We start from the raw sequence: 46,375 nt of genomic DNA on the forward strand, positions 1-46,375 counted from the left end.
GACGCGGGTCTGGCCGGCCGCGGCGTCCGGCGCGACGGTGATACGGTTCGACTCCAGCGTCAGCCAGCCCGTGCGTCCGGGCGCTGATCGCGTGTCCACCTGGCTGGCGTCGGCCAGGCTCAGCTGCCCGCCGCTCAGCGTGATTCGGCCGCCGTTGCCCGCGCCCGCGGCGCGTGCGAGCAGGTCGCCGGTCACGGCCACCGTCTGGCCGTACAGCTGGATCTGGCCGGCATGGCCGGCATGCGCGCTGACGTCCAGCACGCCGCCGGCAGTGATCTTCGCGCCCTGGCCCACGGCCACGATGAGGCTGCCCTGTTTCGTCAGGGTCGCGGCCTCGATCAGGCCCTTGTCGTTCACCGCCGCGCGCAGCATGGCCTGCTCGGCCAGTGCCGGCGAAACCGACTGCGTTCCAAGGGCTTGCAGGGCCTGGCCATCGCGGGCCAGCGTGTCCAGCGCGGCTTCATCGATCTGCACGCTGAGCGCGCCGTTGCCGATGCGCGTCAGCGTGACCGCCTTGCCGGCGGCCATGGCGATGGTGCCGCCGGGCGCTTGCATGGTTCCCTGGTTGTCCACCTGCCCGCCGACCAGGGCGATGAAGCCGCCCGCCCTGGCATTCAGGCTGCCCTGGTTGACGACCCTGGCGGACTTGCCCTGGGTGGCATAGCGGTAGTCGCGTCCGCCCAGGAAGTCCCTGTTGCTCAGGGCGAGCGTCGAGGCGGCCAGCGCGCCCACGTTGATCTGCGAGTTCGGTCCGAACAGGATGCCGTTGGGGTTGACCAGGAAGACCTGGCCGTTCGCATTCAGCTGACCCAGGATCTGGCTGGCCGAGTTGCCGATCACGCGGTTCAGCGCCACGGCGGATGGGTACGGCTGCCGGAAAACGACCTGCTTGCCTTCGGCGATGTTGAAACTGTCCCAGTTGATGATCAGATGGGGTCCGCCTTGGGTGATGTGGCTGATTCCCCCGTTGTCGCCGGGAGCGCTGGACAAGTCGGCGGAGCCGAGTACGACCCTGCCGCCGTTGGGCAGCGTCGCGTCCGCATGCGCGGCGCCGCAGAGCAGCAGGGTGAGCGCCGCGCTGCCGTGCAGCGCCTTGCGCCAGGCCTTGCCGATGCGGCGCGTCCTGCCGGTGCGGCGCTTGGAGTGGGGAAGGGAATGGGGTGCATGCATGATCCGGAACTCCCGCGAGTGATTGGGCGGGCCACCGTAGCATGGGGGCGCGGCGAGATGCGCCGGACGCAGGCGATGCGCGATGAAATCTGATTTTTACCAATCCATCATCGTTGAAATGAAGATTCAGGATGTTCAGCGAGGATTGGTGTCCGAACCAGGATGCTGTTCACGAGTGGGTGCGCGGGTTGGCAAGCGTGTACCGGCGGGGTCGCCGGCGTGGCGGACCTTGCCGGTCGTCAGCGGGACTTGAGCGGCGTTTTCGTGGCACGCGCGGTCTTGGACGCAGGGCGCGCCCTGGCGGGCCTGGCTGGCGCGGTATCTGTCACCTGCGATGTGTCGCCGGACTCGTCGCGCGACTCCTGTATCTGCGCGATCAGCTCGCGCGCGCAGCCGGGCAGGGCGTCGATGTCGCGCAGCAGCAGCTTGCGCTCGCGCACCACCCAGGGTTCGTCCAGCTCGACCACGCGCAGGCCCTGGCTGGCGCCGTAGCGCCGTGCGGCCGAATCCGGAATCACGCCCACGCCGACGCCTGCCTGCACCATGCGGCAGATGGAATCGAAGCTGTAGAGCTGGATGCGCTGGGGCAGGCGCTGGCCGGCCATTTCCAGCTGTTCGCGCAGGAAGGCCACCAGCGTGGAGCCTTCGTGCATGGTGATGAAGGGATAGCTGACGGCCTCGGTCAGCTTGACCTTGGCGCGGTCCTGCAAGGGGTGGCCGTTGGGCGTCACCAGCACCAGGCGGTCGGTGCTGAAGTGGATGGCCTGCAATTCAGGCGCGTCCACCGGGCCGGCCACGATGCCCAGGTCGGTGGTGCCGTCGCGCACGCCGCGCACGATGTCGCGCGTCAGCCGCTCCTGCAGGTCCACGGTCACGCCCGGATGCCCGGCCAGGTAGCGGGCCAGCAGGTCGGGCATGAACTCGGTGACCGCCGTGGTGTTGGCGAAGATGCGGATATGGCCGGCGTCCCCGTCGGCCTGTTCCTGGAAGTCGTGCTTCAGGTGGTCCACCTGGCGCAGGATCACGCGCGCATGCTGCAGCAGGCGCTGGCCGGCGGGCGTGATCTCCACGCCCCGGCTGTCGCGGTACAGCAGGCGGGTATTGAGCTGGTTCTCCAGCGCCTTGATGCGCACGCTGACCGCGGCCAGCGACAGGTGGGCGCGCTTGGCCGCCTGCGTCAGGCTGGGGGATTCGGCGATGTGGATGAACAGGCGGAGGTCGGGCAGATCAAAGTGCATGCGCCATATTAGTGATGTGTGGCGTACTACGCCATCGGAGGTTTCTCGAGCGGGGCAGCGCGGAGCCGGCTTTGCCGGTCCGCGGCTGCGCCCCCTTGAGGGGGAAGCGCGCAGCGCTTCGGGGGTGGGCTTCATCATTAGCGGAGCAGGTGCTCGGCGACGGGGCCAAGCGCCAGCGCGGGCACGTAAGTCAGCGCGCCCACGAGCAGCACGGCGCCGATCAGCAGCACCACGAACAGCGGGCCGTGGGTCGGCATGCTGCCGGGGCCGGCGGGCAGGCGGCGCTTGGCGGCCAGCGAACCGGCCATCGCCAGCACGGCGACGATGATGGCGAAGCGGCCGAACCACATCGCCGCCCCCAGCAGCACGTTGTAGAAGGGCGTGTTGGCGGACAGGCCGGCGAAGGCGCTGCCGTTGTTGTTGGCCGCGGAGGTCAGGGCGTACAGGATTTCCGAGAAACCGTGGATGCCAGGATTGAGCACGCCCGCCTGGCCGGCGCTGACCGACACGGCCAGCGCGGTGCCGCCCAGCACCAGCAGCGGAGTGGCCAGGATGACGATGGACACCATCTTCATGTCGTAGGCCTCGATCTTCTTGCCCAGGTATTCCGGCGTGCGGCCGATCATCAGGCCGGCGATGAACACCGCCAGGACGGCGAAGGCCAGCATGCCGTACAGACCGGAGCCGACGCCTCCGTAGACCACCTCGCCCAACTGCATCTGCAGCATCGGCGTCACGCCGCCCATGGCGTTGAACGAGTCGTGCATGCCGTTGACCGCGCCGCAGGACGCCGCCGTGGTCACGGTGGCGAACAGCGAGGTGGCGGCGATGCCGAAGCGGGTTTCCTTGCCTTCCATGTTGCCGCCGGGCGAGAAGGCCGAGAGGGCGCTGTCCGCGCCGGCCTGCGCCGCCATCGGATTGGCCTGTTGCTCGAAATAGCCCACGTTGATCGCGAAAGCGACGAACAGCGCCGTCATCGCCGCCAGCACCGCGATGCCCTGCTTGCGGCTGCCGACCATCTCGCCGAACGAGAAGCACAGTGCGGCCGGGATGATCAGGATGGCCAGCATTTCCAGGAAGTTCGCCAGCGGCGTGGCGTTCTCATAGGGATGGGCCGAGTTGGCGTTGAAGAAGCCGCCGCCGTTGGTGCCCAGCAGCTTGATCGCTTCCTGCGAGGCCACCGGACCCATCGCCAGCGTCTGGGTCTGCGTGACCGCCGGGTCGGTGACCGGCTGGCCGGCCGCGTCCAGCACCGGCTGGCCCTGCGCGTCCACGCGCGGCTGGTCGTAGTGCAGCGCCTCGACGGTCTGCGCCTCGACATAGGGGCTGAAGTTCTGGATCACGCCCTGGCTGACCAGCGCCAGTGCCAGGATCAGCGACAGCGGCAGCAGCACATACAGCGTGCTGCGGACCATGTCGGTCCAGAAGTTGCCCAGCGTGGCGCTGCAATGGCGCGCCAGCCCGCGGATCAACGCGAACAGCACGGCGATGCCGGTCGCGGCGGACACGAAGTTCTGCACCGTGAGCGCCAGCATCTGCGTCAGGTAGCTCATGGTCGATTCGCCGCCGTAGCCCTGCCAGTTGGTGTTGGCGACGAAGCTGATGGCGGTGTTCAGCGCGGAATCGGGCGATACCGGGCCCATGCCGGCCGGGTTCAGCGGCAGCATGCCCTGCAGGCGTTGCAGGGCGTAGACGGCGATGATGCCGAGGATGTTGAAGGCCAGCACCGCCAGCGCGTAGCGCTTCCAGCCCATCTCGGCTTGCGGATCGATGCCGGACAGCCGGTAGATGACGCGTTCCAGCGGACGGCCCCAGGCGGTCCAGCGGGACTGCCCGTCCTCCATGGCGATGCGGATGTAGCGCCCGAGAAACGGCGCGAGGGCAAGCAGGACTGCGAGATAGAGCACGAGCAGTCCGATGTATTGGGCGTTCATCAGAACTTCTCCGGTTTGAACAGGGCGACCAGCAGGTACACGAACAGGGCGGCCGCGGTCAGGCCGCTGAGCCAGTAGAGCCAGCTCATGATTGGTCTCCCGATGACAGGGCTGCGCACAATCCCAGCAGGGCGTAAGTCAGCCCGGCCATGACGGCGAAGATGGCGATATAGATGGCATCCACGTTCTTTCCTCCCGGGAGCGATGCTCCCTGCGTGCGTCGGGCCATGCGCGGCAGAGGGGATGCGGGCCGCGCAGGCGCAATGACCAATCAGGACAGCGGCAGGTTACGGAGCGGGGGGTAAAAACGGGGTATAGCTTTGGCCGGCAGGTGTAAACGGGATATAAAAACGGCGCGGACCGCCCCGTGGCGGGGCGTGGCGGCCAGGCGCGCCCGGATGCGGGCGCGGTGGCGCCAGGATGGGGAAGGGCGGCGCAAATCGGGTTTTGCGGCAAGGCCGTAAATGGACGCCGACTCGCGGGCATCCGGGAAAAATCCCAAAGGTTGGGACGAGCTGGGTGATTTGCACCATTGTGGTGCCAGTTATATGTAAATGAATGCGCCGAATTAGGGCATTCCCCTAGTGTGACAATCCCGCGTCTGGTGCAGAATCTCGTCCCATGCAGGTGAGGAGACAAGCCCTGCATCATGGGCACGAGACCGGCGGCACCGGTACATAAAAAAAGTAAAGCAGTATCAAAAAAAGCAAAACGCACAACGGCTGGCACCAGGCAGTGCCGGCCGTTGTCGCTTAAAGCGTCCGGAAATGCTTGCTCCGGCGCGGCGGGCGCCGCGTTTCGCGATATTCAGGCCAGGTTGTCAAAAATCGCTATGCCCGAATCCCGCGTTCCCTCCGCATCCCCCTCCCGTTCCTATTGGCGCCGCAACTTGCGCCTGATCGCGCTATTGCTCGCGCTCTGGGCCGGGCTGACCTTCATCCCCTCGTATTTCGCCCGCGGCCTGTCCTTCGACTTCCTCAACTGGCCATTCTCGTACTGGATGGCGGCCTATGGCGCGCCGCTGGCCTACCTGATCATCATCGCGGTCTACGCCGGGGTCATGAACCGCGCCGACCGGCGCGCCGAGCTTGAGGGGGACCGCTGATGCCGTTTTTCAGCGGGGACACCCCGCAGGAATTCAGCCTGCGGCTGCGGCGCATCTATGTCCTGTACACGGCCGGTTTCGCGCTGCTGATCCTGCTGATGGCGCTGGCCGAGATCCTGGGCATGCCGCGCAACTGGATCGGCTATGTCTTCCTGCTGGTGACGGTGAGCCTGTACGCCGGCATCGGCATCGTCTGTCGCACCTCCGACCAGGTCGAGTACTACGTCGCCGGACGGCGCGTGCCGGCCATCTACAACGGCATGGCCACGGCGGCCGACTGGATGTCGGTGGCGTCCTTCATCGGCGTGGCGGGCACGCTCTACCTGACCGGCTACGGCGGGCTGGCCTACATCATGGGCTGGACTGGCGGCTACGTGCTGGTGGCCATGCTGCTGGCGCCCTACCTGCGCCGCTTCGGCCAGTACACCATCCCCGATTTCATGGGCGCGCGCTACGGCGGCAACCTGCCGCGCCTGGCCGGCGTGGCCTGCGCCATCCTGTGTTCCTTCACCTATCTGGTCGCGCAGATTTACGGCGTGGGCATCATCACCACCCGCATGACCGGCATCTCGTTCGAGCTGGGCATCTTCGTGGCGCTGGGGGGCATGCTGGTCTGTTCCTTCCTGGGCGGCATGCGGGCGGTGACCTGGACCCAGGTCGGGCAGTACATCATCCTGGTGATCGCCTATCTGGTGCCGGTGGTGTGGCTGTCGGTCAAGCACACCGGATCGCCCGTGCCGCAGGTCTCGGCCGGCATCGTGTTGCAGCAGGTGGCCGAGAAGGAAAGCTATCTGCTGAACGATACCGGCGAGATCGAGGTGCGGCGCATCTGGCAGGAGCGGGCCGACGAGATGGGCCAGCGCATCGCCGCGCTGCCCGAGTCCTGGACGCTGGAGAAGGACAAGCTGCGCAGCCGGCTGGCCCAGCTCAACGCCACCGACGCGCCCATGGTGGAGATCCGTTCGCTGGAGCGTGAGCTGGCGTCCTATCCGCCGAATGCCGAGGAGGCGCGCGCGGCCTGGTCGCAGTCCAAGGCCCTGTTCGAGGCGCGCGCCGCGCCGCCCACGCCGCATGCCGAGCCGTTTCCGGCCAAGGACGCGGAAGAGCGCAGCAACATGCGCACCAATTTCCTGGCGCTGGTGCTGTGCCTGATGCTGGGCACCGCCGGCATGCCGCACATCCTGATGCGCTCATACACCACGCCCTCGGTGAGCGAGGCGCGGCGTTCCGTGTGCTGGTCCCTGCTGTTCATCCTGCTGCTGTATTTCATGGCGCCGGCGCTGGCCCTGCTGGTGAAGTACGAGGTCTACACGCAGGTGGTCGGCTCCAACTTCCTCAGCCTGCCCAACTGGGTGCACGCCTGGAGCGCGGTCGACAGCAACCTGCTGGACGTGACCGACATCAACCGCGACGGCATCGTGCAGCTGGGCGAGATCAGCATGGGGGCGGATGTGGTGGTGCTGGCCATGCCGGAGATCGGCGGGCTGCCCTATGTGATTTCCGGGCTGGTGGCCGCCGGCGGGCTGGCCGCCGCGCTGTCCACCGCCGACGGCCTGCTGCTGACCCTGTCGAACTCGCTGTCGCACGATATGTGGTATCGGGTGGTGTCGCCGCGCATGCCGGCGGCGCGGCGCGTGATGGCGTCCAAGATCCTGCTGCTGGCGGTGGCGTTCGGCGCGGCCTGGGTCGCGGCGCGCAAGCCGGCCGACATCCTGTTCATGGTGTCCGCCGCCTTCTCCTTCGCCGCCTCGTCTTTCTTCCCGGCATTGGTCATGGGCGTGTTCTGGCGGCGAGCGAACAAGTGGGGGGCGACGCTGGGCATGGCGGCGGGGCTGCTGGTCACGTTCTCCTACATGACACACACCCAGCCCTGGCTGCGCGAATGGGTGCTGGGCATCTCGCGCAGCGAGCCGATCACGCTGTGGTGGGGCATTCAGCCCATCGCCGCCGGCGTGTTCGGCGCGCCGGTGGCCTTCCTGACCATCATCGTGGTGTCGCTGCTGACCCCGCCGCCCGACCGCGCCACGCTGGCGCTGGTCGATTACCTGCGCCAGCCGGGCGGGGGCGCGCCGCCGGCCGCGAACAGCTAGCTCGGGGAGGCTGCTGTGGGGCTCAGTGGGAAACGGACTTCGAGAAGACGTTCATCACCACCACGCCGGCGATGATGAGGCCCATGCCGATCATCGCCGGCGCGTCCAGGTGCTGCTTGAAGAGCAGCGCGCTGACGATGGAGATGAGCACGATGCCCACGCCCGACCAGATCGCGTAGGCGATGCCGACCGGCACCTCGCGCAGCGTCAGCGACAGGAAATAGAACGACACCACGTAGCCGAGCGTCGTCACCACCGACGGCAGCAGCCGCGTGAAGCCATCGGAGCTTTTCAGGGCGCTGGTGGCGACGATCTCGGCCAGGATGGCCACGGCCAGGTACAGCCATTTCATTTGCGGGCTCCTTCGGCCTGGCGCAGCAGCACCAGCAGGGCGCCGGCGCCGCCTTCGCGCTCGGGCGCCTCGGAAAACGCCAGCACCTCGTTCTTCTGCACCAGCCAGGTGCGGGCCTTGTCCTTGAGCACCGGCTCCAGCCCCTGCGAGCCGTAGCCCTTGCCGTGCACGATGCGCACGCAGCGGATGCCGTGTTCCTGGCATTCATCCAGGAAGGACAGCAGGGCGTGGCGGGCCTGTTCCACGCGCAGGCCGTGCAGGTCGAGTTCGGCGCCCGCGCGCCACTGGCCGCGACGCAGGTTGCGCGCCGTGTCGGGCGCGGCGTCGCCGCGCACGAAGGCGGTGCCGCCTTCGGACAGCAGGTGGATGACTTCGCCGCCGTCGGACACGCCGGCGTCGGCGCGGGTCGGGGTCTCGCCCAGCGCGTTGGCGCGGCGCAGGGCCGGCGCGGGCGTGGCCACGGGCTTGTGCTCGACGCGGGCGTCGCGCCTGATCGGGGTGACGGACCGCAGGCTGCGCCGCAGCGCCTCGGCATCGTCGGCGGGATTGGCGGACTCGGCCGCCGGCTTGCGCGCGGCAGCCGCGACCGAGGCGCGGGCCAGCGTGGCGCGCTGGCGCTCGGCCTCCAGGTCCTTCTTCAGGCGCTTCAGGTCGGCCAGGCCGACTTTGCTGCCTTTCATTACTGGCCTTCGCTCTCCAGCCAGCGCTGGGCATCCAGCGCGGCCATGCAGCCGGTGCCGGCGCTGGTGATGGCCTGGCGGTAGACGTGGTCCTGCACGTCGCCGGCGGCGAACACGCCGGGCACCGAGGTCATGGTGGCCATGCCGGACAGGCCGCTCTTGGTGACGATGTAGCCGTCCTTCATTTCCAGCTGGCCCTGGAAGATGCTGGTGTTGGGCTGGTGGCCGATGGCGATGAAAGCGCCGGTGACCTTCAGGTCCTCGGTGGCGCCGGTGTCGACGTGGCGCACGCGCACGCCGGTCACGCCGCTGTCGTCGCCCAGCACTTTTTCCAGCGTATGGAAGACCTTGAGCTCCATGTTGCCGTTCTCGACCTTGGACATCAGCTTGTCTACCAGGATGGGCTCGGCGCGGAACTTGTCGCGGCGGTGGATCAGGGTGACTTTGCGGCAGATGTTCGACAGGTACAGGGCTTCCTCGACGGCGGTGTTGCCGCCGCCCACCACGACCACGTCCTGGTTGCGGTAGAAGAAGCCGTCGCAGGTGGCGCAGCCCGACACGCCGCGGCCCATGAAGGACGCTTCGGACGGCAGGCCCAGGTACTTGGCCGAGGCGCCGGTGGCGATGATGAGCGCGTCGCAGGTGTAGACCTTGCCGCCGTCGCCGTTCAGCGTGAACGGGCGCTTGGACAGGTCGACGCTGGCGATGTGGTCGAACAGCATTTCGGTGTTGAAGCGTTCGGCGTGCTTCTGGAAGCGCTGCATCAGGTCCGGACCCTGCACGCCGTCGGCGTCCGCCGGCCAGTTGTCGACGTCGGTCGTCGTCATGAGCTGGCCGCCCTGGGCCAGACCTGTAACAAGTACGGGGTTCAGATTGGCGCGCGCGGCATAGACGGCGGCCGTGTAACCGGCGGGGCCGGAACCAAGTATCAAAACTTTAGCGTGCTTGGGCGTGGAGGTAGGCGTGGACATGGGCAGGTATCTTTAGATTGACGCCCAATTATAATGAGCCGCATGCCGCGTATCTCGAATGCCACTCCACGCGCCTCGCGCAATACCCGCAACGGACCTTCCCCGCTGCAGACACGACTATCCTCGCTGCTGCGCGAGGCCCGTTGGATCCTCTTTGCCGCCCTGGCGGCCTGGCTGACCCTGGTGCTGGCCACCTGGAACGCCGCCGACCCCGGCTGGTCGCACTCGGTGCCCGCCGGCGCGGTGCACAACCGCGGCGGCATGTTGGGCGCCTATCTGGCCGACATCCTGCTCTATCTGTTCGGATTTTCCGCCTGGTGGTGGGTGGTGTTGCTTTTGCACCGCGTCCGGGCCGGTTATCGCCGCCTGGCCAGCCAACTTAAAGTTACCAATAGTAAGCAACCCGAAGTCCTGCCCCGCGTTCACTGGGAAGAGGGCATCGGCTTCTTCCTGCTGATGGTCGGTTCGCTCGGCATGGAGGCCCTGCGCCTGCCCAGCCGTGGCATGCACCTGCCCGGCGCGTCCGAGCACGCCAGCGGCGCGGGCGGCGTCATCGGCCATACGCTGGCCGACCTGATCGGCCGCAGCATCGGCTTCACCGGCAGCACGCTGGCCTTCCTGGTCATGCTGGCCATCGGCCTGAGCCTGTTCTTCTCGTTCTCCTGGCTGAACATCGCCGAGCGGGTCGGCGCCTGGATCGAAGGCATGGTGTTTCGCGTGCGCAGCTCCTATGCCGCGCGCGAGGACCGCAAGGTCGGCGAAGTGGCCAAGGCCGTGCGCACCGAGCAGGTGGTGGCCAAGCAGGAAAAGCTGGTCCACGAGCAGCCTGTGCGCATCGAGCCCGCCATCACCGTGGTGCCTAAGTCCGAGCGCGTGGAAAAGGAAAAGCAGCAGTCGCTGTTCTTCGCCCCGCCGCCGGGCGCCGAGGGCGACCTGCCCGCCATCAGCCTGCTCGACCCGCCGCCGCCCAACCAGGAAACCGTGTCGGCCGAGACCATCGAATTCACCTCGCGCCTGATCGAAAAGAAGCTGGCCGACTTCGGCGTGTCCGTCACCGTGGTGGCGGCGCAGGCGGGCCCTGTCATCACGCGCTACGAAATCGAGCCGGCCACTGGCGTCAAGGGTAGCCAGATCGTCAACCTGGCCAAGGACCTGGCGCGCGCGCTCAGCCTGGTCAGCATCCGGGTGGTGGAAACCATACCCGGCAAGAACCTGATGGGCCTGGAACTGCCCAACCCGCGCCGCCAGATGGTCAAGCTGTCGGAAATCCTGGGTTCGCAGACCTACCACGCCAGCCACTCGGTGGTGACGATGGCGCTGGGCAAGGACATCGCCGGCAATCCGGTGGTGGCCGACCTGGCCAAGATGCCTCACCTGCTGGTGGCCGGCACCACCGGCTCCGGCAAGTCGGTCGGGATCAACGCCATGATCCTGTCGCTCCTGTACAAGGCCGACGCCTCGCACACCCGTCTGATCCTGATCGATCCGAAGATGCTCGAAATGAGCGTCTACGAAGGCATTCCGCACCTGCTGGCGCCGGTGGTCACGGACATGCGCCAGGCCGGCAACGCGCTGAACTGGTGCGTGGGCGAAATGGAAAAGCGCTACCGCCTGATGAGCAAGATGGGCGTGCGCAACCTGGCCGGCTACAACACCAAGATCCGCGACGCCATCAAGCGCGAGGAACCCATCCCCAATCCGTTCTCGCTGACGCCCGACCAGCCCGAGCCGCTGGCGCCGCTTCCCACCATCGTGGTGGTCATCGACGAGCTGGCCGACCTGATGATGGTGGTGGGCAAGAAGATCGAAGAGCTGATCGCGCGCCTGGCGCAGAAGGCGCGCGCCGCTGGCATCCACCTGATCCTGGCCACCCAGCGCCCCAGCGTGGACGTGATCACCGGCCTGATCAAGGCCAACATCCCGACCCGCATCGCCTTTCAGGTCTCGTCCAAGATCGACTCGCGCACCATTCTCGACCAGATGGGCGCGGAAACCCTGCTGGGCCAGGGCGACATGCTCTACATGCCGCCGGGCACCGGCCTGCCGGTGCGCGTGCACGGCGCCTTTGTCAGCGACGATGAAGTCCACCGCGTGGTCGAGAGCCTGAAGGCCCAGGGCGAGCCGAACTACATTGAAGGCCTGCTCGAGGGCGGCCTGGATGGCGACGGCGCGGAAGGCGCGGGCAGCGTCACCGGCATCGGTGGCGACGCCGAGTCGGACCCCATGTACGACCAGGCCTGCGAAGTGGTGCTCAAGCACCGCCGCGCGTCCATTTCGCTGGTGCAGCGCCATCTGCGGATTGGTTACAACCGCGCGGCCCGGTTACTGGAGCAGATGGAGCAATCGGGTATGGTGTCGGCGATGCAGTCCAATGGCAACCGGGACATCCTGGTGCCGGCCGCAGCCCGAGAGGAAGCATGATGAAGATGTTCCAAGGCCTGGCCGCCGCGGCGGCCCTGTGCATGGCTTCGATCCTGGCATCCGCGCCCGCCGCGGCCGCCAGCGCGCAGGAGCAGCTGCGCGATTTCGTCGGCAAGGTGAACGGGGCCACCGGCTCGTTCTCGCAATACACGGTGAACGCCCAGGGCCGCACCCAGCCGGCGCAAACCGGCACGTTCTCGTTCCAGCGCCCCGGCAAGTTCAAGTGGGCGGTGCAGAAGCCCTACGAGCAGCTGGTGATCTCGGATGGCGCCAAGGTCTATCAGTACGATCCGGACCTGCTGCAAGTGACCGAACGCAAGGTCGACGCGGCCATCGGCACCTCGCCCGCCGCGATCCTGTTCGGCTCGGGCTCGCTGGAGCAGTCGTTCGAGGTGTCGGCGCTGCCGTCCAAGGACGGCCTGGACTGGCTGCGCGCCAAGCCGCGCAACGCCGACGCCGGTTTTTCGCGCGTGGATATCGGTTTGAAGGACAACCTGCCGGCGCGCGTCGAGCTGCTGGATTCCTTCGGCCAGACGACGCGGGTGGACCTGTCGGGCATAACCCCGAATCCGTCCATCGGCGCCAAGGAATTCCAGTTCACCGCGCCCAAGGGCGTGGATGTGGTCAAGATGTAGGCAGGTTTTCCTTCGCCACGATCACCAGACAGCCCCGCGAAGAACCGCGGGGCTGTCTTTTTTCGGGCGACTCAGAAGCGCAGCACGAAGTTCGCCTTGACGCCGTGTTGCCGGGCACCCGAGGCAAGCATGCCGTTGTAGGACAGGCCGACCGTGGCGTTCCTGGCCACGTTCACGTCCACGCCCGCCTCGATCAGCGCGGCATTCCGGGCGATGGGCACGCCCGTCACGGTGTAGGCATTGCCCGCGCTGAACGCCTGCGTGGACGATGGCGTGACATCACCGAAGGCGTGGCGCCAGCCCAGGGTGCCGCGCACGGTGGCTTCCCTGCCGCCCAGCTCGAACCTGGCCGACGAGCGCAGGCCCAGCGTCGAGTAGGTCGTGTGCGTGTCCTGGCGGTCCGCTTGCAGCGCGGCCGCGCCGCCGCTTTCCTTGAAGCGCCCCGTGTCCAGGTTCACATAGGCCAGGTTGACGAACGGCTCGACCGTGACGCGGCCCATGTCGACGCGGTAGCCCAGGTCGCCGAAAACCTGGAAGGTGCCGGCGCTGTAGCTGCTCTTCAAGCTGTCGGAGTAGCCATCGAAGGCGACCCCGCGGCGCGTGCCGATGTCATGCCAGGTGTAGGCCAGGCCGGTGCGCAGCCCGAGCTTGCCGCTGGCCACCTGCCACTGCGTGCCGCCATAAAGGCCCAGATGGTAGTTGTCGCTGGTGCCCGAGGATGAACGGTCGCTGGCGTTGAAGCTGTTGCGGCTGTAGCCGGCGATCGCGCCCAGCCGCCAGCCGGCCACCGGCGCATCCGCGCCCAAGACGAAGCCGCCGATCGAGCGGGTCATGCGCGCGGCGTTGCCGTCGCCGTTGGTGCTGCCCCAGGCGCCGAAGCCCTGCACCCAGGCCACGGGCCGGTTGGCCGTGGGTGCGACCGGAAGCGCGCCGCCATCGCCATAGGCCGCCACCATGGCGGGTGCCGCGCTGGCGTCGCCGAAGGCCGAGCGCAAGCGGTCGGTGGCCGTTTCGCGCAGATAGCGGCTGTCCTCGATCAGCGCGGTCTTGGCCGAAGCGTGGATTTCGCCGGACAGCTGATCGAAGGCGCGGCGGATGGCTGCCGAATCATTGGGCAGCAACGCTACCGCGTCATACATCGGATTGCTGGCCGCCAAGCCGATGCTGTCCACGGCGCCGGCGGCCGCGTTCTGGTTCGGCGTCAGTCCATTCGAGGTGAAGCTGATATTGTTGCGCGTCAGGGTCAGATAGGCGTTGTTGGCATCATAAGTGAGCTTTGGATCGAGGAACGCGAAGTTCGACGTGACGCTGCCGAAGGTGCCAGACAAGCCGCCGTCGGTCGACAGGATCTTGTAGGTCGAGCGCAGCCCATAGTTGCCCGCCTGGCCGATCTGCGCGACCGACCCGCCGCCCAGGGCCGCCGTGCCGGTGGCGTGGATCAGATCGGCGCCACTGCCGGTCGGATCGGTCTGCACGCTGTAACGCGCGCCGTCGTTGAAGGCCAGGTTGCCCTTGACCGTCAGCGTGCCGATGCCGGCATTGCCGGGCGAGACCGTGCCGCCCGAGGTCACCGTCAGGCTGGTCCCGGCGCCGCTGCCCAGCGCGCCGTGGCCGGCCAGCGTGGCGCCGCTTTGTACCGTGACCGCGCCGCCGAGCGCGGCATTGGCATTGCCGCTGCCGGCGCCGATCAGCAGCGTGCCACCGGCGACGGACGTGGCGCCGGTGTAGGCTGAGCTGTCGCCGTTGTAGGTCAGGGTGCCGGCGCCGGTCTTGATGAAGGCGCCCGCGCCGGACAGCGTGCCGCCATAGGCGGCGTCGGCGATCTGGTTGAAGGTCAGCGCGGCGCTGGCGGCGATGTTGGCGTTGCCACTGAATCGTTCGGCCGCGCTGGTCAGCGTGCCAGCCTGCACCGACCAGTTCAGTGCTGAATTGCCGGTCAGCGTGAGATTGCCGGCGCCTTGCTTGACCATGACGCCGCTGACGCCGCCGAGCGCGCCGATGCTGCCGGTGTAGCTGGCATCGGCGGACTGGTCGAACACCGCCGTGGCGGCGTTGCCGATGTTGCCCGAGAACGTGGCGGCGTTGCCGATCAGCGTGCCGGCCTGCACCAGCGTGTTGCCATAGGCATTGCCCACGCCGCGCAATTGCAGCGTGCCGGCGCCGAGCTTGATCAGGTCTGCGGCGCCCGACACGGGTCCGGACAGACCCAGCGTGGTGCCGGCGGCGACGTTGAACTGGCCGTTCTGCGTCAGCGTGACGGCGCGGCCGGTGTCGAAGGTGGCGGTGGTGGCCAGCGTGCCGCCGCTCATGGTGATGCCGCCGGCGGCATCGCCCAGGTTGGCGTCGCTGGAGACTTGCAGCGAGCCGCCGCGCACTTCGGTGCCGCCGTTGTACAGATTGTTGCCCGACAGCACGAGCGTGCCCTGGTCGTCCTTTACCAACAGGCTGGCTCCCGTCAACACCGACGCAATGGTGGCGGTTATGCCGCTGCCGGCCGCGACGCCGTCGCCGACGCGGATGACGGTCTGTCCGCCGGTTCCTCGCAGCGCGATCGGGTCGCCCTGGATACGGTAGCCGTTCGTGGCGAACTGCATGCCGGTTACGCCGATGGCGCCTGCGGACTGGTCCACCGTCACCGTGCCCGCCGCGCCCTGGAACACGGCGAAGGCCAGGTTGTAGATGTTGTTGGGCGTGCCGTTGACTAGGGTCCAGCTGGCATCGCTCACATTGGTACTCCAGACCCCTGAGCCGCCGTTGACCACGCCGTTGTTGTACAGGCCAGGATTGCCGCCGTCCCAGAAACGGAAGGTCTGTCCGCCTGAGTAGACCAGGTTGACCTGGCCCGGCACGGCGGTCTGCACTTCGAGTTGGTTCGCGAGCATGCCGTTGGGTACGCTGCCGATGGTCATCGAGCCGGCATTGCCGATCAAGGAGCCGTTGTAGTTGAACACGCGGTACAGGCCCTGGCCCAACGGGCTCTGCGAACTCACGTTGAGCGTGCCGGCCAGCGTCAGGTTGCCGCCGACATTGGCCAGCGGCGCTTCGACCGCGAAATTGGAGGCGGTCGCATTGTCCAGCGCCAGGTTGCCGCCAACCGTCAACGTCTGCCCTGACTTGCCCGTCAGTACGCCGCCGTTCGAGAAAGTCAGGTCACTGGCAATCGAGCCCGCGCCCATCACGGTGCCAGCGCCGCTGGCGGTCACGTTGCCGCCTTGAGTGCCTTGCACGTTGATTGTCCCGCCGTTGATCACGGCATTGCCGCCCAGCTGGCTGGCCACGACCAGCGAGCCGCCGGACACGGTGGTGGTGCCGGTGAAGCCGGCGCTGTTGCCGGTGTAGGTCAGCGCGCCCGCGCCCGTCTTGGAGACTACGCCCGCGCCGGACATGATGCCGGCATAGGACGCATCGGCGGCCTGGTTGAAGGTCAGGGCGGCGCCGGGCGCGATACTGGTATTGCCGGAAATTGTCGCCGCGTTGCCGATCAGTGTGCCGGCCTGCACCACGGTATTGCGATAGGCATTGGCGGCGCTGCCCAATTGCAGCGTGCCGGCGCCAAGCTTTACCAGGTCGGCATTGCCCGACACGGCGCCTAGCAGGCCCAGAGTGGTGCCTGATGCGACATTGAACTGACCGTCCTGCGTCATGGTGACCGTGCGGTTGGTATCGAAGCTGGCCGTGGTGGCCAGCATGCCGCCGGTCATGGCAATGCCACTGGCGGCATTGCCCAGATTGGCATCGCTGGAAATGCGCAGCGTGCCGGCATGCACGTCGGTGCCGCCGGTGTACAGATTGTTGCCTGACAGCACCAGCGTGCCCAGGTCGTCCTTGATGAGCTGGCTGGCGCCGGTCAGCACGGATGTGATGACCGCCGTCATGCCGCCGCCGGCCGACGTGCCGTCGCCCACGCGGATGGTGCTCTGGCCGGCGGGACCCTGCAGGGCGATGGGGTCGCCCTGGACCTGATAGCCGTCGGTGGCGAACTGCATGCCGGTCACGCCGATGGGGCCGGCGGACTGGTCCACTGTCACCGTGCCGGCCGCAGCCTGGAATACGGCGAAGGAAGGGATCGGCTGGTAAGGGCCGTTGAGCGCGCCGCTGGCGTTGGTCCAGTTGTAGCCGTCGGTGCGCCAGACGCCTGAGCCGCCATCGACGACATTGTTGTTGCGCTGGGCGGCATTGGATCCATCCCAGAAGGTCAGAGGCATGCCAAAGGTCGAGGCCAGGTTGACCTGGCCGATGACCGAGGTCTGGATCATCAGGTTGCTGGGATTCACGCCGGCGGGCAGCGAGCCGAGGACCATGCCGTTATTGGTCAGCGTGCCGCCGTAGTTGAACAGGCGATAGACGCCCGCGCCGAAGCCGCCCTGGTCGGTGACGTTGAGGGTGCCGCCTAGCGTCAGGCCGTTGCCGGCGGAGAATAGCGGCGTGGCGGATGCCGCGCCCAGCGCGACGTTGACGGTGGTGTCGTTGGCCAGATTGATCGCGCCGGAGACAGACAGCGTGCCGCCCTGGTTGCCCGAGAGGATGCCGCCGCTGGTGAAGTTCAGGTTGCCGTTGATGGCGCCGGTTCCGGCCACGCTGCCGGCGCCGCTGGCCGTGGCGTTGCCGTTGAAGCTTCCGGTCACGCTGAACAGGCCATTGTCAACGACGGCGCTCCCGCCCAGTCTGTTGGTCACCACCAGTGTGCCGCCGGATACCGTCGTGGTGCCGGTGAAGGCGGAGCTGTCGCCGGTCAGGTTGGTGGTGCCCGCGATCTGATGGATGCTGTGCGTGCCCGCGCTTGCGGAAGTCACCGTGGGGGCGAAGGCGTAATTCGTCGAGGTGTGGTTGAAGTTGATGGTGGCGGGCGCGCGATTCATCGTGATGCTCGCCGCGTTCAGCGTGCCGGGCGCCATGGCGTCGAGCGGGTTGCTCGAGGCGCCGCCGATATTGAGCGTGGACGACAGTCCGACGTTGGACGCGGATCCCATTGACAGGGTGCCGGCGCCATTCGAGATCGTGACGGCGCCGCCGCTCTGGAGATTGATCGTGCCGGTGCCGAATGTCGTCAGGGTGATGTTGCCGTCGACCTTCCACTCGGATCCGGCGTCGCGGACGGTGACAGCGCCTACGCTGGCCGAACCGTCGCCGACCGCGGTGGAGCCGGGGCCGACGTTCACCTTGCCGCCTTGTTCGATCAACAGGCTGCCCTTGCCGTTGAAGCCCACGTACATGCCGCCGGTCATGGTCCAGCTTGAGCCGGCGCCGCTCACGGTCACCGTGCCGATGGCGGTGCTCCCGTGGCCGATGGAGCCGCGTCCGGGGTTGGTGACGGTGCCGCCATCCGTGATGCTCATGCTGCCGGTGGCGGTGTTGCCTACGTAGATCAGGTTGTTGGCCGCCCATGACGACGAGGGGTTGGGCGAGTGCACGGCGGGCCCGATATTGCCGCTGGTCAGGACGGTGGGCGTTTGCGCTTGGGCGGGGATCCAGGCCTGGGACAGCGCGGCGGCGATTGCAATCGCCAGCTTGCGCGGCGCCAGGGGGACTCGGGGAGGAAAAGAGGGAAATGCCGTGACAACGGGGACTGCGTCGGTTCTGCTCATGGGCGCCGTGTATCGTCCGAGTGACGTGGGCACAAGCACGGGCGTCTGCGGAATCCCTGTTGGCAACGCATGTCGGTGCGCCGCGGACGCAATCCTTGCCTGCGTCAATGCATCCTAATGAGCAAATGATATTTTTTCAATAAATAGAAGTAATTAGTTATTTAAATGATGATTTTTGAAATACAAACTTCGGTTTGATTTTCCATTTATTCCATATCTTCCGTTAACAGTCGTATTCTGTCGGTAAGTGGCGAATTCATGGTAAATCCTGGGAAGTCCTGTGGTTAATTGTCCGATGTGATTTATTAATCAAGTCGGGCGGCTGCGTCGCGTGGCGCGCGTGCCGCCGCGCAAAAGAAGAGGGGCGCCCTGGGCGCCCCATTTACTTACTGGCCTGGTCTATCTCAGGGGCGCTTGTACGCCACGCAATCGATCTCGACCTTGGCGTCCACCATCAGCGGCGACTGCACGCAGGCGCGCGCCGGCGGGTTTTCGCCGAAGTATTCCTTGAACACCTTGTTGAACGACGGGAAGTCGCGCGCGTCGTCCAGCCACACGCCGCAGCGGACCACGTGCTCGGGGCCGTAGCCGGCTTCCTTCAGGATGGCCAGCACCTGCTGGATGGCCTTGTGCGACTGGGCCACGGTGCCGCCCTCGATGACTTCGCCGTTTTCCATGGGGACCTGGCCCGACACGTACAGCCAGCCGTCGGCTGCCACGGCGCGGGCGAAGGGCATGTGCGAGCCGCCCTGGCCGGTGCCGCCGGCCACGCCGTAGCGGGTGATGCCGTTGCTGTCGGTGGTGGAGGAATTGCTCATGATGTGCTCCTTGCTTAGAGAGTGGGAGAGGACGCCGCCGCGAAGCTCGCGCGCAGGTCGCCATTGCGCGGCAGCCAACGGCCGGCGCGTTCGCCGGTGGGCTGCCCGTGTAGATAGGACAGGGCGCCGTTGACCCAGACCGCCTCGATGCCGGCCGCCGCCTGGACGGGATCGGCGAAGGTGGCGCGGTCGATCACGGTGTCCGGATTGAACAGCACCACGTCGGCGTGATAGCCCTCGCGGATCAGGCCGCGTCCGGCCAGGCCATAGCGCGCGGCCGACAGGCCGGTCATCTTGTGCACCGCCTGGTTCAGCGGGAACAGGCCGGCGTCGCGGCTGTAGTGGCCGAGCACGCGCGGGAAGGCGCCCCACAGCCGGGGATGCGGCTTGGGATCGTTGGGCAGGCCGTCCGAGCCCACCATCGTGAGCGGATGCGACAGCACGCGCCGCACGTCGTCTTCGTGCATGTTGTGGTAGACGGCGCCGGCCGGTTGCAGGCGTCTGGCCGCTTCCAGCAGCGTCACGTTCCAGTCGGCGGCGATTTCGGCCAGCTTGCGCCCGGCCTGGTCCGGATGTGGCGCCGACCAGTTGATGATGATGTCGAACTCGTCCGTGACCTGCTTCAGGTCCAGCGTGGACGAGCTGGCGGAATAGGGATAGCAATCGCAGCCCACGCGCTGCATCTTGCCGGCGTTCTCCAGCTTGAACAGCACTTCCTTCGTGCGGCCCCAGTTGCCGGCGCCGGCGCATTTCAGGTGCGACACCACCACCGGCACGCGCGCGTGCAGGGCGATGTCGAACGCTTCCTGCATGGCTTCCAGGATGGCGGCGAACTCCGAGCGCAGGTGCGTGGTGTAGAGCGCGCCGAACTCGTCCAGCGCCTCGGCCAGCAGTTTGACCTCTTCGGTGTCGGCCTCGATGGCCGAGCCGTAGGCCAGGCCGGTGCTCAGGCCGATGGCGCCGTGCGCCAGCGCCTCACGCAGCTGCTCGCGCATGGCCAGGACTTCGTCGCGGGTGGCGCTGCGGTCCAGCCGGTCCATGTGGTTGTTGCGCAGGGCGGTGTGGCCCACCAGCGCCGCCACGTTCACCGCCGGCTGCGCGGCCTCGATGGCGCGGGTGTAGTCGGCGAAGCTGGGATAGCTGAAATCCTCGCGCGCGCCCAGCAGGTTCATGGGATCCGGCGGCTCGCCGCGCAGCGAGACGGGCGAGGCGCTGATGCCGCAATTGCCCACCACCACCGTGGTCACGCCCTGCGAGAGCTTGGGCAGCATGCCCGGCGTGCGGATGACGTTGGTGTCGTCGTGCGTGTGCACGTCGATGAAACCCGGCGCCAGCGCCAGGCCGTCGCCGTCGACCACGTGCCGCGCCTGGGCGCCGGGCAGCTCGCCGATGGCCGCGATGCGTCCGCCTTCCAGCGCCACGCTGGCGCGGTATTCGGCCTGGCCGCTGCCGTCCAGCACGCGCACGTCGCGTATGAGAGTGTCAAACATCTTCTGTTCCAGGTTCAATCGCCCAGCGGCAGCCGGTTCGGGCCGCCGCGGTAGCCGTCCAGCGCCAGCTTGATGCGGCGCAGGCGTTCACGGTTTTCTTCTTGATGCAGCATGGCCAGTTCGGTGGCCAGCAGGTCGATCGCCAGCATCATGGCGTAGCGCGAGGCCGAGGGCTTGTAGATGAAGTCGGTCTCGTCGGTGCGGATCGGCAGCACCACGTCGGCCATCTCCGCCAGCGGCGAGGTCGCGTCGGTGATGGCGACGATGCGGGCGCGGTACTGCTTGACGATGCGCGCCGCGCCCAGGATCTCGGGCGTCAGGCCCGAGGCCGACAGGATCAGCACCGCGTCGCGCTCGTCCAGCGTGGCCGCGACCATGCGCAGCAGCACCGCGTCGGTGTAGACCGCGATGGGATAGCCCAGCCGCACCAGCCGCGACTGCACTTCCTGCGCCAGCACGGCGGACGCGCCGCCCATGCCGAACACGTAGATCATGCGCGCCTCGTGCGCGATGGCCGTGGCCTGGCCGAACAGTTGCTCGGTGAAGGTCGGCAGGTGCGCGCGCAGCGTGCTTTCGATATCGGCGTAGATGCGTGCGTAGAACGTGCTTTCCTCGGCCGGCGCGGTGGGGTCCAGGAAGCGGCTGCCCACGGTGCTGGCCTGGGCCAGCTTCATCTTCAGGTCGCGGGTGTCTTCGCAGCCCACCGTGCGGGCGAAGCGCGAGATCGTGGCGATGCTGACGCTGGCCTTGGCGGCCAGCTGGTCGACCGTGGCGCTGGCGCTCCAGATGATGTTGTCCAGGATGGCGTCGGCGACCTTGCGCTCGGTGACGCTCAGGTCGTCGCGCCGGCTGCGTATCTGGAAAACGATGTCGCGGATGTTGTTCTTCATGGGAAGGGTCCTGGATCGGGGGCGCAGTCTAGGCCGCCAGCTCGGGATCTCCGAGGCGGATACAGGCCACATGATGCCCCGGGCCGACATTGGCCGCCGGCGGCAGCGGCGCGGCGCAGGCCTCGGTCGCGTGCGGACAGCGGGTGCGGAACACGCAGCCCGACGGCGGGTTGACCGGGCTGGGAATGTCGCCCTTGAGCAGGATGCGCGAGCGCGGCGCGCGCGGGTCCGGCACCGGCGCGGCCGACAGCAGGGCGCGAGTATAGGGGTGGCGCGGCCGGGCGTATACCTCGCTGGTGGGGCCACGTTCCATCACGCGGCCCAGGTACATCACCACGACTTCGTCGCACAGGTAGTCCACCACCGCCAGGTCGTGGGCCACGAACAGCATGGTCAGGCCCAGGTCGCGCTGCAGGTCCTGCAGCAGGTTCAGCACCTGCGCCTGGACCGATACGTCCAGCGCCGAGACCGGCTCGTCGGCCACGATGAAGTCCGGCTCCACCGCCAGCGCGCGGGCGATGCCGATGCGCTGGCGCTGGCCGCCCGAGAACTCGTGCGGATAGCGGCGCGCGTGGTCGGCGTTCAGGCCGACGCGTTCGAGCAGTTCGCCGATGCGGGCCGCGCGGCGGTTCTGCGCCAGCTTGTGCGTGTCCAGCGCCTCGCCCAGGATCTCGGACACCGTCATGCGCGGGTTGAGGCTGGCGTAGGGATCCTGGAACACGATCTGCATGCGGCGGCGCCACGGCAGCATCTGCTTTTCACTGAGGTTCGTGATGTCCTGGCCGTCGAACAGGATGCGGCCGGCGGTCGGCGCGAACAGGCGCAGCAGCGCGCGGCCGGTGGTGGTCTTGCCCGAGCCAGACTCGCCGACCAGGCCGACGATGGTGTTGCGCGGCACGTCGAAGGTGACGCCGTCCACCGCCTTGACCATGGGCGCGTTGCGCGACTGCGAGGTCGGGAAATGGACCTTCAGTTCTTCGATGCGCACCAGCGGATCCGCGGCGCGGACGACGGGCTGGCGCGAGCGGCCGGCGGCGGCCGGCTCCAGGGCCGGCGTCGCGGGAATCTCGTTCTGGGGGAGGGCGTTCATAGCGGAGTCACCTTGATGCAGCGCGCACGGTGCTCGGGCTGCACCGGAATCAGTTCGGGCACGTCGCGGCGGCAGCTGTCGTCGGCCTGCGGGCAGCGCGGCGCGAAGGTACAGCCGGCCGGCAGCGACAGCACGCTGGGCACGTTGCCGGGAATCGCGCGCAGCCGTTCGCCCGAGGCCAGCAGGGCGGCGGTGGGCAGGCAGGACAGCAGGCCGCGCGTGTACGGATGCGTGGGCTTCTCGAACAGATCGTAGACGCCCGCGTCCTCGACCACGCGGCCGGCGTACATCACCGCCACGCGGTGCGCGATCTCGGCCACCACGCCCAGGTTGTGGGTAATGAACAGGATGCTCATGTTCATCTCTGCCTGCAGGCGGCGCAGCAGGTCCAGGATCTGCGCCTGCACGGTCACGTCCAGCGCGGTGGTCGGCTCGTCGGCGATCAGCACCGCCGGGTTGCAGGCCAGGGCCAGCGCGATCATCACGCGCTGGCGCATGCCGCCGGACATCTGGTGCGGGTACTCGTTGACGCGGCGCTCGGCCGCCGGAATCTCGACGCGCTCCAGCATTTCGCGGGCGCGGCGCAGGGCGTCGGCGCGCGAGCCGCCCTCGTGCAGCAGAATGGCCTCGGCGATCTGGTCGCCCACCGTGTACAGCGGGTTCAGGCTGGTCATGGGCTCCTGGAAGATCATGGCGATCTCGGCGCCACGGATGCGCCGCAGCGTGGCGGGCGTGGCCCGCGCCAGGTCATGCTCCTGGCCCTTGCGGTCGCGGAAGCGGATCTTGCCGGCCTCGATGCGGCCCGCGGGCTTGGGCAGCAGGCCCATGATGGACAGGCTGGTCACGGATTTGCCGGAACCGGACTCGCCCACGATGGCCAGGGTTTCGCCGCGGGCCAGGTCGAAGGTGACGCCGTCCACGGATTTGGCCACGCCGTCGCGGCTGTGGAACCAGGTCTTGAGTCCTTCAACGGACAGCACGACGTCTCGGGTGCTTGCCGACATGATCAAAGCTCCTTGCGCAGGCGCGGGTCCAGCACGTCGCGCAGGCCGTCGCCGACCAGCTGCAGCGACAGCACCGAAAGAATGATGGCGATGCCGGGGAATATCATGATCCAGTCGGCCGAGCCCATGTACTGCTGGCCGGCGTTGATCATGGTGCCCCAGGTGGGAATGTCGGGCGATACGCCCACGCCCAGGAACGACAGGCCGGCTTCGGCCAGGATCGCGTAGGCGAAGATGAAGGTGCCCTGCACCAGGATGGGCGACACCAGGTTGCGCAGCACGTGCACGCTGATGATGCGCCAGGTCGGCACACCCAGCGCGCGCGCGGCCTCCACGAAGGGCAGCTCGCGGATCACCAGCGTCGAGGCGCGCACGATGCGGGCAAGGCGCGGCGTGTACACGATGCCCAGCGCGATCACCACGTTGGTCAGCGACGGACCCAGCGCGGCCACCAGCGAGATCGCCAGCAGGATGTCCGGGAAGGCCATCATGGCGTCGATCACGCGCGAGACGATCTTGTCGGCCGAGCGGAAGAAGCCGGCGACCAGGCCCAGCGCGATGCCCAGCACGCTGGACAGCACCACCACCGAGAAGCCCACCGTCAGCGACAGCCGGCCGCCGTGGATCACGCGGCTGAATACGTCGCGGCCGAAGTCGTCGGTGCCGAACCAGTGCGCGGCGCCGGGCGCCTTGAGCCGGTTCATGATGGACAGCTTCATGGGGTCGTAGGGGCTGACCCAGGGGGCCAGCAGCGCGGCGCCGATCAGCACGATCAGCACGATCAGGCTGATCAGCACGGTCTTGCGCGAAACCAGCAGGCGCAGCACCTGCCAGCGGTCCGCGCCGCCGGGAGTTGCGGTAATTGCATTCGTCATATCAGTGCTCCAAAACGCCACGCGTTGCCGACAACGCACGAGAGGATGCAGCCCCATCGGGATGCCGCGGAGCCGGCTTTGCCGGTCCGCCGGCATGCCCCCTCGAGGGGGAAGCGCGCAGCGCTGCGGGGGTGGGCCTCCATCGGGGGTGGGCCTCCATCAATAGCGGACGCGGGGGTCCACCAGTAGGTACAGCAGGTCGATGAACAGATTGATCAGCACGTAGATCGCCGCGATGATCAGCAGCGCGCCCTGGATCACCGGGTAGTCGCGCCGCAACACCGCCGACACCACCAGGCTGCCCACGCCGGGCAGGCCGAACACGGTTTCGGTCACGACCGCGCCGCTGATCAGCAGCGCCGTGGTCAGGCCCAGCACCGTCAGGATGGGGATAAGCGCGTTGCGCACCGCGTGCTTGAGGATCACCTGGCCTTCCGGCAGGCCCTTGGCGCGGGCGGTGCGCACGTAGTCGTCGCGCAGCACGTCCAGCATGCTGGCGCGGATGAAGCGGGTGATCAGCGCCGAGTTCACCAGGCCCAGCACCACCGCCGGCAGGATCAGGTGCGACAGCCGCGTCGCCAGCGAGGCGTCCGGGCCGCCGTAGCCGGCCACGGGCAGCCAGCCCAGCTTCACCGAGAAGACCTGCATCAGCAACAGGCCCAGCCAGAAGCTGGGCACGCTGGAGGTGAACATCGAGAACGACAGCACCGACTGGTCCAGCGTGGTGCCGCGCTTGACCGCGGACAGGATGCCCACCGGCAGCGCGATGGCGCTGGCGATGATGAGCGACATCAGCGTCAGCAGCAGCGTGGGTTCGGCGCGGTCGGCCAGCGCCGACAGCACAGGCTTGTTCATGAAGATGGATTGCCCCAGGTCGCCCTGGACCAGCTTGCCCAGCCAGCTCACGTACTGCACGGCGAAGGGCTGGTCCAGTCCGAGCTGCGCGCGCAGCGCGTCGATGTCCTGCTGGCTGGCCTGGGGGCCCAGCATGACGGCGGCCGGATCGCCCGGCGTGATGCGGATGATCACGAACACGATGGTCGCGACGATGAACATCACGGCCACCAGCCCGACCAGCCGGTTCAAGAGATAACGCAACACGATGGTGTCCTAGATCAAGGCGAAAACTCGGGGCATTCCTGCAAGGGGCGGGGCCCCGATCGGCCCGCCGCCCCGCGCGTTGCTTACTTGGCGCTCTTCCAGGCATTCCAGAAGAACGGCCACGGCGCCGGCTTGGTGCCCTGCAGCGACGGCGAGCGCGCGCCCTGGGCGTTGAAGTCCCCGACCTTGATGAAGGGGATCTCGTCATACACGGCCTGCTGCACGTCGGCCCAGCGCTTGACGCGTTCTTCCTGGGTGCGCGCCTGGTTGTACGCGTCCATGACCTGGGCGCGGCGCGGCGTGTCCCACCAGCCCGGCGCGTCCTTGGACGGGAAGTCGATCAAGGCGGGTTCGGGCAGGAACACGCTGTGGGTGATGAAGATGTCCCACACGGCCGGATCCTGGCGGCGCTGCGTCAGCGTGGCCCAGTCCACCACCTGCATGTCCACCGTGAAGCCGGCGGCCTTCAGGTACTCGGCGGCGACCAGCGCCATCTTGTAGTGGAACTCGTACTGCTGGCTGGTCAGGATGCGGATCTTCTTGTCGGCGACGTTGGCGCCGTCCAGCAGCTTCTTGGCGGCGGCGGTGTCGGCCTTGTTGTAGACCTTGCCGCCCAGCGACGTGGCCCAGGGGTAGCCCTCGGGGTACAGGTCGCCGTTGAGCTTGTAGAACTCCTTGTTGCCGAAGGCGGCGAACAGCATGTCTTCTTCGTTCAGCGCCAGCTGCACGGCCTGGCGCACGGCCAGGTTGGACATGATGCCCTGCTTGGTGTTGAGCACCAGGCGCGGCCAGCCGAAAGGCTTGAGCATGACCGGATCGGAGCGGCCGCCCTTGAGCTTGTCCAGCGATTCCACCGGCAGCGAGTCGACGTAGTCGAACTGGCCGGCCACGGCGGCTTCGGTGCGGGTGTTGGCGTTGCTCACCGGCACGAAGCGGATTTCGTCCAGGTACTGCTTGCGGGCGCCGCCGTAGCCGTCGGGCTCGCCTTCGCGCTGCTTGTAGCCGTCGAAGCGCACCAGCTGGATGTACTGGTCCGGCACGCGCGCCTTGAGTTGGTAAGGACCGGTGCCGACGATCTCGGTCAGGACCGGGGCGATCTTGCCCTTGGGCATGATGACGGCGGCGGCGTTGTTCATGGCCAGCAGCGCGGTCAGCGGCGAGTAGGGCTGCTTGAGCGTGATGCGGATGGTGTTGGCGTCGGGCGCCTCGATGCTGGAGATGACCTTGGCCGCGCCCTTGCCGCGCGTGGCGGTTTCGGTCCAACGCTTGAGCGAGGCCAGCACGTCGGACGAATCCATCTTCGAGCCGTCGTGGAAGGTGATGCCCTGGCGCAGCGGAATCGTGTAGACCAGGCCGTCGGCGCTGATCTCGGGCATCTTGTCGGCCAGCAGCGGGGTCAGGTTCCACTGGGCGTCGAAGGTGTACAGCGTTTCGAAGAAATGCTGCGTCAGGATGCCGACCAGATCGGCGGTGCTGCTCATCGGATCCAGCGTCGGCGGCTCGCCGATGGTGGCGACCGAGATCGTGCCTCCCTTGACCGGCGTCGGGGCGCTGAAGGCAGGGGCGGACAGGGTGGTCAAGCCGATGGCGCCGGCCAGCAGCAGGCGTTGCAGCCCGCCGCGCCGGGAGGTGCGGAAGTTCATGTCTCTCTCCAGAGGGTCAAAAACAGGTGTCGCGTGATTCAGGAAAGCGCCGGGCCGTCCCAAGTTTTTCCCCCTTGGGGGCCTGGCGCATTACCGCAGGGGGCGCTTCTTAGAAAAATGTTTCCGCGACGTCGATGACGCGGTACTGCTCGTCCACCAGCAGGACCTGGCGCCACTTGTCGAACGTCAGGCAGGGATGGGAGATATCGAAGGCGATCATGTCGCCGACCTGGATGTCGTCGCCTTCGCTGATCTGCATGAAGGCATGCTGATCCATCATGGCCGTCAGCTTCCAGTGCGCCGGGGCGGCGCCGGGGGCGGCCTGGCCGGGACGGTAGCGCTGGGCCGGCGTGGGCAGGCCGGCGTCGAAAGCGGCGTCGCGCTTGCCCAGCGCGATGATGGCGCGGCCCGGCTCGGGCAGCGATTGCACATAGGCCCAGACCTGCAGCGCGGGTTGCAGGCCCGGATCCATCTTGCGGGCCACGGGGTTGTGCGCGTTGATGCGCTCGGCGGCCGAGCGGTAGACGCCCACGTCGTGCGACAGGTAGCAACCGGGGCGCAGCACCACGTCCAGCGGCGCGCTGATATCCAGGTTCGAGAATTCCTCGGCCACCACGTCGAACCAGGCCGAGCCGGCGCCGGAGATCAGTGCCGGGCCGTTCTTGCGCAGGCGGCCCGCTTCGGCCAGGCCGCGCAGCGCGCCGGTGGCGCGGCGCAGGAAGGCGCGGATGGCCTGTTCTTCCTGCAGCACGCCCTCGTAGACTTCGATGCCGGCCAGGGCCAGCGCGGGCCAGCGGGCGATCTCGTCGGCCACCGCCTGGAATTGCGCGTCGTCGCGCACGCCGGTGCGGCCGCCGGCCGGGCCCAGCTCGATCAGCACGGGCAGCGTCAGGCCCTGTTCGCCGAAGTAGGCGCCCAGGTGGGCGGCATTGGCCGGCGAATCGATGATGCAGAAATAGGTGAAGTCCGGATCCTGGCGCAGGATGCGGGCGATGATGGCCATGTTGGCGCGGCCCACCAGCTGGTTGGCCATCAGCACGCGGCGGATGCCGTGGTTGTGCGCGGCCTGCACCTGGGGCGCGTTCGCCAGCGTGATGCCCCAGGCGCCGCCGTCGATCTGGCGCTGGAACAGGGCCGGGCTCATGGTGGTCTTGCCGTGCGGCGCCAGCTTGACGCGGTAGGCTTCCATGAAGCGCTGCATCCATTGCAGGTTGTGGCGCACGCGGGCTTCGTACAGCACGGCGGCCGGCAGGCTGACGTCCTCGGCCAGCAGATTCCAGCCCAGGTCCGCCACGCCGGCGGTGGTACAGGAAGCCGGGAAGGCGCCGAGGCCTTTGCCGTTCACGTCCAGGGGGGCTGCGGGGAAGGTGGGGATGCTCATGGCGCTGGCGGGTCTTGGTGGACAGTCTTGGAAAATATTTACGGGAAATCCGTTTTTTTTCATTATCGTGAAAGAAATTTACAAGCGGGAGCTGGGGGTTTCCCTAAGACGCCCGTCTCGGGGCGGAAGGCGCGACAATGGAGGGCCGCGCAGCCGCGCAGGCATCGCCCGCCAGGGCGTCACCGCCCGGCCGCCACTCCGTTTCGAGGAAAAACCATGCTGAAAGTCGCCTTGGGCCAGTTCGCCGTCAGCCGCGTCTGGGAAGAAAACGCCCAGGTCTGCGAGGACCTGATGCGGCGCGCCCGCGAGGCCGGCGCCGGCCTGCTGATCCTGCCGGAAGGCATCCTGGCCCGCGACATCACCGACCCGCAGATCGTGCTCAAGGCGGCCCAGCCGCTGGACGGCCCCTTCGTGTCCCGCCTGCTCGCCGCCAGCCGGGGCTCGCGGCTGGCCACCCTGTTCTGCGTGCACGTGCCCACGGGCGACGGCCGCGTCTGGAATACCCTGGTCACGCTGCGTGACGGCGAGATCATTTCCGAGTACCGCAAGCTGCACCTGTACGACGCCTTCAACATGAAGGAATCGACCAACGTCACGCCGGGCGACCGGATCCCGCCGCTGCTGGAGATCGACGGCCTGAAAATCGGACTGATGACCTGCTACGACGTGCGCTTCCCGGAAATGGCCCGCCGCCTGGCGCTGGACGGCGCCGACCTGCTGGCGCTGCCGGCGGCCTGGGTGCGCGGTTCGCTCAAGGAAAACCACTGGGAAGTGCTGGTGACGGCGCGGGCGCTGGAAAACACCTGCTACGTTGCCGCTACCGGCGAGTGCGGCGAGCGCAACATCGGCCGCAGCATGGTGGTGGATCCGCTGGGCGTGGTGACGGCCAGCGCGGGCGAGGGGCCGGCGCTGGTGGTCGCCGAGATCGATCCCGAGCGGCTGGCGCACGCGCGCAAGGTGCTGCCGGTGCTGGCCAACCGCCGCTTCGCGGCGCCGGAGCTGGCCTAGAGCGGCCGATGCGCCAGCGTCATTGAATCAGCAATCCATCAAACGTTGTTCCAGGCATAGCCCATGCAAATCGAATCCATCGCCATCAAGAACTATCGGCTTTTCCGCGATACGAAGCTGGAGAACATTCCTCGGCTTTGTGTGCTCGTCGGCGCCAACGGCACCGGCAAGTCGACCTTGTTCGATGTGTTTTCGTTTCTCAAGGATGCCTTGTCCATGAATGTGGCCAAGGCGCTTGCCAAGCGCGGGGGATACCGCGAGGTGGCAAGTCGGGGCTGCGCTGACGAGCCTATCGAAATCACGCTGCAGTTCCGGTTGGAAATCACCGGCCGTGAACGGCTTGTGACCTATGTGCTCAGGATTTCCCGGGACGAGGATGGCAAACCGTTCGTCGAGCGCGAGGTGCTGCGCTATAAACGCGGCGCCTATGGCGCGCCGTTCCGGTTCCTGGATTTTTCAGCCGGGAAAGGCTATGCCATCACGAACGAAGAGGACTTCTCCCTGCCGGACGAGGAATTGACGCGCGAGGAGCAAGCTTTGGACGCGCCCGACATTCTTGCCATCAAGGGATTGGGGCAATTCGAGCGCTTCAAGGCTGCCAGCGCGTTTCGCTTGATGATCGAAAATTGGCATATTTCCGACTTTCATGTCTCCGAGGCGCGTCCCAGCCAGGAAGAGGGTTTTGCCGAGCATCTTTCCACCAGGGGCGACAATCTTCCCTTGGTGGCCAATTACCTGTTCGAGCATCATCGCGACCGCTTTGATCGCGTGCTGCTCGCCATGCAACGCCGTGTTCCCGGCGTATCGGTGGTGGAACCCAAGCAGACCGAGGACGGCCGGTTGGTGCTCCGCTTCCAGGATGGCAGCTTCAAGGATCCTTTCATCGCTCGCCACGTGTCGGATGGCACGATCAAGATGTTTGCCTATCTGGTGCTGCTCAATGATCCAAAGCCCTATCCGTTGCTGGCCGTTGAGGAGCCCGAGAATCAGCTCTACCCTGAACTGCTTCCCGAATTGGCCGAGGAATTCCGCGACTATGCCGAGCGTGGCGGGCAAGTCTTCATATCGACTCATTCTCCGGATTTCCTCAACGCGTTGACGCTCGACGAGATCTATTGCCTGCGCAAGGACCAGGGGTTCACCGCCATTACGCGGGCCAGCGATTCCGAAAACCTGAGATCGTTGTTCGAGGCGGGAGATTTGCCCGGCTATCTGTGGAAGCAAGGGCTGTTCGAGGGACTCAACAAGGACGTGAGCTGATGCAGGGTCGTATTGTCTTCTTGCTTGAAGAACCTTCAATGCGGGTCTTGCTGGATGATTGGCTTCCGCGTCTTTTCCCGGGATGGGTGGATGGTCAGCAGTTTTTATGCATACCGCATGAAGGCAAGAGCGACCTGGATCGCAGCATTGCGCGAAAGTTGGCTGCCTGGCGCATTCCCGGGGACCATTTCGTCGTCCTGCGGGACAACGACGGCGCCGATTGCATAGCAGTGAAAAGTCGCTTGCAAGCGTTATGCGTCCAAGGTGGTCGGCCTGAAACGATGGTGCGCCTGGTTTGCCAGGAGCTTGAGGGTTGGTATCTGGGAGACCTGGCCGCGTTGGCCGCAGCCTTTGACGAGCCAAAGGTGGATACCCCGGCGCATCGCAAGCGTTTCAAGGATCCCGATGCTTGGCAAAAACCGTCCGTTGAAGTCAAACGGCTGGTTCCGACTTTTCAAAAGATGGGGGGCGCACGCGCCATGGCCCGCCATCTGTCCCAGGAAAACAATGGATCCCACAGCTTGAGGGTCTTCGTGACGGGCTTGCGCGGTCTCGCTGAAGGCTTGGGGTACCAGGGCACGGCGACTCGTTAGGCGGTGGCCGGTATCCTGCCGTGGTGTAATGCTGTCTTGAAACCCTTGCCTTATTCCCCCATCTGCTGCCAATGAGCAACGATCTCTTCGCGGCCGATCCTGCCCATCGGCCTTACGTGCCCCTGGCCGAGCGCCTGCGTCCGCGCACGCTGGCCGACGTGGTCGGGCAGTCGCACCTGCTGGGCCCGGACAAGCCGCTGCGCGTGGCCTTCGAATCGGGCCGGCCGCATTCCATGATCTTCTGGGGGCCGCCCGGCGTGGGCAAGACCACGCTGGCGCGCCTGATGGCCGACGGCTTCGATGCCCAGTTCATCGCCATTTCCGCCGTGCTGGGCGGCGTCAAGGACATCCGCGACGCCGTCACCGTGGCGCAGGTGGCGCAGGGGCAGGGACGGCGCACCATCCTGTTCGTGGACGAGGTGCACCGCTTCAACAAGGCAGTAAAGCTCCATTGAAATCAATGACTTACGAGGTTGTTTGTGCAACTTCTTGTGCGTCACACAAGAATTTTGAGCCGAAACTATGTCAGATCTCTTTGCCACCAAGGCACCGCAACCACTCGCCGAAGCGCTCCGACCTGCCAACTTGAGCGAGGTTGTTGGGCAGGCACATTTGCTGGGAGAAGGTAAGCCTTTGCGCCTTGCTTTTGACTCTGGCAGACCTCATTCGATGATCTTGTGGGGGCCGCCTGGAGTGGGCAAGACAACCCTCGCCAGATTAACGGCGAATGCTTTCGACTGCGAATTCATCGCCTTGTCTGCTGTGTTTTCTGGTGTCAAAGACATCAGGGATGCGATGGAGCAGGCGAGGTTAAATCAAGCGAACAGCAAACGTACCATCCTCTTTATCGATGAGATTCATAGGTTCAATAAGGCTCAACAAGATGCCCTGTTGCCTCATGTTGAGTCTGGGCTGTTCACTTTTATTGGTGCTACCACTGAGAACCCCTCGTTTGAAGTGAATTCGGCTCTGCTCTCGCGGGCGCAGGTCTATGTTCTTAAGTCGCTCGCAGACGAAGAACTGCGGCAACTCTTGAAACGCGCGAAAGAGACCGCCCTTGGCCATCTTCAGTTTGAAGACCTCGCTGCGGACACCATCGTTGGGTATGCAGACGGTGATGCAAGAAGGTTCTTGAACCTGCTGGAGCAGACCAGCACGGCAGCGAAAGCTTCGGGTATCACGGAGATCACGGCTGACTTCTTGCAGAACGCCTTAACCTTGAACAGCCGTCGTTTTGACAAGGGCGGGGACAACTTCTACGACCAGATTTCAGCCTTGCACAAGTCGGTGCGCGGCTCTCATCCTGATGCCGCTCTTTACTGGCTGACACGCATGTTGGACGGTGGTGCAGACGCGAGGTATCTGTCACGGCGCATCGTTCGCATGGCTTGGGAAGACATTGGCTTGGCAGATCCAAGAGCCATGCAGATAGCCAACGATGCAGCCTTGACCTATGAACGGCTGGGAAACCCTGAAGGGGAGTTGGCTCTTGGTCAAGCGGTCATCTATCTGGCGGTAGCTGCCAAGAGCAATGCTGGGTACAACGCCTACAACGCTGCCAAGGCGTTCGTGAAGCAGGACAAGAGCCGTGAGGTGCCTGTTCACCTGCGCAATGCTCCAACAAAATTGATGAAGGAGCTAGGTTACGGTCATGAGTATCGGTATGCTCATGATGAACCTAATGCCTATGCTGCTGGTGAGACTTACTTGCCTGACGGGATAGATGAACCTGGTTGGTATGAGCCAGTGCCAAGAGGTCTTGAAATCAAGATTGGTGAGAAGTTGGCCCTGCTGAAGAAGTGGGATGAAGAGGCTAGGAATAAATAAGCAAGCCTTTGGTGCTCAGGAGGAAAAGCGTCAATGAAAGAATTCAGATTTAAGCTTCTGTTGGAAGGCGAGAAGCTGTGCCACTTCACGGGCTCAGAGTTAGTCGTAAGGACATCTGAAGGAAGCTATAAGATTTATCGAGTTGAAGGCTTCAATGAAGGTAAGCCGAATTTCTACAAGAAGCCAAATATTCTCCAAGTTTTGGATCTGGATGAAATTCCTTGCTCAATCTTATGCCAAAAAACTGGCTCCGAATATCGGATTGTCAAGGTCAATGACTTTTCTGAAGGTGTAGTGGAAATTGATGAAAGCTTTGTTTTGGTCGTCAAGCAAGGAATTGGAAAGCTGGAGGTTTATGACACTGAAACTGGTGTCAGGATAAATCTCCCTGCGATGGAGATAGCTAATGGCTGAGAACAATGAGAAGAAGAAATGGGCGGCCAATATTGCGTTTACGGGAAACGAGGATACCGTCAAGAAGGTCTTAGATTTCGTTGAGCGCCTTGAGGGTGAAGGAAAGATTGGCGACTACACCGGGATTGATGGTCCGTATGACTCTCTTCAGTTAATGCTCAAGAGGCGTGTTGAAAACCTAGCTTTGGGTGTTGAGCCACCCAAGGCATTGCCTCCCAATAATCAAGAGTCATCGCAAAATGATGATGGTGGCGATGATGAATAGGCCCCTTGATCATAGGAAGGCTCAAGCCGAACGGCGGATAGTTGATTTGGGAATGTGCCAGCTATGTGCATCCACTGAAAATGTTCAAGCGCACCACATCTTTGAATATGCGAAAGGCGGTCCTTCAACTGTAGAAGGAATGATCTCCCTATGCATGGATTGCCATCAAAGAATGTTGCATAGAGATAATCGGATAAGAATAAAGAAGAAGGAGAACGGCATAACCACCTTCGGAAAGGGTGGAAAATAACATGCCGAAAAGAATCGAAACACATCGCATTGACACCAAGGCTGTAAGAACAATCTTTACGCACCTCAATGAAAACTGGCTTATCCGTAGCCTTGAGGAAAGAGACTATGGAATTGACCTTCAAGTTGAACGGTTTGACTCGGACGATGCGACGGGTGATTTCATCTTTGTTCAGGTAAAAGGCACCGACAGTGCATTCAAGGAGAAAGTCCAGCTTTCCGGATTTCCTGTTGACACTGTCAACTATGCCTTGATGTTTGATGTACCTTTCTTCTTGTTTCATACCTCGAACACTTCAAAACAGACAAAGTTTGTGTGGCTGCAAAAGTATGTGGAAGTTCGGCTTGAGAAAGACACTCCCCAGTGGAGGAAGCAGGACAGTGTGACCATCTACTTCCCTGAAGAGAATGACCTTGAAAGCAATGATTCAAAGATTGCTGAAATTGTCCAGAGGGACAAACTGAGAAAGGTTGGCGTCAAATTCTTGGCAAGCTATGAGTCATTAAAGCTGCATTCAGGCTCGGTTCTTGGTGGCGAAGTTGGTGTCGCAAGTGGATGTGCGATAGAGGCTAGAAAGCTGCAAAAACTATCTTCGTTCATTGGTGAACATAAAGGTTCAGTGCATGAAGGGAGTTACACCGACTTCAACAGCCTGCCTGCAGCCTACGACAACGTCTTCAATACCTCAAAAATTGATTCTGCTGACAGAGAAACCATAAGTTCAGCAATGAGATTTCTTGAGGGCGTCAAGATCGCGTTCCTAAGTCAAGATGAGATTGATGACTTTGCCGAAGGTGTGGGCGGCTATCATCCGTACTAGCGCAACAGCAAATCTAAAAGAGCTAATAGTTTGCTAAGGATCTGCTACTCATTGAACTGGAGAACAAGCACAGGGTTGTGACCTTTCATCTACTCGATGAGAGCTTTCGAGCCATCATCTTCGTTGGAGCCAATCAGAACCTCCCCCGCATGGACGAAAGACGGCTCGGAGTAACCGAAGAGCAAGAGTTCGCTATGTAAGTAAAGGCAACCTGCACTATACTTCTAACAATGTGTCCTCCTGCGAGGGCCTTTTTCCAACAGGGTATGAATCGGACGGGGTAAAAAGATGGCTGAATGGCGCTTTGATCAAGGACGACTCGACTATTTTCAGTTTGACGAAATAAAGAAGATAGCTAAAGCATTGGTTGATCTTGACGGGGTAAATAAGCCTAAAGACGCTGATCCTGATACTGTGCGTAAAGTTCTTTCGCACTATTCGGAATTGCCATTTGCCCCTGACAGCTATTATGTATGGAGAAATTATGGTCGTGTTTTTGGCGTTCTATTATTGGCAGTGGAGATTCAAGGGAAAATTTTTTCGACCGATGTGTGTAAACAAGTAGCTAAAGATGCTAATGGCATAGATTGCGATGACTATTTGGCTCATTTTTCCAGAAGTTTTTATTATAATTCTCCAGTTTTTCAAGGCTATACAGCATTTGGCCCTCAAACATTCCCTGCGATTGCGATAGTTAAGTTTCTAATATCCAGATTCCTTACTCAGGGAATAGATAACATTTCACTGGATGACGTCTATGGCTATCTCATATCAAACAATGTGACCGGTCAAGAGGACTTAGCCTTTTACCAAGGCCTCGTTTATAATCCAGTTCCTGTTGGGCATGATTTGCGCCAGGTCCGTGAGCTAATGAAGTTTATAAGCCAATTCTCATTTCTAACTTGGCATAATCCGAGTCTTTACTTAAGTGTGAGTTCACCGGAAAAACTTCATGCTATTGAAAGTGTCCTAACGCCCATCATCAATCCAAGACACGCAGAGGCTGCTCGTGAAGTGTTGCAAATGGGTAGCAACTTTCTCGGCGAAGCTGTGGGAACCATTACATTGAACCAGGTCGACAACGTTGACCGCGAGTTCACGGAAGGGAGGAAGATCAGGGTTACACACCTGCGCACTGAGCGCAGTTCCAAACTCAAGAGCTTCTACTTTGCCACCGTTACGAACCCTGAGATATGCAGAATGTGCGCTATGGACACAGCACTACGCTATCCTTGGTCTGAGCATGTGATCGAACTTCACCATTTGCTACCTTTAGCATCGCCTGTCAGAGTAGAATCCGCGACAACCTCCCTGACGGACTTGGTGGGGATTTGTCCCTCTTGTCACAGAGCAACCCATAAGTACTACTCGCTCTGGTTCAGGGAAAATAGCCTGGAAGACTTTAGAAGTTATGACGAGGCGCACCAAGTCTATCAGGACGCGAAAAACCGCATCGTTTGCTCTTAGTGTAAAGAAATGACATTTATAGAAGAAGGTAGCCTGCTTGACAGCATCGAGGGAACACCTCGGGAATTGAAGAGGCAAATTGATATCGTTCAAAAATCTATTGAGCGAGACATCCACCTTGCTGACGTTTTGTATGAAAGAAATTTGACGTACGATGATTTGCAGTATTTGGATAATCATCGTCCGGCATATCCAAAGCAAAAAATATACACTCTGGATGATTTTGCTCAAAAGCAAAATGATATTCCTGTTGTGAGTTTCTTTTCTGGGGCAGGTGGCATTGATCTAGGGTTTGAGGCTGCGGGATTTGGTCATGAGTTATTAGTGGAAAAAGTGCCTCTATTTTGCAATACTCTGACACATAATCGTTCGGGGTGGGATGTCATCTCTGGTGATATCTCAAAAACCGACGAAATGATCGAAGAAGTGAAAGCCCGAATTGGCCAGTCAAAAAATTTTGACGGCGTATTTGTGGGGGGGCCTCCTTGTCAGCCTTTTTCTATTGCAGCCAATCAACGATATAACAAAAATGGCGAGAATTTTAAGCGAGTAGGTTTTGCTCATGCGACCAATGGAAATTTGCTGTTTGAGTATATAGACCTTATCAAGCATTTCCAGCCGCGTGCATTTCTAATAGAGAATGTTCCTGGGCTCATGGAAATAGATGATGGAGAGCAACTTACCCGGGCTATCGGTGAACTAGAAGAAGCAGGCTATACCGTTAATGATCCGATCGTAATGCGAGCTGAGCATTACCATGTTCCTCAACAACGCATACGACTGTTCATCATAGGTTCAAGAACAAAGAAGAAATTCATTGCCCCAACTCCAACAGCCGAATCATTGGTCTGTGGAAATTTGTTTGACGTGCCTATTGGAAGTGCGGATAACCACATAACACGGGAGCATTCTGCACAGTCCATTGCTCGCTATATGAAATTGGCCTATGGTGCGCGCGACCAAAAGGGACGAGTTGATAGGCTAGATCCAACTAAGCCTTCAAAAACTGTCATTGCTGGTGGAACAAAGGGAGGTGGGCGGTCGCACCTTCATCCTTATATCCCTCGTACTCTTTCCGTTAGGGAATGCGCGAGAATACAGACCTTTCCTGACAACTATATTTTCACAGGGCCGATTTCTAGGCAGTTCACGCAAGTAGGGAATGCCGTTCCCCCTGTTTTGGGTGCGCAACTGGCAATAGCAATTAAAAAAAGTTATTTCTGAATGCCTGGCGCAGCAAGGAAAAATCGTCGCGCGACTAACCGATAGATCATGGTGGCGGGGTGTTCATAAACGCCTTTCTTATACACCCGCTCTGGCTCTCCGATGCTCTTCAGAAGAGAGTTGTATTGCACGGGATCCGCTGCATAGATCTTGTCCAGCCCAGAGTTCGCCACCTTGGTGATTTTTGGGACCTCTACGGGTTTGAATCGCCCGGGTTGCCACCCCACCAGACCCAGAGCTTCTGCCGTCCAACCAGAAGGGCTACCGGAAGCCAGAACGGTATCGGTATGACGACAGTGCGATCTACTCAGAGTGCGGCTCGTGCGGCCAGAAGACCGACATGACAGGTGGGATCTACGATGATGGCGAGTGGACGTGTGGCGGCTGCGTAGCTCGCTACGCCCGTTAAGAAAAAAGCGAGAAGCCATGCCCAAAACATTAGAAGATCTTCGTCTTGCCCTCGCGAAGCTTGATTCTGTCCAGTCAGGGAAATTTGGCGAGCGATTTGCCCGTGAGTGGTTCAACAAGAACGGCTGGAGCTTTGTCGATTTCGACCAAGGCTATGCCACGATGCATCATAAGCTGCGAAAGCTTGAAGGCAAGCGGCCTGACTTCATTGTTGAAACTGAATCAGAAATAGATGTGGTCGTAGTCGATGCCAAGTTTGCAACTACCCACAACGGCGAAAGCTTTGCGATGCCAAACTGGGAAATAGAGAAATATCGGCAATTTAAGGTATTCGCGGAGGCAGAAGTTCCTGGAACCACTTGCGAAATCCTGTTCATGATTTTTCCGAAGGAGTTTGATGGAAAGCGGCTAGTCTGGGTGGAGCTTTCCGAGTTCCTTGATGGGGTGGATGTGGAGGTCAGGGGCGATCCTGGGAAGCAAGTTTCTCTCCAAGATAGAGATGAACTGTGGGACACAAACGATTAACTTAAAGTCAGAAATATGTGATTCTGGCTGGTATAAGGAGCACCCAATTGGGTGCTTTTTTATTGTACGTAGTATTGCTTGGAAGGATTTGTTCCGTAAAGATATGTGGCCAAAAAACGGAAAATTCCTCGTCCGGGGCGTTCTGCTGAGTAGGCTGGTCTTACCGTTCCTGCGCTGTCCTCGGAGACGGGCACCGGGATTGCGATTTACATGTAATAGCTTCGACTGCGGTCATATCGGCATCTTGCCGATGGTCGGCGCCATAGAGCTGAAAGCAGGTGCCATGGTCGGGAGTCTTTCTTTCGTCTGATCACCTTGGTCATCGAATAGACAAGTTTAGAAACGTATGATAGCATGGAGAGACATTTTGGCGTTTTGTGTTACGACTAACGGTCTCCATCGTTTTGGCGGTTAAGCAAAGTGAAAGTGGCTCCCACTGACAAAACTCTTGTTTAGATCTTCATCCTGCTAGTAAGGATGAAATCGAGGCCGTAAAACGGTTATCGCTGCTTAAATACTAGTCTTCAGGTCTGGTACCTTTTTTGTTCATGATGAGTAGTCGGAGATTTCTGGCGCCGCAGTAACCGTGATTACCAATAAATTGCTGACTAGCAAGAGAAGGACGAGGAGCGCGCTCCACGGGGCCCAAGGTTCCGGCGTTTAGGCGGTACGGCTGCAGGTTCGAGCGAAGATGGGCAAGGATTTGACCACCGCCATAGAGCATTTAAAAATATATTTTTGAACCGCAAGGTCCGAGAAATTTAATTTGGAATTAATTGTATGAAGCGGCTTCTTGGCAGTACTTTCCTTACTCTGATCCTGCTGACAGGATGCAAGCCCGATCCTCGGGGTCCGGTAGAAGTCATCGGGAAGACATACTTTAATAAAATGGGCACTGAGTTTGCTTTCACCGACAAAGAGAACGTGAAGGTCACAGACATCAAATCCGGCAAAGTTTCCGATTTGAAGTACACCCTGGCAGGCGAAGATCTTACAGTCAATTTCGATTCAACCCGATCACTCAAGTTCCGACGCAGTGGGAATTCTTATTACGACAGCGGGAATCGCTTCGAGATTTCTGAGAAGACGGACGCCGACAGCGCTCTGATCGCAAAGCTACAAGAGGATGGTCGTAAGGAACAAGAACAAAAGAAACGAATGGATCCTCAAGGAGCGCCGTCCGCTCCCGCATCTTATATTTCCGCAGAGAGCATTGGCGACGAGAACAGCGATTGGGCCACCTGGATAGCGATGGCTTGGAATGCGGATGCTCAAGACGCCGATACGCTGCTCGGAGTACTGTCGAAAGCTTGGTACTCGAATCAAGATAGCTTCGAACGTCAGGCAATCAAGACGAAAGAACTTGCTCGCATCGAAGAAAAACTTGAACAAGTCAAGAAAGTAGAATACTTGGCGATAACTTCGCGAAAAAAATCTCCTATTGATGATTTCACTGTGTTCCTTGATAGTTCCGCAGGCTACGATTTTGATAAAAAATCATTCAAATTGGTCGGCGCCTTCTGTAACTCCAACATGTCATACTCCGTAAGATCCGGTGCGACGGTGAGTTTCGCTAATACTAACAATAGCCCCTTTTGCTATCTGCCGGTTCCCGATCAGGCAATCGCGAAGCAACTGGAGGTGATGCGGGTCAACAACCAGCAGCCCCGGTTCGATGTGACGGTGTATTCAAAAATTGCGGGAGTTGACGGCTCGAACAGAATAATGTTGGTGCCCATTGCACTTGATTACACAATCTCTAAAGAAACCTACAAGCCAGTTCGGCCAGAGGACTTGCTGCTAAAAACTAGTCACTGGCCCTATAAGTGAATCCCAGGTTTCTCGGTTTTCCAATTCAATTGCGGTTTAGCGTGTGGCAGGTTTTCTGTTGCAGCAGCTTCCTAACTGGAAAGGATCTGTTATGCGGGTTTTATTTCGAGCATTATTCTTCTTCTCCTTCCTGTCTTTTTTTCTGGGATTGATCGTTTTTGCTATAGGCGCTACGGGTGCGGTGCATGACTCTTCTGGTCCGCTTCAGTTTGGGCTTTTGCTCATGCTGCCACTAGTCGCGGTGATTATCCTGAAAAGCTATTTGAGCAAGGGTTACAAGCGTCGGTTCGAAGAGCTAGTGGAGTCGAATGGTGGTGCTAAGTATGCTGATTTTGTGGACCTTTCTGGCATTGCCATAACGAATGCCGGAAAAATTGTTCTTTGCAATCTCTCGAATCTTAAAGCCTATGCCCTGGACGATGTTCGGTCCTACAAATGGGCGACATATGAGCCTGGCATTGGAGGCCGTAAACAGCTTGCCACGATTGCGCAAGAGCAAAGGCAGCAGGACGATGGAACTGGTCTGTTCCTGTCATTAAAGGATATTTCTAACCCAACCTGGCACGTTCGATTTAAGAAAAAGCCCCTAATCGACAAATGGTTCGAAATCCTCAATCAGATTTATGGAAACTGACGAAGTTTATCTAGCCTTGGTTTAGCAGACTAGAGAATGAAGAGCACCCCCTGGGTGCTTTTTTTCAATCTATCAAAAGGAATACCCATGAAGCTGTCTGTAGACCTTAAAAACTGCTATGGCATCAGTGAGCTGGTGCATGAGTTTGATTTTGGTAACACTGGTGGCTTTGCTGTTTATGCACCAAACGGCTTCATGAAGACTTCTTTTTCAAAGACCTTTGATGATTTGGCAAAGGGCAGAGAAACTAAAGACCTGATATTTCCAGACAGGGAGCCGAGAAGAACCATTAAAGACGGTGATGGCAACGACATTGCTCCTGATTCTGTCTTCGTCGTTGAGCCCTACAATGCCGATTTTTCGTCTGAAAAAACATCATTGCTTCTAGTGAATAGTGATTCGAAGCAAAAGTACGATGATGCGCTCAGACAAATCGCGGATAAGCAATCAGCCCTTTTTGCGAAACTTAAGCAGTTGTCCGGTCTGACAGGCAAAACGTCTACTCCCGAAACCGAAATTTTGAAATGCTTCGGCAAGAAGTCGCTTGCCGATTTGATGGAGTCGTTAGAGAGGCAGATTAACGCTGGAACTCCCTCGCAGCTTTCCACTGTCGTTTATGCGGAAGTTTTCAATGACAAGACCATTGGGCTTCTCGAATCTGGCTCAATCAAAGATCAGATAGAGGAATACATCCAGAAATACGATGAGCTAGTTTCTAAGTCCGATGTTCTTAGCAGGCGATTCAATCACCATGGCGCTTCTACGGTAAATAAACAGCTTAAAGATAATGGATTTTTTGAGGCGAAACACACAGTAAATCTCAGAACCAAGGACGGAATCAAGGAGATTTCGACTGCTGATGAGCTTGCAGAAAAGATTGAGGATGAAAGGAAAAAAATTCTGACAGATAAGGATCTGGCTGCAAAATTTGATGCGATTGATAAGAAAATACAGAACACTGAATTGAGAAGGTTCAGGGATTACCTCTTTGATAATCAACACATCCTTCCATATCTGAAAGACTTCATGCGGCTTCAAAAAGATCTATGGGTTTGCTACCTCATTGATCAAAAAGAGCTCTATGGCCAGTTTTTGGAAGCTTTCAGAACCAGCAAGGTCACTATTGAAGAAGCCATTGAGCAAGCGAAGAGTGAAAGGACAGAATGGGAGGCCGTTGTGGAAGCATTCAACAAACGATTCTCTGTCCCGTTCAGGATAAGCGTCTCAAACCAGGATGATGTAATTCTGAAAGGCTCACAGCCTGCCATTGCATTCAGGTTCAAGGATGGTGATGGTGAAGGAGAGGTCGCTAGAGAATCCTTGCTGAAGGTGCTGAGTCAAGGGGAAAGGCGAGCCCTTTATATATTAAATATTCTCTTCGAAATTGAGACGAGAAGAAAGCAAGAAGCGCCCACTATCTTGGTTATTGATGATATTGCCGACTCTTTTGACTATAAGAATAAGTATGCAATTATCGAGTATTTGAAGGATATTTCGTCTTCAGGTAAGTTTCTATGTCTGTTCCTGTCGCACAATTTTGATTTTTATAGAAGTGTCAGTGGAAGGCTTGGATTGCGACGCGAATGTAAGCTACATGCCACCAAGACAGGGCGAAAGCTAAAGCTCGTAAAAGAAAAATATCAAAAAAATCCTTTTAATCACTGGAGGGATAATTTAACAATATCCGCCTTTTGCATATCGGCGATTCCATTTGTCCGAAACTTGGCTGAATACTGCGGCTTGGATGATGAGTTTCTTAAGCTGACTTCATTGCTTCATGTCAAGGAAGATACAGAGACGATGACGCTTGATGACCTTTGTACGATCTATAAGAAAATATTGGCCGACAGGCAGCAGTTGACGTTGATCCCAAAAGAAAAGCTCGTGATTGACTTGATCAATGAAGAAGCAGAGGTGGTCTTCAATGCTCAAGAAGAAGCGGTGGAACTTGAGGCGAAAATTGTTCTTTCAATTGCCATTCGGCTTCTGGCGGAGCGGCATATGATCGAGGCTATTAATAATTCTCCTTTTGTCAACGCGATTAGGGAGAACCAAACGATTAAGCTCCTTCAGGAATATAAGAGATTGGGACTTGGCAGGGCGGATGATGTTTTGGTGCTTGAGCAGGTTAATCTGATGACACCAGAGAACATTCATTTGAATTCATTCATGTATGAGCCGATCCTAGACCTGGGGATCGCTCACTTGAAGGCCCTGTATTCCGAGGTCAAATCTCTACCGTGAGCAAAAGAAAGCGTCCACTAGTGTGCCTTTGCTTCGGCAGAATCGTATAAGTTTCTTTCTTCTCCATTTGCGGCAGCGTTGTCTTTCTTCTCGATTTCGGCGAAGACTATCTCTGCAGTCAGAAGGCGGCCACCGCGTTTTTCTTGCTCGCCGATTCTTAGAAGTTCTATCAGAGCTTGTTGTTCATAGGGGTCGAATTTAGAGTCGCTCATACCTTGAGGTCCTGTGGCGTGTGGCTGTATAGTATGAGGCTAGATTTTTCAAACAGGCAGTAGGGATCGGAGGTCGGCAACGCTAGGTAGAAATGGTCATGGATAGCTTCGCTGCACAAGTGGAAGAGTTGTGCGAAATGTTGTGCGAGAAATCGGCGCTTATGTGCAGATTCGGCTCGTTGGGTCAGCTTTTACTTAAATAAATCAACGAGTGCAAAGCTTTCTCCACCGTTCGTACAAGGCGCAGCAGGATGCCTTCCTGCCCTATGTCGAAAGCGGCCTGTTCACCTTCATCGGCGCGACCACCGAGAACCCCTCGTTCGAGGTCAACTCGGCCTTGCTGTCGCGGGCGCGGGTCTACGTGCTGCAATCGCTCACGCCCGAGGAACTGCAACTGCTGGTCGACCGCGCCATCGCGGCCTTCAACGACGGCCTGGAGGCCGGCGCCGCCATGCGCGTCGAGCCGGACGCGCGCGAGCAGCTGGCGGCCTGGGCCGACGGCGACGCGCGCCGGCTGATCAGCGCGGTGGAAGTGGTGGCCGAATCGGCCCAGTCCGCCGGACGCGACAGCGTGGACGCGGCCTGGCTGGAAATCGCGCTATCGCAGAACCTGCGGCGCTTCGACAAGGGCGGCGACGCCTTCTACGACCAGATCAGCGCCCTGCACAAGGCGGTGCGCGGCTCGAATCCGGACGCGGCGCTGTACTGGTTCTGCCGCATGATCGATGGCGGCGCCGATCCCAAATACCTGTCGCGCCGGCTGGTGCGCATGGCGGTCGAGGACATCGGCCTGGCCGATCCGCGCGCCACCGACCTGGCCGTCAACGGCGCCGACATCTACGAGCGGCTGGGCTCGCCCGAAGGCGAGCTGGCGCTGGCCCAGGCGGTGGTCTACATGGCCTGCGCCGCCAAGTCGAACGCCGTCTACAACGCCTACAACCAGGCCCGCAAGTTCGCGGCCGAGCACGGCAGCGCGCCGGTGCCCATCCACCTGCGCAATGCGCCGACCAAGCTGATGAAGCAGCTGGGCCACGGCAAGGCCTACCGCTACGCTCACGACGAGCCGCATGGCTACGCCGCCGCCGAGCAGTATTTCCCCGATGGATTGAATCCTTCCTTCTACCGGCCGACCGACCGCGGGCTGGAGGCTAAAATCCAGCAGAAGCTGGCTTTCCTGCGCGAGCTGGACGCACAGGAACGCGCCAAGAAACGGTAAGGGGCCGCCGGCCCGCTTGCCCTCCGCAACCTCACCGACATCACCATGCTAGACCCGATACTGCTGCGCAAAGACCTGCAAACCGTCGTCGACCGCCTCAAGACACGCGGCGTGTCCTTCGACACGGAACGGTTCAACGACCTGGAATCCCGCCGCAAGGCCGTCCAGACCGAGACCGAATCCCTGCAAGCCCGCCGCAACGCGCTGGCCAAGCAGATCGGCCAGCTCAAGGCCAAGGGCGAGGACGCCAGCGCCGTCATGGCCGAGTCCCAGGCCGTGCCGGTGCGCCTGAAGCAGCTGGAAGAAGAGCTGGCCGCGCTGCAGCAGCCGCTGAACGAGCTGCTCATGTCGGTGCCGAACCTGCCGCACGCCAGCGCGCCGCTGGGCGAGTCGGCCGACGACAACGTCGAAGTGCGCCGCTGGCTGCCGGCCGCCGCCGGCCCCGACGGCAATCCGCAGCCGCTGGCCTTCGAAGCGCGCGACCACGTCGCCGTGGGCGAGCCGCTGGGCCTGGATTTCGACATGGCCGCCAAGCTGTCCGGCGCGCGCTTCTCGTTCATGCGCGGCCCGATCGCCCGCCTGCACCGCGCGCTGGCCCAGTTCATGCTGGACCTGCAGACCGGCACGCACGGCTACACCGAGTGCTACACGCCCTATATCGTCAATGCTTCGACGCTGTATGGCACGGGCCAGCTGCCCAAGTTCAAGGACGACATGTTCGCCGTGTCCAAGGGCGGCGGCGATGACGATCCCAAGGTCGACGACCAGGGCAAGCCCTATGTGCGCGAGGACCAGTACCTGATCTCGACCTCCGAGATCACCCTGACCAGCGTGGCGCGCGACGCCATCCTGGCCGCCGCCGAGCTGCCGCTCAAGCTCACCGCCCATACGCCGTGCTTCCGTTCCGAGGCCGGCAGCGGCGGCCGCGACACGCGCGGCATGATCCGCCAGCACCAGTTCGACAAGGTCGAGATGGTGCAGATCACCGCGCCCGACCAGTCCTACGAGGCGCTGGAAGAGATGGTCGGCCACGCCGAGCGCGTACTGCAGTTGCTGGAACTGCCGTACCGCGTGGTGCTGCTGTGCACCGGCGACATGGGTTTCGGCGCGGCCAAGACCTACGATCTGGAAGTCTGGCTGCCGGCGCAGAACACCTGGCGCGAGATTTCCTCGGTGTCCAACTGCGAGACCTTCCAGGCCCGCCGCATGCAGGCGCGTTTCCGCAATGCCCAGGGCAAGCCCGAGTACGTGCATACGTTGAACGGTTCCGGCCTGGCCGTGGGCCGCGCGCTGGTGGCCGTGCTGGAAAACCACCAGCAGCCGGATGGCAGTGTGGTCGTGCCCAAGGCGCTGCAGCCCTACATGGGCGGCCTGACGGTGCTCAAGCCCTGAGCGCGGGCGGCTGACATCGGTCTCCTGCATCCGGCTATCGTCCGGACGCAGGGAAAAATGACGGACTCCCTCGGGAGTCCGTTTTTTTTATGCTCGGAACACAAGCCCGGTTTTATTTGACCTGCCCCCAGACTTAGTACGGCACCGACATAGAGTCCAGAGTTAAAAACCGTTGTTGCCGGTGCGCCTGAGCAAACTGCTCCGGCGTTAAGTATCCCAGCGCGCTATGCGGGCGTTCGGTGTTGTACTCGACGCGCCAGTCTTCGATCAAGGATTTGGCTTGGCGCAGCGACATGAACCAATGCTCATTCAG

At 61.8% G+C, this 46,375-nt stretch carries 38 protein-coding genes and 2 pseudogenes (1 of these 40 running past the window's edge); 21 read left to right on the plus strand and 19 right to left on the minus strand.

Going from position 1 to position 46,375, the window contains the following annotated elements:
- The 4 genes from AC6LJ5_RS05835 to kdpF form a co-directional block, all read right to left on the minus strand.
- Positions 1-1,170, minus strand: partial view of a two-partner secretion domain-containing protein gene (locus AC6LJ5_RS05835; RefSeq protein ID WP_498140031.1) — the 5' portion only. 1,134 nt of this gene lie to the left of the window's left edge; the window shows 1,170 of its 2,304 coding nt (coding positions 1-1,170); the start codon lies at positions 1,168-1,170; its stop codon lies beyond the left edge, outside the window.
- A 239-nt stretch (positions 1,171-1,409) separates the two neighbouring features.
- Positions 1,410-2,408: a LysR family transcriptional regulator gene (locus AC6LJ5_RS05840; RefSeq protein WP_392410708.1), complete on the minus strand. Its 999-nt coding sequence runs from the start codon at positions 2,406-2,408 to the stop codon at positions 1,410-1,412.
- A gap of 137 nt (positions 2,409-2,545) precedes the next feature.
- Positions 2,546-4,342: a potassium-transporting ATPase subunit KdpA gene (kdpA, locus tag AC6LJ5_RS05845; protein WP_498140032.1), complete on the minus strand. Its 1,797-nt coding sequence runs from the start codon at positions 4,340-4,342 to the stop codon at positions 2,546-2,548.
- Positions 4,342-4,431, minus strand: a complete 90-nt coding sequence (kdpF, locus tag AC6LJ5_RS05850; RefSeq protein ID WP_103272882.1) for a K(+)-transporting ATPase subunit F — start codon at positions 4,429-4,431, stop codon at positions 4,342-4,344. Before kdpF ends, kdpA begins: the two co-directional genes overlap by 1 nt.
- A 743-nt stretch (positions 4,432-5,174) precedes the next feature.
- Between kdpF and AC6LJ5_RS05855 the strand changes: the two genes are divergently transcribed.
- Both AC6LJ5_RS05855 and AC6LJ5_RS05860 read left to right on the plus strand, forming a co-directional pair.
- A complete protein-coding gene (locus tag AC6LJ5_RS05855; protein WP_103272883.1) occupies positions 5,175-5,447 on the plus strand; it encodes a DUF4212 domain-containing protein in 273 nt (90 codons plus the stop codon).
- Positions 5,447-7,537 carry a sodium:solute symporter family protein gene (locus AC6LJ5_RS05860; RefSeq protein ID WP_103272884.1) on the plus strand — a complete coding sequence of 697 codons (2,091 nt, stop codon included), beginning with the start codon at positions 5,447-5,449 and terminating at the stop codon, positions 7,535-7,537. The genes AC6LJ5_RS05855 and AC6LJ5_RS05860 overlap by 1 nt, the downstream gene beginning before the upstream one ends.
- 22 nt (positions 7,538-7,559) lie before the next feature.
- On the opposite strand, the gene AC6LJ5_RS05865 is transcribed toward AC6LJ5_RS05860, so the two are convergent.
- From AC6LJ5_RS05865 to trxB, 3 genes are read right to left on the minus strand one after another with little or no spacing between them, the layout of a single operon-like run.
- Complete coding sequence (locus AC6LJ5_RS05865) at positions 7,560-7,889, minus strand: DMT family transporter (RefSeq protein ID WP_103272885.1); 330 nt, start codon at positions 7,887-7,889, stop codon at positions 7,560-7,562.
- Positions 7,886-8,569 (minus strand): Smr/MutS family protein, encoded by a 684-nt coding sequence (locus tag AC6LJ5_RS05870; protein ID WP_498140033.1) that lies wholly within the window; start codon positions 8,567-8,569, stop codon positions 7,886-7,888. The genes AC6LJ5_RS05865 and AC6LJ5_RS05870 overlap by 4 nt, the downstream gene beginning before the upstream one ends.
- Positions 8,569-9,540, minus strand: a complete 972-nt coding sequence (trxB, locus tag AC6LJ5_RS05875; protein ID WP_498140034.1) for a thioredoxin-disulfide reductase — start codon at positions 9,538-9,540, stop codon at positions 8,569-8,571. The genes AC6LJ5_RS05870 and trxB overlap by 1 nt, the downstream gene beginning before the upstream one ends.
- Positions 9,541-9,582: 42 nt before the next feature.
- Here trxB and AC6LJ5_RS05880 point away from each other — a divergent pair, with 42 nt between their 5' ends.
- Both AC6LJ5_RS05880 and lolA read left to right on the plus strand, forming a co-directional pair.
- On the plus strand, positions 9,583-11,961 hold the full coding sequence (locus tag AC6LJ5_RS05880; protein WP_103272888.1) for a DNA translocase FtsK: 2,379 nt from the start codon (positions 9,583-9,585) through the stop codon (positions 11,959-11,961).
- Positions 11,961-12,596 (plus strand): outer membrane lipoprotein chaperone LolA, encoded by a 636-nt coding sequence (gene lolA / locus AC6LJ5_RS05885; protein ID WP_103272889.1) that lies wholly within the window; start codon positions 11,961-11,963, stop codon positions 12,594-12,596. The genes AC6LJ5_RS05880 and lolA overlap by 1 nt, the downstream gene beginning before the upstream one ends.
- Before the next feature lie 71 nt (positions 12,597-12,667).
- Here the strand turns inward: lolA and AC6LJ5_RS05890 are convergent, their stop codons facing one another.
- The 10 genes from AC6LJ5_RS05890 to AC6LJ5_RS05935 form a co-directional block, all read right to left on the minus strand.
- Positions 12,668-18,181: an autotransporter domain-containing protein gene (locus AC6LJ5_RS05890; protein ID WP_498140035.1), complete on the minus strand. Its 5,514-nt coding sequence runs from the start codon at positions 18,179-18,181 to the stop codon at positions 12,668-12,670.
- A 404-nt stretch (positions 18,182-18,585) separates the two neighbouring features.
- Complete coding sequence (locus tag AC6LJ5_RS05895) at positions 18,586-18,999, minus strand: RidA family protein (RefSeq protein ID WP_498140036.1); 414 nt, start codon at positions 18,997-18,999, stop codon at positions 18,586-18,588.
- A 14-nt stretch (positions 19,000-19,013) separates the two neighbouring features.
- Positions 19,014-20,489 carry an N-acyl-D-amino-acid deacylase family protein gene (locus tag AC6LJ5_RS05900; protein ID WP_392411242.1) on the minus strand — a complete coding sequence of 492 codons (1,476 nt, stop codon included), beginning with the start codon at positions 20,487-20,489 and terminating at the stop codon, positions 19,014-19,016.
- Positions 20,490-20,503: 14 nt separating this feature from the next.
- Positions 20,504-21,379, minus strand: a complete 876-nt coding sequence (locus AC6LJ5_RS05905; RefSeq protein WP_103272892.1) for a MurR/RpiR family transcriptional regulator — start codon at positions 21,377-21,379, stop codon at positions 20,504-20,506.
- 28 nt (positions 21,380-21,407) lie between these two features.
- Entirely contained in the window at positions 21,408-22,469 is a 1,062-nt protein-coding gene (locus tag AC6LJ5_RS05910; RefSeq protein ID WP_233772736.1) for an ABC transporter ATP-binding protein, read from the minus strand.
- Positions 22,466-23,473 carry an ABC transporter ATP-binding protein gene (locus tag AC6LJ5_RS05915; protein WP_103272893.1) on the minus strand — a complete coding sequence of 336 codons (1,008 nt, stop codon included), beginning with the start codon at positions 23,471-23,473 and terminating at the stop codon, positions 22,466-22,468. The genes AC6LJ5_RS05910 and AC6LJ5_RS05915 overlap by 4 nt, the downstream gene beginning before the upstream one ends.
- 2 nt (positions 23,474-23,475) lie before the next feature.
- Positions 23,476-24,348: an ABC transporter permease gene (locus AC6LJ5_RS05920; RefSeq protein WP_103272894.1), complete on the minus strand. Its 873-nt coding sequence runs from the start codon at positions 24,346-24,348 to the stop codon at positions 23,476-23,478.
- A gap of 159 nt (positions 24,349-24,507) precedes the next feature.
- Positions 24,508-25,449 carry an ABC transporter permease gene (locus AC6LJ5_RS05925; protein WP_103272895.1) on the minus strand — a complete coding sequence of 314 codons (942 nt, stop codon included), beginning with the start codon at positions 25,447-25,449 and terminating at the stop codon, positions 24,508-24,510.
- Positions 25,450-25,532: 83 nt separating this feature from the next.
- Complete coding sequence (locus tag AC6LJ5_RS05930; RefSeq protein ID WP_212314452.1) at positions 25,533-27,092, minus strand: ABC transporter substrate-binding protein; 1,560 nt, start codon at positions 27,090-27,092, stop codon at positions 25,533-25,535.
- Between the two features lie 109 nt (positions 27,093-27,201).
- Positions 27,202-28,473, minus strand: a complete 1,272-nt coding sequence (locus AC6LJ5_RS05935; RefSeq protein WP_498140037.1) for an amino acid deaminase — start codon at positions 28,471-28,473, stop codon at positions 27,202-27,204.
- Positions 28,474-28,689: 216 nt separating this feature from the next.
- On the opposite strand from AC6LJ5_RS05935, the gene AC6LJ5_RS05940 reads away from it, so the two are divergent.
- The 15 genes and pseudogenes from AC6LJ5_RS05940 (at position 28,690) to AC6LJ5_RS06010 (ending at position 43,242) form a co-directional block, all read left to right on the plus strand.
- The gene (locus AC6LJ5_RS05940; RefSeq protein WP_392411244.1) at positions 28,690-29,481 is read left to right on the plus strand and encodes a deaminated glutathione amidase; all 792 of its coding nucleotides are present in this window, start codon (positions 28,690-28,692) and stop codon (positions 29,479-29,481) included.
- 63 nt (positions 29,482-29,544) lie between these two features.
- Positions 29,545-30,741, plus strand: coding sequence for an AAA family ATPase (locus AC6LJ5_RS05945; RefSeq protein WP_392411245.1), 1,197 nt, complete (start codon positions 29,545-29,547; stop codon positions 30,739-30,741).
- Positions 30,741-31,334: a DUF4276 family protein gene (locus AC6LJ5_RS05950; RefSeq protein WP_498140038.1), complete on the plus strand. Its 594-nt coding sequence runs from the start codon at positions 30,741-30,743 to the stop codon at positions 31,332-31,334. Before AC6LJ5_RS05945 ends, AC6LJ5_RS05950 begins: the two co-directional genes overlap by 1 nt.
- Before the next feature lie 71 nt (positions 31,335-31,405).
- Positions 31,406-31,774: pseudogene (locus AC6LJ5_RS05955) on the plus strand (AAA family ATPase); the annotation flags it as partial.
- Positions 31,775-31,856: 82 nt separating this feature from the next.
- Positions 31,857-33,161, plus strand: coding sequence for a replication-associated recombination protein A (locus tag AC6LJ5_RS05960; protein ID WP_498140039.1), 1,305 nt, complete (start codon positions 31,857-31,859; stop codon positions 33,159-33,161).
- 33 nt (positions 33,162-33,194) lie between these two features.
- Positions 33,195-33,575, plus strand: a complete 381-nt coding sequence (locus AC6LJ5_RS05965; RefSeq protein ID WP_498140040.1) for a hypothetical protein — start codon at positions 33,195-33,197, stop codon at positions 33,573-33,575.
- Positions 33,568-33,840 carry a hypothetical protein gene (locus tag AC6LJ5_RS05970; RefSeq protein ID WP_498140041.1) on the plus strand — a complete coding sequence of 91 codons (273 nt, stop codon included), beginning with the start codon at positions 33,568-33,570 and terminating at the stop codon, positions 33,838-33,840. Before AC6LJ5_RS05965 ends, AC6LJ5_RS05970 begins: the two co-directional genes overlap by 8 nt.
- A 52-nt stretch (positions 33,841-33,892) precedes the next feature.
- On the plus strand, positions 33,893-34,090 hold the full coding sequence (locus AC6LJ5_RS05975) for an HNH endonuclease (protein WP_498140052.1): 198 nt from the start codon (positions 33,893-33,895) through the stop codon (positions 34,088-34,090).
- A 1-nt stretch (position 34,091) separates the two neighbouring features.
- Positions 34,092-34,910, plus strand: a complete 819-nt coding sequence (locus AC6LJ5_RS05980; RefSeq protein WP_498140042.1) for a DUF4365 domain-containing protein — start codon at positions 34,092-34,094, stop codon at positions 34,908-34,910.
- Between the two features lie 288 nt (positions 34,911-35,198).
- On the plus strand, positions 35,199-36,377 hold the full coding sequence (locus tag AC6LJ5_RS05985) for an HNH endonuclease (protein ID WP_498140043.1): 1,179 nt from the start codon (positions 35,199-35,201) through the stop codon (positions 36,375-36,377).
- Positions 36,378-36,386: 9 nt separating this feature from the next.
- The gene (locus AC6LJ5_RS05990) at positions 36,387-37,601 is read left to right on the plus strand and encodes a DNA cytosine methyltransferase (RefSeq protein WP_498140044.1); all 1,215 of its coding nucleotides are present in this window, start codon (positions 36,387-36,389) and stop codon (positions 37,599-37,601) included.
- A 426-nt stretch (positions 37,602-38,027) separates the two neighbouring features.
- Positions 38,028-38,534 (plus strand): hypothetical protein, encoded by a 507-nt coding sequence (locus AC6LJ5_RS05995; RefSeq protein ID WP_498140045.1) that lies wholly within the window; start codon positions 38,028-38,030, stop codon positions 38,532-38,534.
- A gap of 780 nt (positions 38,535-39,314) precedes the next feature.
- Positions 39,315-40,364 (plus strand): hypothetical protein, encoded by a 1,050-nt coding sequence (locus tag AC6LJ5_RS06000; protein ID WP_498140046.1) that lies wholly within the window; start codon positions 39,315-39,317, stop codon positions 40,362-40,364.
- A gap of 43 nt (positions 40,365-40,407) precedes the next feature.
- Positions 40,408-40,998 (plus strand): DUF4755 domain-containing protein, encoded by a 591-nt coding sequence (locus AC6LJ5_RS06005; protein ID WP_498140047.1) that lies wholly within the window; start codon positions 40,408-40,410, stop codon positions 40,996-40,998.
- A gap of 87 nt (positions 40,999-41,085) precedes the next feature.
- On the plus strand, positions 41,086-43,242 hold the full coding sequence (locus AC6LJ5_RS06010) for a hypothetical protein (RefSeq protein ID WP_498140048.1): 2,157 nt from the start codon (positions 41,086-41,088) through the stop codon (positions 43,240-43,242).
- 17 nt (positions 43,243-43,259) lie between these two features.
- Here the strand turns inward: AC6LJ5_RS06010 and AC6LJ5_RS06015 are convergent, their stop codons facing one another.
- Positions 43,260-43,454 carry a hypothetical protein gene (locus tag AC6LJ5_RS06015; protein WP_498140049.1) on the minus strand — a complete coding sequence of 65 codons (195 nt, stop codon included), beginning with the start codon at positions 43,452-43,454 and terminating at the stop codon, positions 43,260-43,262.
- Positions 43,455-43,677: 223 nt separating this feature from the next.
- Here AC6LJ5_RS06015 and AC6LJ5_RS06020 point away from each other — a divergent pair.
- A pseudogene (locus AC6LJ5_RS06020) lies at positions 43,678-44,670 on the plus strand (replication-associated recombination protein A); the annotation flags it as partial.
- A gap of 45 nt (positions 44,671-44,715) precedes the next feature.
- A complete protein-coding gene (serS, locus tag AC6LJ5_RS06025) occupies positions 44,716-46,062 on the plus strand; it encodes a serine--tRNA ligase (protein ID WP_498140050.1) in 1,347 nt (448 codons plus the stop codon).
- Positions 46,063-46,195: 133 nt separating this feature from the next.
- Here the strand turns inward: serS and AC6LJ5_RS06030 are convergent.
- Positions 46,196-46,375: integrase core domain-containing protein (locus AC6LJ5_RS06030; protein ID WP_498140051.1), on the minus strand; the 180-nt coding region annotated here is incomplete at its 5' end.

Source organism: Achromobacter sp. 1011791174 (assembly GCF_059760925.1).

Bases quoted from the DNA above. Each gene is read 5' to 3' on its own strand.
- AC6LJ5_RS05840 (WP_392410708.1), bottom strand. From the start codon at position 2,408: ATGCACTTTGATCTGCCCGACCTCCGCCTGTTCATCCACATCGCCGAA.
- kdpA (WP_498140032.1), bottom strand. From the start codon at position 4,342: ATGAACGCCCAATACATCGGACTGCTCGTGCTCTATCTCGCAGTCCTG.
- kdpF (WP_103272882.1), bottom strand. From the start codon at position 4,431: ATGAGCTGGCTCTACTGGCTCAGCGGCCTGACCGCGGCCGCCCTGTTC.
- AC6LJ5_RS05855 (WP_103272883.1), top strand. From the start codon at position 5,175: ATGCCCGAATCCCGCGTTCCCTCCGCATCCCCCTCCCGTTCCTATTGG.
- AC6LJ5_RS05860 (WP_103272884.1), top strand. From the start codon at position 5,447: ATGCCGTTTTTCAGCGGGGACACCCCGCAGGAATTCAGCCTGCGGCTG.
- AC6LJ5_RS05865 (WP_103272885.1), bottom strand. From the start codon at position 7,889: ATGAAATGGCTGTACCTGGCCGTGGCCATCCTGGCCGAGATCGTCGCC.
- AC6LJ5_RS05870 (WP_498140033.1), bottom strand. From the start codon at position 8,569: ATGAAAGGCAGCAAAGTCGGCCTGGCCGACCTGAAGCGCCTGAAGAAG.
- trxB (WP_498140034.1), bottom strand. From the start codon at position 9,540: ATGTCCACGCCTACCTCCACGCCCAAGCACGCTAAAGTTTTGATACTT.
- AC6LJ5_RS05880 (WP_103272888.1), top strand. From the start codon at position 9,583: ATGCCGCGTATCTCGAATGCCACTCCACGCGCCTCGCGCAATACCCGC.
- lolA (WP_103272889.1), top strand. From the start codon at position 11,961: ATGAAGATGTTCCAAGGCCTGGCCGCCGCGGCGGCCCTGTGCATGGCT.
- AC6LJ5_RS05890 (WP_498140035.1), bottom strand. From the start codon at position 18,181: ATGAGCAGAACCGACGCAGTCCCCGTTGTCACGGCATTTCCCTCTTTT.
- AC6LJ5_RS05895 (WP_498140036.1), bottom strand. From the start codon at position 18,999: ATGAGCAATTCCTCCACCACCGACAGCAACGGCATCACCCGCTACGGC.
- AC6LJ5_RS05900 (WP_392411242.1), bottom strand. From the start codon at position 20,489: ATGTTTGACACTCTCATACGCGACGTGCGCGTGCTGGACGGCAGCGGC.
- AC6LJ5_RS05905 (WP_103272892.1), bottom strand. From the start codon at position 21,379: ATGAAGAACAACATCCGCGACATCGTTTTCCAGATACGCAGCCGGCGC.
- AC6LJ5_RS05910 (WP_233772736.1), bottom strand. From the start codon at position 22,469: ATGAACGCCCTCCCCCAGAACGAGATTCCCGCGACGCCGGCCCTGGAG.
- AC6LJ5_RS05915 (WP_103272893.1), bottom strand. From the start codon at position 23,473: ATGTCGGCAAGCACCCGAGACGTCGTGCTGTCCGTTGAAGGACTCAAG.
- AC6LJ5_RS05920 (WP_103272894.1), bottom strand. From the start codon at position 24,348: ATGACGAATGCAATTACCGCAACTCCCGGCGGCGCGGACCGCTGGCAG.
- AC6LJ5_RS05930 (WP_212314452.1), bottom strand. From the start codon at position 27,092: ATGAACTTCCGCACCTCCCGGCGCGGCGGGCTGCAACGCCTGCTGCTG.
- AC6LJ5_RS05935 (WP_498140037.1), bottom strand. From the start codon at position 28,473: ATGAGCATCCCCACCTTCCCCGCAGCCCCCCTGGACGTGAACGGCAAA.
- AC6LJ5_RS05940 (WP_392411244.1), top strand. From the start codon at position 28,690: ATGCTGAAAGTCGCCTTGGGCCAGTTCGCCGTCAGCCGCGTCTGGGAA.
- AC6LJ5_RS05945 (WP_392411245.1), top strand. From the start codon at position 29,545: ATGCAAATCGAATCCATCGCCATCAAGAACTATCGGCTTTTCCGCGAT.
- AC6LJ5_RS05950 (WP_498140038.1), top strand. From the start codon at position 30,741: ATGCAGGGTCGTATTGTCTTCTTGCTTGAAGAACCTTCAATGCGGGTC.
- AC6LJ5_RS05960 (WP_498140039.1), top strand. From the start codon at position 31,857: ATGTCAGATCTCTTTGCCACCAAGGCACCGCAACCACTCGCCGAAGCG.
- AC6LJ5_RS05965 (WP_498140040.1), top strand. From the start codon at position 33,195: ATGAAAGAATTCAGATTTAAGCTTCTGTTGGAAGGCGAGAAGCTGTGC.
- AC6LJ5_RS05970 (WP_498140041.1), top strand. From the start codon at position 33,568: ATGGCTGAGAACAATGAGAAGAAGAAATGGGCGGCCAATATTGCGTTT.
- AC6LJ5_RS05975 (WP_498140052.1), top strand. From the start codon at position 33,893: ATGTGCCAGCTATGTGCATCCACTGAAAATGTTCAAGCGCACCACATC.
- AC6LJ5_RS05980 (WP_498140042.1), top strand. From the start codon at position 34,092: ATGCCGAAAAGAATCGAAACACATCGCATTGACACCAAGGCTGTAAGA.
- AC6LJ5_RS05985 (WP_498140043.1), top strand. From the start codon at position 35,199: ATGGCTGAATGGCGCTTTGATCAAGGACGACTCGACTATTTTCAGTTT.
- AC6LJ5_RS05990 (WP_498140044.1), top strand. From the start codon at position 36,387: ATGACATTTATAGAAGAAGGTAGCCTGCTTGACAGCATCGAGGGAACA.
- AC6LJ5_RS05995 (WP_498140045.1), top strand. From the start codon at position 38,028: ATGCCCAAAACATTAGAAGATCTTCGTCTTGCCCTCGCGAAGCTTGAT.
- AC6LJ5_RS06000 (WP_498140046.1), top strand. From the start codon at position 39,315: ATGAAGCGGCTTCTTGGCAGTACTTTCCTTACTCTGATCCTGCTGACA.
- AC6LJ5_RS06010 (WP_498140048.1), top strand. From the start codon at position 41,086: ATGAAGCTGTCTGTAGACCTTAAAAACTGCTATGGCATCAGTGAGCTG.
- AC6LJ5_RS06015 (WP_498140049.1), bottom strand. From the start codon at position 43,454: ATGAGCGACTCTAAATTCGACCCCTATGAACAACAAGCTCTGATAGAA.
- serS (WP_498140050.1), top strand. From the start codon at position 44,716: ATGCTAGACCCGATACTGCTGCGCAAAGACCTGCAAACCGTCGTCGAC.